Source organism: Geodermatophilus africanus (assembly GCF_900107105.1).
In the GTDB taxonomy this organism is placed as follows: domain Bacteria; phylum Actinomycetota; class Actinomycetes; order Mycobacteriales; family Geodermatophilaceae; genus Geodermatophilus; species Geodermatophilus africanus.
The window spans coordinates 1-57,671 of record NZ_FNOT01000002.1; the positions used below are offsets into that span (position 1 = coordinate 1).

Annotated in this window: 51 protein-coding genes and 1 rRNA gene (1 of these 52 running past the window's edge); 34 read left to right on the forward strand and 18 right to left on the reverse strand. The window is 73.9% G+C overall.

Going from position 1 to position 57,671, the window contains the following annotated elements:
* Positions 1-168 precede the first annotated feature (168 nt).
* Positions 169-285: ribosomal RNA gene (gene rrf, locus BLW63_RS02645) — 5S ribosomal RNA — on the forward strand.
* A 78-nt stretch (positions 286-363) separates the two neighbouring features.
* On the opposite strand, the gene BLW63_RS02650 is transcribed toward rrf, so the two are convergent.
* Positions 364-1,029, reverse strand: coding sequence for a DUF2461 domain-containing protein (locus tag BLW63_RS02650; protein WP_091151232.1), 666 nt, complete (start codon positions 1,027-1,029; stop codon positions 364-366).
* Positions 1,026-1,619 carry a GNAT family N-acetyltransferase gene (locus tag BLW63_RS02655; protein ID WP_091151235.1) on the reverse strand — a complete coding sequence of 198 codons (594 nt, stop codon included), beginning with the start codon at positions 1,617-1,619 and terminating at the stop codon, positions 1,026-1,028. The genes BLW63_RS02650 and BLW63_RS02655 overlap by 4 nt, the downstream gene beginning before the upstream one ends.
* A 67-nt stretch (positions 1,620-1,686) precedes the next feature.
* Between BLW63_RS02655 and BLW63_RS02660 the strand changes: the two genes are divergently transcribed.
* On the forward strand, positions 1,687-2,898 hold the full coding sequence (locus tag BLW63_RS02660; protein WP_091151237.1) for a winged helix-turn-helix domain-containing protein: 1,212 nt from the start codon (positions 1,687-1,689) through the stop codon (positions 2,896-2,898).
* Here the strand turns inward: BLW63_RS02660 and BLW63_RS02665 are convergent.
* Positions 2,895-3,311: a DUF1232 domain-containing protein gene (locus BLW63_RS02665; protein ID WP_244522308.1), complete on the reverse strand. Its 417-nt coding sequence runs from the start codon at positions 3,309-3,311 to the stop codon at positions 2,895-2,897. The genes BLW63_RS02660 and BLW63_RS02665 overlap by 4 nt on opposite strands.
* Positions 3,312-3,400: 89 nt before the next feature.
* Between BLW63_RS02665 and BLW63_RS02670 the strand changes: the two genes are divergently transcribed.
* Genes BLW63_RS02670 through BLW63_RS02685 form a run of 4 tightly spaced genes read left to right on the forward strand, consistent with a single transcriptional unit; the run spans position 3,401 to position 7,371 of the window.
* Positions 3,401-4,219 (forward strand): thymidylate synthase, encoded by an 819-nt coding sequence (locus tag BLW63_RS02670; RefSeq protein ID WP_091151242.1) that lies wholly within the window; start codon positions 3,401-3,403, stop codon positions 4,217-4,219.
* Between the two features lie 7 nt (positions 4,220-4,226).
* A complete protein-coding gene (locus BLW63_RS02675; protein WP_091151244.1) occupies positions 4,227-4,754 on the forward strand; it encodes a dihydrofolate reductase in 528 nt (175 codons plus the stop codon).
* A gap of 9 nt (positions 4,755-4,763) precedes the next feature.
* Entirely contained in the window at positions 4,764-5,660 is an 897-nt protein-coding gene (gene dapA / locus BLW63_RS02680; RefSeq protein WP_091151246.1) for a 4-hydroxy-tetrahydrodipicolinate synthase, read from the forward strand.
* Positions 5,661-5,670: 10 nt separating this feature from the next.
* The gene (locus BLW63_RS02685) at positions 5,671-7,371 is read left to right on the forward strand and encodes a ribonuclease J (protein WP_091151249.1); all 1,701 of its coding nucleotides are present in this window, start codon (positions 5,671-5,673) and stop codon (positions 7,369-7,371) included.
* A gap of 90 nt (positions 7,372-7,461) precedes the next feature.
* On the opposite strand, the gene BLW63_RS02690 is transcribed toward BLW63_RS02685, so the two are convergent.
* Positions 7,462-8,115: an anti-sigma factor family protein gene (locus tag BLW63_RS02690; protein ID WP_091151251.1), complete on the reverse strand. Its 654-nt coding sequence runs from the start codon at positions 8,113-8,115 to the stop codon at positions 7,462-7,464.
* Positions 8,112-8,645 (reverse strand): sigma-70 family RNA polymerase sigma factor, encoded by a 534-nt coding sequence (locus BLW63_RS02695; protein ID WP_091151254.1) that lies wholly within the window; start codon positions 8,643-8,645, stop codon positions 8,112-8,114. The genes BLW63_RS02690 and BLW63_RS02695 overlap by 4 nt, the downstream gene beginning before the upstream one ends.
* Before the next feature lie 192 nt (positions 8,646-8,837).
* Here BLW63_RS02695 and BLW63_RS02700 point away from each other — a divergent pair, with 192 nt between their 5' ends.
* From BLW63_RS02700 to BLW63_RS02745, 10 genes are all read left to right on the forward strand, one after another.
* Positions 8,838-11,366, forward strand: a complete 2,529-nt coding sequence (locus BLW63_RS02700) for a DNA translocase FtsK (protein WP_091151256.1) — start codon at positions 8,838-8,840, stop codon at positions 11,364-11,366.
* A 99-nt stretch (positions 11,367-11,465) separates the two neighbouring features.
* Positions 11,466-12,893 carry a 30S ribosomal protein S12 methylthiotransferase RimO gene (gene rimO / locus BLW63_RS02705; protein WP_091151258.1) on the forward strand — a complete coding sequence of 476 codons (1,428 nt, stop codon included), beginning with the start codon at positions 11,466-11,468 and terminating at the stop codon, positions 12,891-12,893.
* Positions 12,890-13,549 (forward strand): CDP-diacylglycerol--glycerol-3-phosphate 3-phosphatidyltransferase, encoded by a 660-nt coding sequence (pgsA, locus tag BLW63_RS02710; protein WP_091151260.1) that lies wholly within the window; start codon positions 12,890-12,892, stop codon positions 13,547-13,549. Before rimO ends, pgsA begins: the two co-directional genes overlap by 4 nt.
* A 256-nt stretch (positions 13,550-13,805) precedes the next feature.
* Positions 13,806-14,213 (forward strand): helix-turn-helix domain-containing protein, encoded by a 408-nt coding sequence (locus tag BLW63_RS02715; protein WP_091151262.1) that lies wholly within the window; start codon positions 13,806-13,808, stop codon positions 14,211-14,213.
* A gap of 221 nt (positions 14,214-14,434) precedes the next feature.
* On the forward strand, positions 14,435-15,670 hold the full coding sequence (locus BLW63_RS02720; protein WP_091151264.1) for a DUF4032 domain-containing protein: 1,236 nt from the start codon (positions 14,435-14,437) through the stop codon (positions 15,668-15,670).
* A 286-nt stretch (positions 15,671-15,956) separates the two neighbouring features.
* On the forward strand, positions 15,957-17,234 hold the full coding sequence (locus tag BLW63_RS02725; protein ID WP_170856609.1) for an extracellular solute-binding protein: 1,278 nt from the start codon (positions 15,957-15,959) through the stop codon (positions 17,232-17,234).
* Positions 17,231-18,193: a carbohydrate ABC transporter permease gene (locus tag BLW63_RS02730; RefSeq protein WP_091151266.1), complete on the forward strand. Its 963-nt coding sequence runs from the start codon at positions 17,231-17,233 to the stop codon at positions 18,191-18,193. The genes BLW63_RS02725 and BLW63_RS02730 overlap by 4 nt, the downstream gene beginning before the upstream one ends.
* Positions 18,193-19,026: a carbohydrate ABC transporter permease gene (locus BLW63_RS02735; RefSeq protein ID WP_091151268.1), complete on the forward strand. Its 834-nt coding sequence runs from the start codon at positions 18,193-18,195 to the stop codon at positions 19,024-19,026. Before BLW63_RS02730 ends, BLW63_RS02735 begins: the two co-directional genes overlap by 1 nt.
* 37 nt (positions 19,027-19,063) lie before the next feature.
* Entirely contained in the window at positions 19,064-20,344 is a 1,281-nt protein-coding gene (locus BLW63_RS02740) for an ABC transporter ATP-binding protein (RefSeq protein WP_091151270.1), read from the forward strand.
* A gap of 74 nt (positions 20,345-20,418) precedes the next feature.
* Entirely contained in the window at positions 20,419-22,077 is a 1,659-nt protein-coding gene (locus tag BLW63_RS02745) for a glycoside hydrolase family 13 protein (RefSeq protein WP_244522309.1), read from the forward strand.
* Here BLW63_RS02745 and BLW63_RS02750 read toward each other — a convergent pair.
* Together BLW63_RS02750 and BLW63_RS02755 are read right to left on the reverse strand one after the other, a co-directional pair.
* Entirely contained in the window at positions 22,074-22,544 is a 471-nt protein-coding gene (locus BLW63_RS02750; RefSeq protein ID WP_170856610.1) for a GNAT family N-acetyltransferase, read from the reverse strand. The two genes, BLW63_RS02745 and BLW63_RS02750, sit on opposite strands and share 4 nt — an antisense overlap.
* Positions 22,541-23,557 (reverse strand): PfkB family carbohydrate kinase, encoded by a 1,017-nt coding sequence (locus BLW63_RS02755; protein WP_091151274.1) that lies wholly within the window; start codon positions 23,555-23,557, stop codon positions 22,541-22,543. The genes BLW63_RS02750 and BLW63_RS02755 overlap by 4 nt, the downstream gene beginning before the upstream one ends.
* A gap of 149 nt (positions 23,558-23,706) precedes the next feature.
* Between BLW63_RS02755 and BLW63_RS02760 the strand changes: the two genes are divergently transcribed.
* Positions 23,707-24,540, forward strand: a complete 834-nt coding sequence (locus tag BLW63_RS02760) for a PspA/IM30 family protein (RefSeq protein WP_091151277.1) — start codon at positions 23,707-23,709, stop codon at positions 24,538-24,540.
* Positions 24,541-24,744: 204 nt separating this feature from the next.
* Here the strand turns inward: BLW63_RS02760 and BLW63_RS02765 are convergent, their stop codons facing one another.
* Positions 24,745-25,599 carry a DNA-formamidopyrimidine glycosylase family protein gene (locus tag BLW63_RS02765; protein ID WP_091151280.1) on the reverse strand — a complete coding sequence of 285 codons (855 nt, stop codon included), beginning with the start codon at positions 25,597-25,599 and terminating at the stop codon, positions 24,745-24,747.
* Between the two features lie 110 nt (positions 25,600-25,709).
* Between BLW63_RS02765 and BLW63_RS02770 the strand changes: the two genes are divergently transcribed.
* The gene (locus BLW63_RS02770) at positions 25,710-26,306 is read left to right on the forward strand and encodes an antibiotic biosynthesis monooxygenase (protein WP_091151283.1); all 597 of its coding nucleotides are present in this window, start codon (positions 25,710-25,712) and stop codon (positions 26,304-26,306) included.
* 48 nt (positions 26,307-26,354) lie between these two features.
* On the opposite strand, the gene BLW63_RS02775 is transcribed toward BLW63_RS02770, so the two are convergent.
* Positions 26,355-30,956, reverse strand: a complete 4,602-nt coding sequence (locus tag BLW63_RS02775) for an ATP-dependent helicase (protein WP_091151285.1) — start codon at positions 30,954-30,956, stop codon at positions 26,355-26,357.
* A gap of 87 nt (positions 30,957-31,043) precedes the next feature.
* On the opposite strand from BLW63_RS02775, the gene BLW63_RS02780 reads away from it, so the two are divergent.
* From BLW63_RS02780 to BLW63_RS02800, 5 genes are all read left to right on the forward strand, one after another.
* Entirely contained in the window at positions 31,044-32,189 is a 1,146-nt protein-coding gene (locus BLW63_RS02780; protein WP_091151287.1) for an acyl-CoA dehydrogenase family protein, read from the forward strand.
* Between the two features lie 12 nt (positions 32,190-32,201).
* On the forward strand, positions 32,202-33,479 hold the full coding sequence (locus BLW63_RS02785) for an MFS transporter (protein ID WP_091151290.1): 1,278 nt from the start codon (positions 32,202-32,204) through the stop codon (positions 33,477-33,479).
* A 156-nt stretch (positions 33,480-33,635) separates the two neighbouring features.
* Complete coding sequence (locus BLW63_RS02790; RefSeq protein ID WP_170856611.1) at positions 33,636-33,830, forward strand: DUF3046 domain-containing protein; 195 nt, start codon at positions 33,636-33,638, stop codon at positions 33,828-33,830.
* 184 nt (positions 33,831-34,014) lie between these two features.
* A complete protein-coding gene (gene recA, locus BLW63_RS02795) occupies positions 34,015-35,049 on the forward strand; it encodes a recombinase RecA (RefSeq protein WP_091151292.1) in 1,035 nt (344 codons plus the stop codon).
* 2 nt (positions 35,050-35,051) lie between these two features.
* On the forward strand, positions 35,052-35,732 hold the full coding sequence (locus BLW63_RS02800; protein WP_091151294.1) for a regulatory protein RecX: 681 nt from the start codon (positions 35,052-35,054) through the stop codon (positions 35,730-35,732).
* 130 nt (positions 35,733-35,862) lie between these two features.
* Here the strand turns inward: BLW63_RS02800 and ctaD are convergent, their stop codons facing one another.
* The 6 genes from ctaD to BLW63_RS02830 all read right to left on the reverse strand — a co-directional run bounded on the left by ctaD (position 35,863) and on the right by BLW63_RS02830 (position 41,501).
* Complete coding sequence (ctaD, locus tag BLW63_RS02805) at positions 35,863-37,623, reverse strand: aa3-type cytochrome oxidase subunit I (RefSeq protein ID WP_091151296.1); 1,761 nt, start codon at positions 37,621-37,623, stop codon at positions 35,863-35,865.
* A 118-nt stretch (positions 37,624-37,741) separates the two neighbouring features.
* The gene (locus tag BLW63_RS02810; RefSeq protein WP_244522310.1) at positions 37,742-38,140 is read right to left on the reverse strand and encodes a hypothetical protein; all 399 of its coding nucleotides are present in this window, start codon (positions 38,138-38,140) and stop codon (positions 37,742-37,744) included.
* A gap of 59 nt (positions 38,141-38,199) precedes the next feature.
* Positions 38,200-39,114: an amino acid ABC transporter permease gene (locus BLW63_RS02815; protein ID WP_091151300.1), complete on the reverse strand. Its 915-nt coding sequence runs from the start codon at positions 39,112-39,114 to the stop codon at positions 38,200-38,202.
* Entirely contained in the window at positions 39,111-39,761 is a 651-nt protein-coding gene (locus BLW63_RS02820) for an amino acid ABC transporter permease (RefSeq protein WP_091151302.1), read from the reverse strand. The genes BLW63_RS02815 and BLW63_RS02820 overlap by 4 nt, the downstream gene beginning before the upstream one ends.
* A gap of 69 nt (positions 39,762-39,830) precedes the next feature.
* Positions 39,831-40,724: a glutamate ABC transporter substrate-binding protein gene (locus BLW63_RS02825; protein WP_091151304.1), complete on the reverse strand. Its 894-nt coding sequence runs from the start codon at positions 40,722-40,724 to the stop codon at positions 39,831-39,833.
* A 21-nt stretch (positions 40,725-40,745) separates the two neighbouring features.
* The gene (locus tag BLW63_RS02830; RefSeq protein WP_091151307.1) at positions 40,746-41,501 is read right to left on the reverse strand and encodes an amino acid ABC transporter ATP-binding protein; all 756 of its coding nucleotides are present in this window, start codon (positions 41,499-41,501) and stop codon (positions 40,746-40,748) included.
* A gap of 122 nt (positions 41,502-41,623) precedes the next feature.
* Here BLW63_RS02830 and miaB point away from each other — a divergent pair, with 122 nt between their 5' ends.
* On the forward strand, positions 41,624-43,090 hold the full coding sequence (miaB, locus tag BLW63_RS02835; RefSeq protein WP_091151310.1) for a tRNA (N6-isopentenyl adenosine(37)-C2)-methylthiotransferase MiaB: 1,467 nt from the start codon (positions 41,624-41,626) through the stop codon (positions 43,088-43,090).
* 71 nt (positions 43,091-43,161) lie between these two features.
* On the opposite strand, the gene BLW63_RS02840 is transcribed toward miaB, so the two are convergent.
* On the reverse strand, positions 43,162-44,778 hold the full coding sequence (locus BLW63_RS02840; protein ID WP_091151313.1) for a DUF349 domain-containing protein: 1,617 nt from the start codon (positions 44,776-44,778) through the stop codon (positions 43,162-43,164).
* Positions 44,779-44,818: 40 nt separating this feature from the next.
* Here BLW63_RS02840 and BLW63_RS02845 point away from each other — a divergent pair, with 40 nt between their 5' ends.
* The 3 genes from BLW63_RS02845 to dapF all read left to right on the forward strand — a co-directional run bounded on the left by BLW63_RS02845 (position 44,819) and on the right by dapF (position 47,374).
* The gene (locus tag BLW63_RS02845; RefSeq protein ID WP_244522311.1) at positions 44,819-45,508 is read left to right on the forward strand and encodes a class III extradiol ring-cleavage dioxygenase family protein; all 690 of its coding nucleotides are present in this window, start codon (positions 44,819-44,821) and stop codon (positions 45,506-45,508) included.
* Positions 45,505-46,428, forward strand: coding sequence for a tRNA (adenosine(37)-N6)-dimethylallyltransferase MiaA (miaA, locus tag BLW63_RS02850; protein WP_091151315.1), 924 nt, complete (start codon positions 45,505-45,507; stop codon positions 46,426-46,428). The genes BLW63_RS02845 and miaA overlap by 4 nt, the downstream gene beginning before the upstream one ends.
* Before the next feature lie 73 nt (positions 46,429-46,501).
* Positions 46,502-47,374, forward strand: a complete 873-nt coding sequence (gene dapF / locus BLW63_RS02855; protein WP_244522312.1) for a diaminopimelate epimerase — start codon at positions 46,502-46,504, stop codon at positions 47,372-47,374.
* Positions 47,375-47,501: 127 nt separating this feature from the next.
* Here dapF and BLW63_RS02860 read toward each other — a convergent pair whose 3' ends face one another.
* Positions 47,502-47,732, reverse strand: a complete 231-nt coding sequence (locus BLW63_RS02860; protein ID WP_091151317.1) for a hypothetical protein — start codon at positions 47,730-47,732, stop codon at positions 47,502-47,504.
* 150 nt (positions 47,733-47,882) lie between these two features.
* On the opposite strand from BLW63_RS02860, the gene hflX reads away from it, so the two are divergent.
* From hflX to BLW63_RS02875, 3 genes are read left to right on the forward strand one after another with little or no spacing between them, the layout of a single operon-like run.
* Positions 47,883-49,373 carry a GTPase HflX gene (gene hflX / locus BLW63_RS02865; protein WP_244522313.1) on the forward strand — a complete coding sequence of 497 codons (1,491 nt, stop codon included), beginning with the start codon at positions 47,883-47,885 and terminating at the stop codon, positions 49,371-49,373.
* A gap of 58 nt (positions 49,374-49,431) precedes the next feature.
* Positions 49,432-50,163 (forward strand): phosphatase PAP2 family protein, encoded by a 732-nt coding sequence (locus BLW63_RS02870; protein ID WP_244522314.1) that lies wholly within the window; start codon positions 49,432-49,434, stop codon positions 50,161-50,163.
* Positions 50,135-51,190 (forward strand): hypothetical protein, encoded by a 1,056-nt coding sequence (locus BLW63_RS02875; protein ID WP_244522315.1) that lies wholly within the window; start codon positions 50,135-50,137, stop codon positions 51,188-51,190. Before BLW63_RS02870 ends, BLW63_RS02875 begins: the two co-directional genes overlap by 29 nt.
* A gap of 133 nt (positions 51,191-51,323) precedes the next feature.
* Here the strand turns inward: BLW63_RS02875 and lexA are convergent, their stop codons facing one another.
* The gene (gene lexA, locus BLW63_RS02880; RefSeq protein WP_091151319.1) at positions 51,324-52,115 is read right to left on the reverse strand and encodes a transcriptional repressor LexA; all 792 of its coding nucleotides are present in this window, start codon (positions 52,113-52,115) and stop codon (positions 51,324-51,326) included.
* Between the two features lie 295 nt (positions 52,116-52,410).
* Between lexA and BLW63_RS02885 the strand changes: the two genes are divergently transcribed.
* The 4 genes from BLW63_RS02885 to BLW63_RS02900 all read left to right on the forward strand — a co-directional run.
* Positions 52,411-53,076, forward strand: coding sequence for a LysM peptidoglycan-binding domain-containing protein (locus tag BLW63_RS02885; RefSeq protein ID WP_139263457.1), 666 nt, complete (start codon positions 52,411-52,413; stop codon positions 53,074-53,076).
* A gap of 131 nt (positions 53,077-53,207) precedes the next feature.
* Positions 53,208-53,849 carry a hypothetical protein gene (locus tag BLW63_RS02890; protein ID WP_091151323.1) on the forward strand — a complete coding sequence of 214 codons (642 nt, stop codon included), beginning with the start codon at positions 53,208-53,210 and terminating at the stop codon, positions 53,847-53,849.
* 426 nt (positions 53,850-54,275) lie between these two features.
* Entirely contained in the window at positions 54,276-54,824 is a 549-nt protein-coding gene (nrdR, locus tag BLW63_RS02895) for a transcriptional regulator NrdR (RefSeq protein WP_091151325.1), read from the forward strand.
* 111 nt (positions 54,825-54,935) lie between these two features.
* Positions 54,936-57,671, forward strand: the 5' portion of a protein-coding gene (locus tag BLW63_RS02900) for a vitamin B12-dependent ribonucleotide reductase (RefSeq protein WP_091151327.1). Its footprint extends 153 nt past the window's final position; only the first 2,736 of its 2,889 coding nucleotides appear in the window; it begins with the start codon at positions 54,936-54,938; its stop codon lies beyond the right edge, outside the window.

Sequence of the window (57,671 nt, forward strand, 5' to 3'; positions counted from 1 at the left end):
GTGCGCAGCTGACCGGTACTAACCGGCCGAGGGCTTGACCACACGACTACACCACCCCCCACCCCCGGGCGGGCGGGTAGCCGGCGACCAACTGATCGATACCACGCGTCCACTGTGCGGTTCTGAACGCACCAACCCCCACCGGGGTCGGTTCCCGTTCACCTGTGTTACGGCGGCCATGGCGAGAGGGAAACGCCCGGATCCATTCCGAACCCGGAAGCTAAGCCTCTCAGCGCCGATGGTACTGCCCCGGAGACGGGGTGGGAGAGTAGGACGCCGCCGGACAATTCTTTCATGAAGGGCCCTCACCACCCGGTGAGGGCCCTTCATGCACTTCAGCGTCGGTCCGCGCGGGATGCCGGCTCACCGGCGTGCCCGGGGCTCCCTCGTCGTCGCGCCGACGTTGTCGGCCAGCCACGCGTTCAGGGCAGCCAGGTCCCGCCAGGAGGTCCGGACCTCCTCGAGCGCCCGGCGGTCGTGCAGCCAGTCGCCGGGCTCCCAGTGCCTGCTCGCGTACAGCGACTTGTGCCGGAGCAGGTCCGCCCGGTCGCCGTCCCGGTCGAAGCCGGAGGGCACCCGCACCAGGCGCTCGCCCTCGATCGACCAGTCGGCCGCGGCCAGCCGGTCCACCTCGGCACGCAGCCGCGGCCCCTGCACGTCGTCGGCGACGGCGCGGCGGTACCGGGCCACCTGGTCGGACTCGAGCCGCCAGCACCCACCGGCCACCAGCAGGCCGTCGGCCGAGAGCTGCACGTACCAGGCACCGGCGCCACGGCCCTCGGGGTTCACGACCGCGCCCTGGTGCGTCTTGTACGGGGTCTTGTCGTTGCTGAAGCGGACGTCGCGGTAGGGGCGGAACAGCTTCGGTGTCCCGAACTCGCCGGCCAGCTCGTCGACGAGCGCCTGCATCGGCGCCCGCACGCAGTCGTCGTAAGCCGGGCGGTGGCGGCTCCAGTAGGTCTTGCTGTTGTCGGCCTCGAGGCCCTCGTAGAAGACCAGCCCTTCGTCGGGGAACCCCTGGAACGTCATCGACCCCCGTCCTCCTCCTCGAGCAGCGTGTGCCAGCGGACCTCGCGCAGCGGCGTCCCACCGGTGTCCAGCGTCCGCACCCAGCCGTCGCGGGCCCAGCCCGCCGACTCGAAGAAGCCCGCGGACACGGCGTCCGGTTCCGGCAGCCACACTTGCAGCCGCGCCGTCCCGGCCGCCCGGGCGAGGTCCGTGACGGCGGCCAGCAGCCGGCTGCCGTGCCCCCGCCGTCCCCACCGGGGCTCGACCAGCAAGGTGGTGACCTCGCCGCTGGGGCCCGCCGGGTGGGGGCGCTCGTCGTCGCCCAGCTCCGCGGGGCCGTGGGCGGCGAAACCGACCACGACGTTCCGCTCCACGGCGACGAGGACGCCGTGCAGCGGGGTGGGGGGTGCGGCGATCGCGGCGCGCCACGCGTCCGCGGCCGCCGCCTCGTCCCAGCCGTCGAGGACCTCCGGTGGGAGGACGGCGCGGTACGCCGTCCGCCAGGTGACCGTCTGGACGTGGGCGACCGCGGGGGCGTCCCCGGAGCGGGCCGGGCGGACCGACACCTCGGCGGTGCCCGCGCGGCGGGGGAACGGCGAGGTGGGCTGCACGCCAGGCAGCGTAGGCGGCGGGGGTGCGCCCGGCGGTTGTCGGTAGCGGCGGGCAGGATCGGCGGCCGTGGGAGCACCCGTCGTCGACCGGCTGCCGGCCGCGTTGGCCCGCCGCATCGCCCTCGCCGCGCAGGGCTTCGCCGACCCCCGGCCCGCCGGCGTCGTCGACGGCCGACAGCTGCGGCGGATGACGTCGCGGCTGGCGGTGCTCCAGATCGACTCGGTCAACGTGCTGTCCCGCGCGCACTACCTGCCCGCGTTCAGCCGACTGGGCCCCTACCCGCGCCAGGCGCTCGACGACCTCGCCGGCCGCCGCGGGGAGCTGTTCGAGTACTGGGCACACGAGGCCTCACTGCTGCCGGTCCGGCTGCACCCCCACCTGCGCTGGCGCATGGCCGCGGCGGAGGAGCACGCCTGGGGGTCGATGGTCCGGATCCAGCGGGAGCGGCCGGGGTACGTCAGCGAGGTCCTCGACCGGGTGCGCGGTACCGGCCCGCTCAAGGCCAGCGACCTGGCCGAGCCGCGGCCGGACCGGCCCGGCAGCATGTGGAACTGGCACGCCGGCAAGGTCGCCCTGGAGTGGCTCTTCTACACCGGCGTGATCACCACGAGGCGCCGGACGGCCGGCTTCGAGCGCGTCTACGACCTCACCGAGCGGGTGCTGCCGGCCGCCGTCCTGCAGGCCCCCACCCCGGAGCCGACCGACGCCGTCCGGGAGCTGGTGCGCAGCGCCTCGCGTGCCCTGGGCGTGGCCACCGAGCGGGACCTCCGCGACTACTTCCGGCTCCGCCCCCCGGCGGCGCGGGCGGCGATCGCCGAGCTGGCCGACGCCGGGGAGCTGCTGCCCGTCCAGGTGGCCGGCTGGGACGCGCCCGCGTGGCTGCACCCGGAGGCGCGCCGTCCCCGCTGGGTGCGGGCGCGGGCGCTGCTGAGCCCGTTCGACTCGCTGGTGTGGGAGCGGCCGCGCGTGGAGCGCGTCTTCGGCTTCCGCTACCGGCTGGAGATCTACACGCCGGCCGCGCAGCGGGTGCACGGCTACTACGTGCTGCCCTTCCTCCTGGGCGACCGGCTGGTCGCCCGCGTCGACCTCAAGGCCGACCGGCAGGCCGGCCTGCTGCGGGTCCGGGCGGCGTTCGCCGAGGACGGCGCGGACCGGGCCGAGGCGGCCGCCGCCCTCGCCGCGGAGCTGGCCCTGATGGCCGGCTGGCTGCAGCTGGACGCGGTCGTCGTGGGGGAGCGCGGCGACCTGGCCGCCGACCTCGCGGCCGCCGTGGGCTAGGTGGTCCCCTGGTCGGGCAGGCCGGCCAGCCGGGAGACGACGGCGAGCCCCGCGGGCCCGCCGGGCCAGGCGCGCTGCAGGGCCGGCGCCCCGGCGGCCCGCACCACTGATCTCAGCACCAGCGCCACCACGACGACGTCGTCGGCGTAGCCGAGCACCGGGACGACGTCGGGCACCAGGTCCACCGGGCTGAGCAGGTAGCCCAAGAGCAGCCACAGTCGCACCCGCACGCCGCGGGGCAGCTCCCGGTCGGCGGCCAGCCGGCGCACCAGGCGCACCAGGTCGGGGAGCAGCCGCAGCGCCTCGCGGACGGTGAGATCGGGCGGGCGCGTCCGCCACAGCAGGAGCAGCAGGACGCCCCAGAGCAGGAGCAGCCCGCCGACGACCCCGACGAGCACGCCCCACCGGTCCACGGTGACGAGTCTGGCCGGTGGGGCAGGAGCGACCGGCAGGTGACCGGTGTCGCGGTCCGGTGTCGGCCCCCGCCCGTAGGCTCGGGTCCGTGGGAAGTGCGAGCGAGGGCCCGATCGACACCCAGTACGAGGACCTGCTGCGCCGGGTGCTCGAGGAGGGCACGCCCAAGTCCGACCGGACGGGCACCGGCACGGTGAGCCTGTTCGGCGAGCGGCTGCGCTACGACCTCTCCGAGCGGTTCCCGCTGGTCACGACCAAGTCCGTGCACTTCCGGTCGATCGCCTACGAGCTGCTGTGGTTCCTCCGCGGGGACAGCAACGTGCGCTGGCTGCAGGAGAACCGGGTCAGCATCTGGGACGAGTGGGCCTCGCCGGAGGGGGAGCTCGGCCCGGTGTACGGCGTGCAGTGGCGCTCCTGGCCCACCCCTGGAGGGGAGCACGTCGACCAGATCGCCGGCGTCCTGGAGACCCTGCGCACCGACCCCGACTCCCGGCGCATGGTGGTCTCGGCCTGGAACGTCGCCGCGCTGCCCGAGATGGCGCTCGCGCCCTGCCACGCGCTGTTCCAGTTCCACGTCGCCGGCGGCCGGCTGTCCTGCCAGCTGTACCAGCGCAGCGCCGACATGTTCCTCGGGGTGCCGTTCAACATCGCCAGCTACGCGCTCCTCACCCGCATGGTCGCCGACCAGGCGGGATTGGCCCCCGGCGACCTCATCTGGGTCGGCGGCGACTGCCACGTCTACAGCAACCACGTCGAGCAGGTCCGCGAGCAGCTCTCCCGGGAGGTGCTGCCCTTCCCGACCCTCGACCTTGCCCCGGCGCCGTCGCTGTTCGAGTACACCTACGAGCACCTCGCGCTGCGCGACTACCGGCACCACCCGGCGATCCGCGCCGCGGTGGCGGTCTGAGGGCGGCGTGCTGGGCCTGGTCTGGGCCCAGGCCCGTGGCGGCGTGATCGGCGCCGGCGGCCGGCTGCCGTGGCACCTGCCCGAGGACCTGCGGCTGTTCCGCGAGCTCACCACCGGCGCGACCGTCGTCATGGGCCGGCGCACCTGGGACTCCCTGCCCGAGCGGTTCCGGCCCCTGCCCGGACGCCGCAACGTCGTCCTCACCACCGACCCCTCCTGGGCCGCCGGCGGCGCCGAACGGGCCGCCGACGTCGCGCAGGTGCTGGCGCGGGACGACGCCGGAGACCTGTGGGTGATCGGCGGCGGCCGGGTGTACGCCGCGTTCCTCCCGCACGCCGACCGGGTGGTCGTCACCGACGTCGACACCGATGTCGACGGCGACACGTGGGCGCCCGCACTCGGCCAGGGGTGGGCGCGGGTGTCGCGCACCCCGGGGACCGGCTGGGCGACGTCTACCACCGGCCTGCGCTACGCGGTGTCGGAGTACGCGCGCACAGCGACCGACGCCGACGTGTCGGCCGGGGTGGGTCGGTAGATTCTCGGCATGACCAGTGACCCCGCCCGGCCCTTCGGGCGTGTGTTCACGGCGATGGTGACCCCCTTCGCCGAGGACGGCTCGATCGACCTCTCGGGTGCCCAGGAGCTCGCCGCCCACCTGGTCGACCGGCAGGCGCACGACGGCCTGGTCGTGCTCGGCACCACCGGCGAGGCGCCCACCCTGAGCGACGGGGAGCAGCACGCCGTCCTCGAGGCGGTGCTCGACGCCGTGGGCGACCGCGCCACCGTGGTCGCCGGCGTCGGCACCAACGACACCGCGCACACCATCGAGAACGCGCGCCGGGCGGAGCGGCTGGGCGCGCATGGCCTGCTCGTCGTGACGCCGTACTACAACAAGCCCCCGCAGGCGGGCCTGCTGCGGCACTTCACCGCCGTCGCCGACGCCACCGACCTGCCGGTGATGCTCTACGACATCCCGCCGCGCTCGGTCGTCCCCATCGAGGTGGACACGCTCGCCCGGCTCGCCGAGCACCCGCGCATCGTCGCGGTGAAGGACGCCAAGGGCGACCTCGGCGCGGTGATGCGGACCCTGTCGCGCACCGACCTCGCCTACTACAGCGGCGAGGACGTGCTCAACCTGCCGCTGCTGGCGGTCGGCGCCGTGGGCGTCGTGAGCGTGGTCGGGCACCTCGCCGGACCGCGGCTGGCCGAGCTGATCGCCGCCGTCGAGTCCGGCGACCTGGTCAAGGCCCGGGCGGTCAACGAGAGCCTGCTCCCGCTGTACACCGGCATCTTCCGCACCCAGGGCGTCATCCTGACCAAGGCCGCGCTGCACGAGCTGGGCCTCCCGGGCGGGCCGGTCCGCCCGCCGCTGGTCGACGCCACCCCCGAACAGCGCGCGCAGCTGCGCGCCGACCTCGCCGACGGAGGCATCCACCTGTGAGCGCGACCTCGTGACCGCCTCGACCACCCAGCCGCACCTCGACCTGCAGGCACCCCCGGGGCTGCCGACCGGCGGCCTGCGGGTCATGGCGCTCGGCGGGCTGGGTGAGATCGGCCGCAACATGGCCGTCCTGGAGTTCGACGGCACGCTGCTGGTCATCGACTGCGGCGTGCTGTTCCCGGAGGCCGAGCAGCCCGGCGTCGACCTGATCCTGCCGGACTTCGGGATCATCGAGCACCGGCTGGACGACATCGCCGCCGTCGTCCTCACCCACGGGCACGAGGACCACATCGGCGCGATCCCCTACCTGCTGCGGATGCGGGGCGACATCCCGCTGGTCGGCTCGCGGTTCACGCTCGCGCTGGTCAAGGCCAAGCTGCGCGAGCACCGGCTGGACCCGGTGCTGGTCCAGGTGGCCGCGGGCGACGACCACGTCGCGGGCCCGTTCCACTGCGAGTTCATCTCGGTCAACCACTCGATCCCCGACGCGCTGGCCGTCGCCGTCCACACGCCGGCGGGGGTCCTGGTGCACACCGGCGACTTCAAGATGGACCAGCTGCCGCTCGACGGCGTCCTCACCGACCTGGGTGCCTTCGCCCGGCTGGGCCTGGAGGGCATCGACCTGCTGCTCGCCGACTCCACCAACGCGGAGATCCCCGGGTTCGTCACACCGGAGCGGTCGATCGGCCCGGTGCTCGAGGACGTGTTCCGGCGGGCCACGCAGCGGCTGATCGTCTCCAGCTTCGCCAGCCACGTGCACCGCATCCAGCAGGTGCTCGACGCGGCCGAGATGCACGGCCGCAAGGTCGCTTTCGTCGGCCGCTCGATGGTCCGCAACATGGGCGTGGCCCGCGACCTCGGGCTGCTGCGCGTCGCGCCCGGCCTCATGGTGAGCCTCGACGAGGCCACGAGCATGCCGCCGGAGCAGGTGGTGCTGATCAGCACCGGGTCGCAGGGGGAGCCGCTGTCGGCGCTCGGGCGGATGGCCCGCGGCGAGCACCACCAGGTGACCATCGAGGCCGGCGACACCATCGTGCTGGCGTCCTCGCTGGTGCCGGGCAACGAGACCGCCGTCTACAAGGTGATCAACGGGCTGGCCCGGCTCGGTGCGACCGTCGTGCACAAGGAGACCGCGCGGGTGCACGTCTCCGGGCACGCCCCGGCCGGCGAGCTGCGCACGCTGCTCAACGTGGCCAAGCCGCGGCACCTGATGCCGGTGCACGGCGAGTGGCGGCACCTGCGGGCCCACGCGGCGCTCGCCGAGGAGACCGGCATGGCCGGCGACCGGGTGCTGCTCGCGGAGAACGGCGTCGTCGTCGACCTGGTCGACGGCAAGGCGACGATCGTCGGATCGGTGCCGGTCGGCGACGTCTACGTCGACGGCCTCAACGTCGGCGACGTGGGGGAGGAGTCGCTGCAGGAACGGCGGATCCTCGGCGACGAGGGGTTCGTCGCACTGACCGTCGTCATCGAGCCCTCGACGCGCACCATCGTGCGGCCGGTGCACCTCTCCGCCCGCGGCTTCGCCGACGACCCCGCCGTCTTCGACCCGGCGCTGCAGCTGGTCGAGGAGAACCTGCGGCGCACGCTGGCCGACGGCGTCACCGACCCGCACCGGCTCTCGCAGGTGATCCGCCGGACGATCGGCAAGTGGGTGTCCGACACCTACCGCCGCCGTCCCATGATCATCCCTACGGTCCTCGAGGTCTGACGCAAGGATCCCGGCGCCCTTGCAGGGTCCCGCCGCCGGCGGGGCCGCGGCGGCGCATGGGGGGCACGGGGTCCCCGGCGCCGCCGCGCCTCAGAGCTCCGAGCTCGCCACCACGGTCCCGTCGGCGGCCACGACCCGGAAGCCGGCGGCGTCCTCACGCAGGACCGAGGAGTTGAGGTTGCAGCGCAGCTCGGCCGGCCCCACGCCGAGGAACTGCCCCGCGGGCACCGCGGCGCCGTCCTCGTCGGTGACCACGACCCGGTAGACCGCCCCGGCGGTGAAGCCCTCTCCGGTCAGCCGCACCTCGAGGCCCCAGGTGTGCGGCACGACGTCGGCCGTGGCCTCGATGCCGGGGCCGGCCTGCACCGCCACCGGTTCCAGCGGCAGCGGGTCGGGCACCGGGCGGGCCAGCCACCCGATCCCGAAGCCCGCGGCGGCCACGCCCACGACGGCGGCCGCGGCCAGCGCCCGGCGGGACGACGCGCGGCGCGGCCGCTCGGCGGCGATCCGCGCCAGCACCGCGTCGCCCAGCCCGGGCGGGGGCGCCGGCCGGTCGTCGAGCCGGTCGGGGTCCACGCGGTCGAGCCACGCGGTGAGCGGGGTCAGCTCGGCGAGCTCGGCGCGGCAGGCGGCGCACCCGTCGAGGTGCGCGCGGACGCCGGCCCGCTCCTCCGGCGTCCCGTGCCCGAGGGCGTACCAGCCCAGCTGCTCCCGCAGACGGCGGTGCTCTCCCGGCGCGCTCACGGCTCCACCCCCATCTCCTCCATCGCCAGCCGCAGGGCCCGCATGCCGTAGAACACCCGGCTGCGCAGCGTGCCGACCGGGATGCCGAGCTCGGCGGCCACCTCCGCGTGCGGCCGGCCGCGCAGGTGGGTCTGCACGATCGCCGACCGGTGGTCCTCGCCGATCCGGCCCAGCGCCTCCTCGACGACCCACGCGTCCACGACCGCCTCGTCGATGCCCACCACGCCGGGGACGTCGGCGCCCGGGCCCTCGGTCAGCGTCCGCTGCCACGGCCGGACGGCGAAGCGCCGCGCCTCGTCCACCACGACGTTGCGGGCGATCGCGAACAGCCAGGTGCGCACGCCGGACAGCTGCGGGTCGTAGCCGTCGGCCGCACGCCAGGCCCGGAGGAAGACCTCCTGGACGACGTCCTGGGCGGCGCCGCCGTCGTCGAGCTGCCGCAGCGCGAACCGGTAGAGCTCGGCGCCGTGCGCGGCGTAGGCCGCCCGGACGTCGAACCCGCCGTCCACCCGCCCGTGGTCGCGCGCCATCGGCCACCCCCTCCCGTCCGAGGGTGTACGGCGCCCGCGACGTCGCGGTTCACCGGGCCGGACGGCGCCCCGCCGCATCGGCGGGCCGGGCCCCTGCTGTAGTCGAGCTGCGACGAACCGTTCCGCGCCGCTCGGCACGCGGACACGCGTCGCCTGCCGTCGGGGCGGCGCCGTGAGCACTACCGTCGACTCATGCCTGCTCGCACGACGACGACCCGACCCTCGGGCCGGTCGTCCGCGCGCGGACGCTCGGGCTCCGGGTCGACCGCGTCCCGGAAGCCGCCCGCCAAGCGACCCGCTCCCGGCGGCCGCAAGCCCGCCGCCCGCAAGCCTGCGCCGAAGAAGTCCGGCCCCGGTCTCTGGGGCGTCGTCAGCGGCGGCTGGTCGCTGCTGGCCCGCGGCGCCGGCGGGCTGGCCCGCTCGGTCGCCCGCCCGGAGGAGGCCGAGCCGCTCGCGCCGGAGCACCGCCGCGACGGCGTCGGCCTGGCCGTGCTGGGCCTGGCCGTCGTCCTCGGCGCGGCCGCCTGGAGCAACGGCATCGGCCCGGTCGGCGCCGTCTTCGCCGGCGCCGTGCGCTGGGTCGTCGGCTCGCTGGTCATGGTGCTGCCGGTCGTGCTCTTTCTCGCCGCGCTGCGGCTGCTGCGCCGCGGACCGCGCCCCGAGGCGCGCGGCCGGCTGGCGATCGGCTGGCTCTGCCTGGTGGTCTCGGTGCTCGGCATCGCCCAGGTCGTCGGCGAGGGCGCCGTCCCGTCGCAGGACCGGCCCGGCTCCGGTGGCCTCGTCGGCTGGGCCGCGGCCACGCCGCTGGTCGCCGGCGTGGGCACCGTCGTCGCCGTCGTCCTGCTGGTCCTGCTGGCCTTCTTCGGCCTGCTGGTGCTCACCGCGACGCCGGTGCACCAGATCCCCGAGCGGCTGCGCGAGCTCACCGACCGCGTCCTGGGCCAGGCCGACGACGAGGACGCCTACGACGACGAGGACTGGGCGGACGACGAGGAGCCGGCCGAGCCGCCGGCACCGGCGCCGCGCTCCCGCCGGCGCTCGCTGTCGGACGACCTGATGGACACCGGCCCGGTGGAGACCCTGCCGGCCATCGACCACGCGGCGCTCGACGAGGCGCCCGAGGCCGTGCGCGCCGAGCCGCCGCCCCCGCCGGTCCCCACCCGCCGTCCCGCCGTCGTGGACCGGACCGCGCCGCCGGAGGACCTCCCGCCGATCGAGGAGCCGCAGCAGCTGCGGATCGAGCCGGTGGAGGGGCAGTACACGCTGCCCTCGGTCGGCGTGCTGCGTGCCGGCGACCCGCCGAAGAAGGGCTCGAAGGCCAACGACACGGCGATCGAGGCCATCACCGGCGTGCTCGAGCAGTTCAACATCGACGCCGCCGTCACCAGCTTCACCCGCGGCCCGACGGTGACCCGCTACGAGATCGAGCTGGGGCCCGCGGTCAAGGTCGAGAAGATCACCGCGCTGACCAAGAACATGGCCTACGCGGTGGCCAACGACAACATCCGCATCCTCGCGCCGATCCCGGGCAAGTCCGCCGTCGGCGTCGAGGTGCCCAACGTCGACCGGGAGATGGTCAGCCTCGGCGACGTGCTGCGTTCCCAGGTGGCCAAGCAGGACCCGCACCCGATGCTGGTCGGGCTGGGCAAGGACATCGAGGGTGGGTTCGTCTGCGCGAACCTGGCCAAGATGCCGCACCTGCTGGTCGCCGGTGCCACCGGTGCCGGGAAGTCCAGCTGCGTCAACTCGCTGCTGACCTCGCTGTTGCTGCGGGCCACGCCCGACCAGCTGCGGATGATCCTGGTCGACCCGAAGATGGTCGAGCTCACGCCCTACGACGGCATCCCGCACCTGATCACGCCGATCATCACTGACCCGAAGAAGGCCGCGACCGCGCTGGCCTGGCTGGTCGAGGAGATGGAGCAGCGCTACCAGGACATGCGGGCCACCGGTGTCCGGCACATCGACGACTTCAACCGCAAGGTGGAGCGCGGCGAGATCGTGGCGCCCGCGGGCAGCGAGCGGGTGTACCGGCCCTACCCGTACATCCTCGCGATCGTCGACGAGCTCGCCGACCTCATGATGGTCGCCCCGCGCGACGTCGAGGAGTCGATCGTCCGGATCACCCAGAAGGCGCGCGCCGCCGGCATCCATCTGGTGCTGGCGACCCAGCGGCCCTCGGTGGACGTCGTCACCGGTTTGATCAAGGCCAACGTGCCCTCGCGGCTGGCGTTCTCCACCTCCAGCCTCACCGACAGCCGGGTCATCCTCGACCAGCCGGGCGCGGAGAAGCTCATCGGCATGGGTGACGCCCTCTTCCTGCCGATCGGCGCGGGCAAGCCCATGCGCGTGCAGGGCGCCTACGTCTCCGACGCCGAGATCGAGGCGGTCGTCGAGTTCACCAAGCGCCAGGCCGAGCCGGAGTACCGCGAGGAGGTCTTCAGCGCCGCCGAGGGCGACAAGAAGGAGATCGACGAGGACATCGGCGGCGACCTGGAGCTGCTCGTCCAGGCCGTGGAGCTCGTCGTCACCAGCCAGTTCGGCTCGACGTCGATGCTGCAGCGCAAGCTGCGGGTGGGCTTCGCCAAGGCCGGCCGGCTCATGGACCTCATGGAGAGCCGCGGCATCGTCGGCCCGTCCGAGGGCTCCAAGGCGCGTGACGTGCTCGTCAAGCCCGACGAGCTCGAGTCGGTGCTGTTCACCCTGCGCGGCACCGAGTAGAAGGACCCGTCCCCCTCACCCCTCGCGAGCTCGGGGTGAGCCTCCGGACGGGGCGGTGAGCGGCGGGGGGCAGGGGGGTCCGTCACCTACGATGGACCGGTGACACCTCCGATCGACCCTGCCCGCACCGTGGCGGTGGTGACCCTCGGGTGTGCCCGCAACGAGGTCGACTCGGAGGAGCTGGCCGGCCGGCTGGCCTCGGGCGGGTACCGCCTGGTCGAGGACGCCGAGGGCGCGGACGCCGTCCTGGTGAACACCTGCGGCTTCATCGAGTCCGCCAAGAAGGACTCCGTCGACGCCATCCTGGCCGCCACCGACTCCGGCGCCCGGGTGGTCGCGGTCGGCTGCATGGCCGAGCGGTACGGCTCCGAGCTGGCCGGCGCGCTGCCCGAGGCGACGGTCCTCGGCTTCGACGACTACGCGGCGATCGGCGACCGGCTCGACGACGTGCTCACCGGCCGGGCGCTCGTCCCGCACGACCCGCGCGACCGGCGCACCCTGCTGCCGATCAGCCCGGTCGAGCGCACGGCGGCGGTCGCCGCGGTCGACGCCCCGGTCATCCCCGGCCACGGCTGGCTGCCGCGGCGCCGGCTGGCCTCCGGCCCGTCGGCCGCGCTCAAGCTCGCCTCCGGCTGCGACCGGCGGTGCGCCTTCTGCGCCATCCCGGCCTTCCGCGGCTCGTTCGTCTCCCGGCCGCCCGCCGAGGTGCTCGGCGAGGCGGAGTGGCTGGCCTCCCAGGGTGTCACCGAGCTGGTGCTGGTCAGCGAGAACTCGACGTCCTACGGCAAGGACCTCGGCGACCTGAGGCACCTGGAGCGGCTGCTGCCGCAGCTGGCCGCCGTCGAGGGCATCACCCGGGTGCGGGTGGCCTACCTGCAGCCGGCCGAGCTGCGGCCGGGCCTGCTCGAGGTCATCGCCGGCACGGACGGCGTCGCCCCCTACTTCGACCTGTCCTTCCAGCACTCCTCGCCGACCCTGCTGCGCCGGATGCGCCGCTTCGGTGGCACCGACGACTTCCTCGCGCTGATCGCGCGGGCCCGTGCGCTCGCGCCGACCGCCGGGTTCCGCACCAACGTCATCCTCGGCTTCCCGGGGGAGACCGAGGACGACGTGGCCGAGCTCGAGCGCTTCCTCGTCGAGGGCCGGCTCGACGCCGTCGGGGTCTTCGGCTACTCCGACGAGGAGGGCACCGAGGCGATGCGGCTGCCCGGCAAGCTCGACCAGGCCGAGATCGACGCCCGCGTCCGGCGGATCACCGACCTGGTCGAGGAGCTCACGGCGCAGCGCGCCGAGGACCGGCTGGGGGAGCGGGTGGAGGTGCTCCTCACCGAGGACCTCGCCGCCGACGAGGGGCCCGGGGTGTGGTCCGGGCACGCCGCCCACCAGGACCCGGAGGCCGACGGGACGACGACGGTCACGGGGGTGCCCGCCGGTGCGGTCGCCGGCCTGGTGGTGGCCGCGGAGGTCGTCGGCACGGAGGGCGTGGACCTGGTGGCCGCGGCCCTGGTACCCGCGGTGCGCGCATGAGCGCTCCGGCGGACCCGGCCGCCACCCCGCCCCAGTCAGGTCGGGTGGTCAACGTGCCCAACGCGCTGACCGTGCTGCGGTTGGCCCTGGTGCCGGTGTTCGCCGTGCTGCTGTTCGCCGAGGGCGGGATGGACGACGAGTGGCGGTACTGGGCCACCCTCGTCTTCGCGCTGGCGATCATCACCGACCGCTACGACGGGATGATCGCCCGGCGCACCGGCCAGGTGACCGAGTTCGGCAAGCTCGCCGACCCGATCGCCGACAAGGCGCTGACCGGCACCGCCCTCATCGGCCTCTCGGTGCTGACCCTGCTGCCGTGGTGGGTGACGCTGACGATCCTCGTCCGCGAGGTCGGCGTGACGTTGCTGCGCTTCTGGGTGATCCGCCACGGCGTGATCGCCGCCAGCCGGGGTGGCAAGGCCAAGACCGTCGTCCAGGCGCTGGCCATCGGGCTCTACACCCTCCCGTTCGACGGCTGGTTCGGCAGCCTCCGGTGGTGGGTGATGGCCGTCGCCGTGGTGCTCACCGTGGCGACCGGGCTGGACTACGTGCAGCGCGCCCTGGCGCTGCGACGCGCCGGCGCCCGCGCGGTGCGCGCCGCGGCCGCCCGCCGCTCGACCGGGCCGGCCGGTCCCCGGACCGACGCCGCCGCCTGAAGCAAGCCCCCCCCGCGCCCCACCACTCGCGAGCTCGTGGCCGGACCCTGTCAGGGGCCGCCCGTCCTCCCCACCCTCCCAGGCTCACGGCGGGTCCCGGGACGGGGAAACGGAAGAGTCGCCTGGCCTCCGGCGTTACGCCCAGAGCGGACTCGCCCGGCCGGGCACGCTGGGCGTCAGCGGTGCCGCGTACCGTGAGCGCACGGCGCCCTTCCCGGGAGCCGCCGCTTCCGCAGAGGCAGGACAGGAGACGGCGATGACGCTGCTGCGCACCCAGCTCGGGACGACCCTGCGTGGCCACCGGCTGCGCCAGCGTCGGACGCTGCGCGACGTCTCCGGTGCCGCTCGGGTGAGCTTGGGCTACCTCTCCGAGGTCGAGCGGGGGCAGAAGGAGGCGTCCTCCGAGCTGCTCGCCTCGATCTGCGACGCCCTCGACGTCGAGCTCGCCGACCTGCTCGCCGAGGTCAGCCTGGGGCTGCGGAGCGACGACGTCCGCGTCCGCCCGCTGCTCCCCGCACCCGATGCCTCCGGCGTCCCCGCCGAGGAGGTGCCCGCGGAGGTCCTGGCCGGCGAGCAGCCGGTCGCCGAGCCCGCGCTGGCCCTGGTGGGTGCACCCGCCCGCGCCTCCGGCCGCCCCGCCGGCGAGGTGTCGCTGGCGGCCTGACGGAGGGCCCCTCTGCCCCCCGCCGTGGAGGACCCCGTCCCCCTCGCACGCTCGGGGCGAGCCTCTGGACGGGGCCGGCGGCGGGCCCCTGCAGGGGGGCCACCAGCCTCCACAGGCCCAGGCCGGACCGGGCGCACTGCTGCCGCGCAGCGGTCGTGGCAGGCTGACCGCGGACCCCCACCGAGGGTCGCCGGCTGCTGCGCGCCACAACGGAGGTCGCCGTGCGGTACCTCTTCCGGCCACCGGCCACCGACGGGGCCGCCCTGCTGAGCCTGCCCTTCCACCTGCCACTCGAGCAGTGGGACCCCGAGCTGCTGCTCGAGGTCCCCCAGCGCGGCATCTCGCGGCACGTCGTCCGCTTCACCGCACAGGGCGGGCACGTCTACGCCCTGAAGGAGATCCCCGAGCCGCTGGCCCGCCACGAGTACGCGCTGCTCGGGCAGTTCGAGGAGGAGGGGCTGCCGTCGGTCTCGGTGCTGGGCATCTGCGTCGACCGCCCGGACGGGCAGGACGCCGTCCTGGTGACCCGGTACCTCGAGTACTCGATGTCCTACCGGTACCTGTTCTCCCGGCCGCACGGCGAGCACTCCGCCGAGCAGCTGCTCGACACGATGGTGGTGCTGCTCGTCCGGCTGCACCTGGCCGGTGTCTTCTGGGGCGACTGCTCGCTGTCCAACACGCTGTTCCGGCTCGACGCCGGCGCCTTCACCGCCCACCTGGTGGACGCCGAGACCTCCGAGCGGCACCCGCAACTGAGCCCCGGGCAGCGGCGCTACGACGTCGACCTCGCCCGCGAGCGCGTGGGGGCCGAGCTGCTCGACCTGCAGTTCGGCGAGATGCTGCCCGCCTACGTCGACCCGATCGAGGTCGCCGACAGCCTGCCGGTGCGCTACGAGGCGCTGTGGGAGGAGGTGACCCGGGAGGAGGTCTTCGCGCTCGCCGAGCAGCGCCAGCGGGTCGCCGAGCGCCTCCAGCGGCTCAACGACCTGGGCTTCGACGTCGGCGAGATCGAACTGGTCACCGACCCGGAGGGCGGCGCGCGGCTGCGCGTGGAGACCCGTGTCTCCGAGCCCGGCCAGAACCGCCGGGAGCTGTTCCGGCTGACCGGCCTGGAGGTTCAGGAGCGCCAGGCCCGCCGGCTGCTCAACGACCTGCGCGCCTACCGGGCCACCCTGGAGCAGAAGCTGGGCACCCCCGTGCCCGAGACCGTCGCGGGGTACCGCTGGCTGGCCGAGGCCTACCAGCCCGTCGTGGAGGCCGTCCCGGCCGACCTCGCCGGCCGGCTGGCGCCCGCTGAGGTCTTCCACGAAATCCTCGAGCACCGCTGGTTCCTCTCGGAGAAGGCAGGCCACGACGTCGGGACGACGCGGGCCGCGCGCTCCTACTTCGACACCGTGCTGCCCCGCACGCCCAAGGAGCTGACCACCCCGTCGGCCATCGTCGGGGGCCGCGACTGAGGAAGGACTCCCTCGCCCCCACCGTGGAAGGATCCCGTCCTGCCCACCCTTCGCAGGCTCGGGGCGGGACCCGGGACGGGGCCGGCGGCGGGCCCCTGCCCCGGGGCCGCGGAGGCGGTGTAACGAGGCGATTTCGTTCGAGTTGACACCCACTGTGAGCTGGGCCACGGTACGAAAATCGCGGTGATCCCAAGCTCGCTGCTCGCCAACGGAGGCGGATGACGTGTTGACGAACGGCAAGGTCAGACCACCCGGCGGAGCCGCTCCACGGGCGCGCAGGCGCTCGGTGGGCGGGGCTGCCGCCGCGGCGGTCCTGGCCTCGACGCTCGCCGCCTGTGGCGGTGGCGGTAGTGGGAGCGCGGCTCCTGTCCTGAACTGGTACATCAACCCCGACTCCGGCGGGCAGGCCGAGATCGCGGCCCGCTGCTCCGCGGAGTCGAACGGCGCGTACACGATCACGACCTCGCAGCTGCCCCGGGAGTCGTCCGCCCAGCGCGAGCAGCTCGTCCGCCGGCTGGCGGCCAACGACGCCTCGATCGACCTGATGAGCCTGGACCCCCCGTACATCCCCGAGTTCGCGCAGGCCGGCTTCCTGGCCCCCGTCCCCGAGGACCTCGCCGGGCGGGTCACGGAGGGCGTCGTGCAGAGCTCCATCGACTCCGCGACGTGGGACGGGGAACTGGTCGCCATCCCGTTCTGGGCCAACACCCAGCTGCTGTGGTACCGCGAGTCCGTGGCGGAGGCGGCCGGCCTCGACATGACCCAGCCGGTGACCTGGGAGCAGCTCGTCACGGCCGCCCAGGACCAGGGCAAGATCCTCAGCGCCCAGGGCCGGCGCGCCGAGTCGCTGGTGGTGTGGCTCAACGCGCTCGTCGAGTCGGCCGGCGGCGCCATCATCGAGGAGAACTCCGAGAACCCGGAGGACATCCAGCTGGGGCTGACCAGTCCGGAGGCCGCCCGGGCCACCGAGGTGATGAACACCGTGGCGAACTCCGGCGTCGTCGGGCCGGCCTTCTCCACGTCGAGCGAGGACACCAGCGCCACCGAGTTCGAGAGCGCGGACGCCGGCTTCATGGTCAACTGGCCGTTCGTCTACTCGCGGGCACTCGCCGCCGTCGAGGCGGGCACCCTGGACGCCTCCGTGCCCGAGGACTACGGCTGGGCGCTGTACCCGGCCGTCGACGAGGGTCAGCCGAGCGCTCCCCCCTTCGGCGGGATCGACCTGGGCGTCAGCGCCGTGAGCCGCAACGTCGACCTGGCCTACCAGGCGACGGAGTGCATCACCAGCGACGAGAACCAGGCGTACTACATGACGACGAACGGCAACCCCGCCTCCTCGTCCGCGGTGTACGACGACCCCGAGGTCCTGGAGGTCTTCCCGATGGCCCCGACGATCCTCGAGTCGCTGGAGGCGGCGGCCAACCGCCCGCAGACGCCGTACTACAGCGAGGTCTCCGGAGCCATCCAGCGGGAGTACCACCCGCCGTCGTCGGTGACGCCCGAGACCGGTGAGCGGGCCCAGGCCCTGATCCAGGCCGTCCTGTCAGGAGACCAGCTGCTATGAGCACCACCACGCTGCCACCCACCGAGAAGACCCAACCGGTCGCGGCTCCCCGCGGCACCATCAGCGACCGCTCGCGCGCCGAACGCCGGCTCGGCTGGCTGCTGGCCGGCCCGGCCTTCGTGGTCATGCTGCTCGTCACCGCGTACCCGATCCTGCAGGCGGTCTGGTACTCGCTGTTCAACTACCGCCTGACCGACCCGGAGAACCGGTCGTTCCGGGGACTGGGCAACTACGCGGTGATCCTGTCCGACGGCCTCTGGTGGCAGGCACTCCTCGTCACGGTGTTTATCACCGTGGTGACCGTCGTCGTCGAGCTGGTCCTGGGCTTCGCCCTGGCGTTGGTCATGGCCAAGGCGCTCAGTTCCATCCGGCCCGTCGTCCGGGCGGCGATCCTCATCCCGTACGCGGTCATCACGGTCGTCTCGGCCTTCGCGTGGGCGTTCGCCTTCCGGATCGAGACCGGCTTCGTGAACAGCTGGTTCGCCTGGCTCCCCGGGATCGCAGCGGACACCGACTGGTTCGGCGGCCAGTGGACCTCGCTGCTCGTGATCTGCCTGGCCGAGATCTGGAAGACAACGCCCTTCATCTCGCTGCTGATCCTGGCGGGCCTCGCGCAGGTCCCCGAGGTGCTGCAGGAGGCGGCCAAGGTCGACGGCGCCAGCTGGTGGCAGCGGATGTGGCGGGTGACCATCCCGAACATGAAGGCGGCGATCATGGTCGCCCTGCTGTTCCGCACGCTCGACGCGTTCCGCATCTTCGACTCGATCTTCATCATGACGGCCGGCGCCAACGGCACGGAGTCGGTCTCGTTCCTGGCCTACCGGCAGACGATCGCTCGGGTGGAGATCGGCCTCGGCTCCGCGGTGTCGGTCCTGCTGTTCCTGAGCGTCGTGCTGATCGCGTTCATCTTCATCAAGGGCTTCCGGATCGACCTGGCCCAGGCGAGAGGGGAAGGCTGATGTCCCAGCGGGAGAAGACCTGGTGGATCGTCGGAGGGATCCTGATCGTCCTCTACGCGCTGTTCCCGATCGCCTGGATCGTGTCGTTGTCGTTCAAGGCGTCGGCGGACATCGCCAACCAGTCGTTCCTGCCGTCGTCGGTCACCTGGGAGAACTACTCGACGATCCTCACCGGGTCGGCCAGCGGGCTCTTCCTGCCGGCGTTGCGGAACTCGTTCGGCATCTGCCTGATCGCGACGTTCATCTCCTGCATCCTGTCGATGTTCGCCGCGTACGCCATCGCCCGGCTGGACTTCCCCGGTAAGAAGCTGATCCTGTCGACGGCGCTCGGGGTGGCGATCTTCCCGGTGATCTCGATCGTGACGCCGCTGTTCAACCTGTGGCGGCAGATCGGGCTCTACGACACCTGGCCCGGGCTGATCATCCCCTACCTCTCCCTGACCCTGCCGATCTCCATCTGGACGATGTCGGCGTTCTTCCGGGAGATCCCCTGGGAGATGGAGCAGGCCGCGCAGGTCGACGGCGCGACCACCTGGCAGGCGTTCCGCAAGGTGATCGTGCCGCTGGCCGCCCCGGGCGTCTTCACCACCGCGATCATCGCCTTCTTCATCGCCTGGAACGACTTCGCGTACGGCATCTCGCTGACCTCGACCGAGGCGTCGCGGCCGGTACCCGCCGCGCTGGGCCTGTTCTCCGGTGCCTCGCAGTTCGAGGACCCGACCGGGGCGATCGCCGCGGCGGCGGTCGTCGTCACCATCCCGGTCGTCGTCCTCGTGCTGCTCTTCCAGCGGCGCATCGTCGCCGGTCTCACCAACGGCGCGGTCAAGGGCTGACCCCCGTATCCACCACCCAGCGAGGGGACGAGATCTCATGGCTTCGATCGAGATGCGCAACATCGTCAAGCAGTACGGCGACGGCTTTCCGGCGGTGAACGACGTCAGCCTGGACATCGCCGACGGGGAGTTCATGATCCTCGTGGGCCCGTCCGGCTGCGGGAAGTCGACGCTGCTCAGGATGATCGTCGGGCTCGAGGACATCACCAGCGGCGACATGATCATCGGCGGCAAGCGGGTCAACGACCTCGCGCCGCGCGACCGCAACCTGTCGATGGTGTTCCAGAACTACGCGCTGTACCCGCACATGACGGTGTACGAGAACATCGCCTTCCCGCTGCGGCTGGCGAAGATGCCCGACGACGAGGTGCGCCGGCGGGTCACCGAGGCCTCCGACGTGCTCGAGCTGAAGGACCACCTGGAGCGCAAGCCGGCCAACCTCTCCGGTGGCCAGCGGCAGCGCGTGGCGATGGGCCGGGCCATCGTCCGCCAGGCCGAGGCGTTCCTCTTCGACGAGCCGCTGTCGAACCTCGACGCCAAGCTGCGCGGCCAGATGCGCACCGAGATCTCCCGGCTGCAGCGCCGGCTGGGCATCACCACGGTCTACGTCACCCACGACCAGACCGAGGCGATGACCCTGGGCGACCGGGTGTGCGTGCTCCGCAAGGGCAAGATCCAGCAGGTCGCCTCGCCGCGCGAGCTCTACGAGCAGCCCGTCAACCTGTTCGTCGCCGGGTTCATCGGTTCCCCGCCGATGAACTTCCTCCCTGCGCACGTCGAGGGCGGCCGGCTGCAGACGCCGTTCGGGTCCATCACGCTCGACGAGCGACGGGCCGCCGCCATCCAGGGCCGCGACCTGCTGCTGGTCGGCATCCGGCCGGAGTACTTCGAGGACGCGTCCCTGGTCGACGAGGCGAAGCGGCCGCTGGGCTCGCTGTTCCGGGCGCGGGTCGACGTCACCGAGTGGCTGGGCGACTCGCAGTACGCCTACATCCCGTACGAGGCGCCGGAGGCGATCCGCAACCAGCTGCGCGACCTGTCGCGGGAGTTGGACGCCGAGGAGCTGCGCACCCAGGCGATCGTCTCCATCGACGCCACGAGCCGCATCCGTGAGGGGCGCGAGGCGGAGTTCTGGCTGGACGCCCGGAAGGTGCACGTATTCGACCCGCAGACCGGCGAGAACCTCACCCGGGATGCGGAGGCCGGCGCACGGCTGACGCAGATGGCCACCGAGGACCGGGTCGAGCAGGTCCATGAGGCGCAGGCGCAGGGGACGACGGTCGGCGGCGGCGGGGCCAGCCGCGCCGGAGCCGCCTGACGGAGGATCCGTCCTCCCCCACCCTGCGCACGGTCGGGGCGGGGGCCCGGGACGGTGCCATGCTCGGGGATGTCGTGAGGGAGGCCGCGCTCGGGGACGGCCGCCGTCCGTGGTGGCGGACGGCGGTCGTCTACGAGGTGTACCTGCGCAGCTTCGCCGACTCCGACGGGGACGGCGTCGGCGACGTGGACGGGCTGCGCAGCCGACTGCCGTACCTGGTGGACCTCGGCGTCGATGCCGTCTGGGTCACGCCCTGGTACCCGTCCCCGATGGCCGACGGCGGCTACGACGTCAGCGACCACCGCGACATCGACCCGCGCCTGGGCACCCTGGCCGACGTCGACGCGCTGCTCGCCGAGGCCCACGCCGCGGGTCTGCGGTTGATCGTCGACCTGGTCGCCAACCACACCTCCGCCGAGCACCCGTGGTTCCGCGCCGCCGTGGCCGGCGGCCGGGGCGCGCCCGAGCGGGCGCGGTATTTCTTCCGGGACGGCCGGGACGGTGGGGACCGGCCGCCCAACGACTGGATCAGCGCCTTCGGCGGTCCGGCCTGGACCCGCGTGCGGGAGCCGGACGGGTCGATGGGGCAGTGGTACCTGCACCTGTTCGCACCCGAGCAGCCCGACCTCGACTGGGACGACGCGGTCGTGCAGGAGGAGTTCGACGGGACGGTGCGGTTCTGGCTCGACCGCGGCGTCGACGGCATCCGGGTGGACGCCGCACCGGCGCTGGCGAAGGTCCCCGGGTTGCCGGACGCCGGACACGCCCCGGGCGCGCTGTTCGAGTCGGCCCGGTGGGTGGACAACCCGCACTGGGACCGCGACGAGGTGCACGAGGTCTTCCGGCGCTGGCGGCGGATCAGCGACGGCTACGACGGCGACCGGGTGTTCGTCTCGGAAGCGGTGGTCGCCGGCCCCGAGCGGCTGGCCCGCTACGTCCGGCCCGACGAGCTGCACACGAGCTTCAACTTCGACTTCCTGCGCGCCGCCTGGAACGCGGCCGGCCTGCGGGCGGCGATCGACGGGACGCTGGCCGCGCTGGCGCCGGTCGGGGCACCGCCCACCTGGGTGCTGTCCAGCCACGACGAGACCCGGCACGTCACCCGCTTCGGCCGGGCGGCGAGCGGCGCGGGGACCATGGGCTTCGACGCGGCGTCCCCGACGGACCTCGCCCTGGGCCTGCGGCGGGCACGCGCCGCCGCCCTGCTCACCCTCGCCCTACCCGGCGGCGCCTACCTGTACCAGGGGGAGGAGCTGGGGCTGCCCGAGGTCGAGGACCTGCCGGAGGACGTCCTGCAGGACCCGACCTGGGAGCGTTCCGGGCACACCGCCCGCGGCCGCGACGGCTGCCGGGTGCCGTTGCCGTGGTCGGGCGACCGGCCGCCGTTCGGGTTCACCGCCGACGCCGTCCGCCCGTGGCTGCCACAGCCCGGGTCGTGGCGGGAGCTGACGGTGGCGGCGCAGCGCGACGACCCGTCGTCGACCCTGTCGCTGTACCGCGGCGCCCTGCGGTTGCGCCGGACCCTGCCCGGTCTCGCCGACGACGCGCCGCTGACCTGGTGCGACCTCGGGGACGGCGTGCTCGCGTTCGACCGCGGCAGCCGCTTCCGCTGCGTCGTGAACCTGTCGGACCGGCCGGTGTCGTTGGCCGGGCAGGGCGAACCGGTGCTCACCAGTGCGCCCGTCGCCGCCGACCTGCCGGCGGACACGGCCGCCTGGCTGCGGACGGGCTAGCGGGTCAGCGACCGGGTCAGGACGAGGCGGTCCGCACCTGGTCCGGCGCGGTCCTGCGCCAGGTGTGCGCCGGCGCCCAGTGCGGTGTGGAAGGCGACCGCGGCGGTGTTCTCCGGCCGGGCGACCGCCTGGACGACGCGCGCCCCGGTGTCGCGTGCCAGGTCGTCGAACCACGCCACCAGCCGGCGGCCCAGCCCGGTGCGGCGCCGGTCGTCGCGCACGGCCAGCAGGTGCAGGTAGGCCAGCCGGTCGGCGGTGACCACGCCGAGGACGTAGCCGACGTCCTCCCCGCCGGCGCTGCGGGCCAGTGCGCCGAAGCCACCGAACTGGTCGAACCAGACCGGGTGGTGCAGCGACCGGGTGTCGACGTCCCAGAACCGGTCGTGCGCGGCGAGCAGGCGGGCGCGGACGACGGTGGCCGACAGCTCGGCGAACCCGACGAGCGTCACGTCGTCGGGGGTGCTCACCGGCGGGCCGCGACCAGCTCGTCGCGGGTCGGTGGGTCGGCGCCCTCCCGGGTGCAGTTCAGCGCGGCGACGAGCGCGGCGTCGTCGACGATGGGCAGTAGCTCCTCGTCGGGCAGCTGCTCCAGCGCCGCGCGGGTGGTCACCCCCGCCTCGAGCAGCCCGGCGAACAGCCCCGCGGCCAGCGAGTCACCGGCGCCGACGGTGTCGGTCACGGTCACCCGCGGGGGCTCGCGGTGCACCAGCTCGCGGCCCGGCCGGGCGATGCGCAGCGGTGCTCCGCCGTCGGTGAGCACGACCAGGGCGACGCCGCGGTCGGCCCAGCGCAGCGCCGTCGCGTCGAGGTCGTCGGCGGCGCCGGGCTCGAGCCAGCCGAGGTCCTCGGCGCTGACCTTGACGATGTCGGCGCGCGACAGCAGCCGCTCGAGGCGGGCGCGCACCGACTCCGGCGAGTTGCCCAGCGCCGTCCCGACCGGGCCGTCGGCGAGCATCGGCCGGATGTTGGGGTCGACGCTGACCAGCGCCCGGTCCTCGGCGGCCAGACGCTCGACCAGCCGCGCGATGGCCTCGCACCCCGGCGGGGTCCAGCTGGAGATGGACCCGACGTGCAGGATCGCCGTCCCGGGGGGCAGGACGGCGGCGAGCTCCTCGTCGGTCCACTGCCAGTCGGCCGCGCCCTGCACGTGGAAGCCGTAGTCGGGCGAACCGTCGGGGCCGAGACCGACCACTGCGAGGCTGACCGGCTCGGTGGCCGGGACGAACCCGTCCAGGTCGACGCCGGAGAGCTCGGCCTGCCGCCGCAGCCCCGCGGCCAGCGGCCCGGTGCCCAGCCGGGCGAGCAGTCGCACGGGGACGCGGAGACGGCCGGCGGCGACCGCGACGTTGAGGGCGTTGCCGCCGGGACGGGCGACGTAGTGCGGGGCCGTGCCGTGCGGCCCGGCGCCGGCCTGGGCGTCGGGCAGCAGGTCGACGACGAGTTCACCGAGGACGCTCAGCACCGGGCGGTCGCTGGTCACGTCCGCGACCCTAATGGGGGATCAGCTCCGGGACGTCCCTGGTGGCTCACGGACAGCACCACCTGGGACGATGGCGGGTGACGACGATCGCTGCGGTGCGCCGGGACGGGTAATCCCTGGTGGACGACCGCACCTGCGCAGGAGGACCGATGCCCAACCCGTTCGTGAAGCTGTGGAGGTACCTCACCGCCTCCGCCAACGCCAAGATCGACGAGAAGGCCGACCCGAAGATCCAGATCGCGCAGGCGATCGAGGCGGAGCAGCAGCGGCACCAGGCGCTGGCCAACCAGGCGGCGGCGGTGCTGGGCAACCAGCGGCAGCTGGAGATGCGGCTCAACCGGCAGCTCGGCGAGGTGGAGAAGCTGCAGGCCTCCGCACGACAGGCGCTGGTGCTGGCCGACCAGACCCGCGCCGGCGGGAACGCGGCGAAGGCGGCGGAGTACGAGCAGGCCGCGCAGGCCTTCGCCACCCAGCTCGTGGCCGCCGAGCAGTCGATGGAGGACCTCAAGCGCAGCCACGACGAGGCGCTGCAGGCCGCCGAGCAGGCGCGGGGTGCGGTCGAGCAGAGCCGGATGCGGCTGCAGACGACGCTGGCCGAGCGCACCAAGCTCATGAGCCAGCTCGAGCAGGCCAAGATGCAGGAGCACGTCGCCGCCTCGCTCAAGCAGGTCAACGAGCTCTCCGCTCCGGGCAACACGCCCAGCCTGTCGGAGGTGCGGGACAAGATCGAGGCCCGCTACGCCAACGCGCTCGGCCAGGCCGAGCTGGCGCAGACGTCGGTCGAGGGCCGGATGCTCGAGGTGCAGAAGGCGACCCTCGACGTCGCCGGAGCCTCGCGGCTGGACCAGATCCGCGCCTCGATGGGCCAGCCGGCGATCACCGGCCAGAACGCGGCCCCGGCGCTGGAGGAGGGGACGCCGTCGGTGCCGACATCCACTGCCCAGCAGGCGGCGCAGCCGGCCGACCGCCCCGAGCAGCAGTAGGGGGAGGACTCCCTGCAGGGTCCTCCCACCCTCGACGGGCTCAGGGCGGGACCCTGCAGGGAGCCGCGTCCTCCCACCCTCGACGGGCTCAGGGCGGACCCTGCAGGGAGCCGCGTCCTCCCACCCTCGACGGGCTCAGGGCGGGACCCGGGGACGAGCGCACCGCTCGCTGGCCCGGTCGCCGCGGCGGCCGGACCGGTGCGCTCAGTGGGCGCCGGGCAGCGGCGCCGGGTGGTCCGGTTCGCCGGTGCGGGCCGTCGGGTCGACCGGGGCGTCGGTGGCCTGGCAGGTCGGACACCAGTAGGTGATCCGCTCCTGCAGGTCCGGACCCTGGTCGCCGCGCAGGATCGGGGTGCCGCAGCGGTAGCAGGGGCGGTCCTTGCGGCCGTAGACCCAGTGGTCGCGGCCACGGCGCAGGTCGCCGGTGGTGCTCTGCTCCGGGCGGTCGCGGTTGGCCAGCATCAGCGAGCGGGTCCGCTCGACGAGCCCGGACAGGTCCTCGACGTCGGCCACCCGCATCCACGGGTGCACGCCGCAGACGAACAGCCCCTCGACCTTGTAGAGGTTGCCGGGGCCGCACAGGTTGCGCTGGTCGAGGATCGCGACGCCGATCTGCTCGTCGGGGTGCGACCGCAGCCGGCGCAGCGCCTCGTCGAGGTCCCAGTCCGGGCCGAGGACGTCGGGGCCGAGGTGGCCGACGACCTGGTCCTCGTGCTCGGTGCGCACCATCGCGACGTCGTGCAGCCGGTAACCCACGCAGTCCCACTGGTCGGTCGCCAGGATCGCGCGGATGGAGAAGGCCGGTCCGCCGCGCCACCTCGCGCCCTTGCGGTAGATGTGCCAGCTGCCGTCCATCCGGTAGTGGGTGCGCAGCGTCCAGCCGTCGGTGAACCGGGTGAGCATGTGCTTGCCGCGCGGGACGACCCCGGCGACGGTGCGGCCGGTCAGGTCCGTGGCGGCCAGCTGGGGCACCCGGAGCTCGCCGCGGCGCAGCGTCTGGCCGGCGAGCGCGGTGTTCATCCGCTTCGCCGCCAGCCAGACGGTGTCTCCCTCGGGCACTCGACCAGTGTCCCGCCTCGCCGGGGTCGCCGCCGCCCCGCTCGGCCGGACGCGGTGCAGGTCACCCCGGCGGCGGGAAGGCGCAGGTCCGCCGCGGTGCTGAGCCTCCCGTGCAGCGACGCGATCGAGCGACGAACTCCCCGGTCACCGCACCCGAGGCGGTGGTCGCGGCCGCCGAGCCGGTCACGGTCACGGTCGCCCGCGACGTGCGGGCCGACCAGCGGGAGGCCTTCGAGGGATGGGCGGCCGAGGTGCTGGACCTGGCGGCCCGGTTCCCCGGCAACCTGGGCACCAGCCTGCTGCGCCCCGGCCCGGGCTCGACCCGCTACCACCTGGTCTACCGGTTCGCCGACGGTGAGGCGCTGGCGCGGTGGGAGCGCTCGGCCGAACGGCAGCTCGCGCTGCAGCGCGTCGAGCACCTGACCGATCGGGTCGACTACGCCCACGTGGCGGGCCTGGACAGCTTCTTCACGGCGCTGACCCCGGCCCGGCCGGGACCCCGCTGGCGGCTGACGGTGCTCACCGTGGCCGCCGTCTTCGCCATCACGCTGGCCTTCCAGCTGCTGGTCGCCCCGCACGTGTCGGGGTGGCCGTTGCCGGCGCGGCTGCTGCTGTCGGCCGTCGTCGTGGTCGTGCTGCTTGGCTACGTCGTCATGCCGGCGCTGTCCCGGCTGTTCCGCCGCTGGCTGCACCCCTCCCGCGACTGAGGAGTCACGCGCCGGCTGGGGGCCGTGCCTCGGAGGGCCGGGACCGGGTCAGGCGCGCACCCGCAGGCCGCGGGGGGTGGCGGCGAAGCCCGCCGCCTGCAACGCCGCTGACAGCGGGGTGGCCTCGTGCACCGAGGCGCCGTCGGCCTTCTGCACCACCATCCGCCCGAGCGCGCCCGCCGCAACCGCTCCGGACAGCGCCGTGGCGGCCTCCTTGAGCGCGGTCTCGTCCTCGGTCCAGGACAGCAGCGTCTTGCCGCCCCGCTCCACGTAGAGCACCAGCTCGCCGTCGACCAGCACGACCAGCGCGCCGGCCTTGCGCCCGGCCCGGTGCCCGGCGGCGCGCCGCCCGCCGCCGGCGCCCTCGCCGACGTCGACCGCGTCGCCCGGGTCGGCGCCCTCGGCCGTCGCGCCGGGGCGTTCGGGCCACGGCAGGGCCGCGCCGTAGACGTTGGCCGGGTCGGTGGCCGCGAGGACCACCGCGCCGCTGGGCGCCCGGTCCGGCGACGCGAAGCTGCGCAGCCGGTCGACCGAGCCCGGGGTGCCGAACTGCGCGGCGCCGAGGGTCTCCACGAAGTAGCCGCGCCGGGCCCGGCCGTTCTCCTCGAAGGCCCGCAGCACCGGGTAGACCGCGGAGAAGCCGCCGGCGACCTGCTCGGCCACCACGGCGCCGCGGGTGAGCACGCCGTGCCGCTCGAGCAGTGCCTCGGCGCGGGCCGTCGTCCGCTTCGTGGCGTTGGCCTCGCGGTCGGGGAGCCGGGACCAGCGGCCGGCCATGGTGGGCGGTCCGCTGCGGGTCGGCATCGCCGGCCGGCCCAGCCGGGTCCGCCCGTAGCGGCTGCGGTCGAGCCGGGCCCGGGGCGGGGCGGGCTGGCGCTTGTGCGTGCCGCCACCGGACAGCCGGGTGCGCAGCGGTGCCAGGGTGTCGTTGGTCAGCACGCCGGACCACACGAGGTCCCACACGAGGTCGGCGAAGGCGGTGTCGTCGGTGGAGCCGGCCAGGTCGGAGAGACCGCGGAAGAACAGCGCCTGCCCACCGGCCAGGTGCTCGAGCACCGCGGGACCGGCCTCGGGCAGCTCCAGCGACTCGGGCAGCAGCAGCGGCGCCAGGTCGGCCGGCACGAGGCTGACCCAGCCGTCGCCGCCGGGCAGCCCGCCGGCGCCGGCCCACAGCACCTCGCCGGCGCTGGTCAGCTCGTCGAGCATCGCGGGGGAGTAGTCGCGGACCCGGGCCGGCAGCACCAGCGACTCCAGCGCGCTGGCGGGGACGAGCGCTCCGGCCAGCTGCTCGACGACCGCGAGCACGCCGTCCGTCCCGCGCACCCGGCTGCCCACCGACTGCCAGGAGGGGGTGAACCGCGCGAGCGTGTCGACGGGCACCGGCTCGACCTCCTGGCGCAGCCGGGCCAGGCTGCGCCGGCGCACCGACCGCAGCACGTCGGCGTCGCACCACTCCTGGCCGGTGCCTCCGGGGCGGAACTCCCCGGTGACCAGCCGGCCGGTGCCGACGAGCCGCTGCACCGTCGCGGTCACGACCGCCACGCCCAGCCCCAGGCGCTGCGCGACCTCGCCGGGCTGGAAGGGCCCGTGGGTGCGGGCGTAGCGGCCGACCAGGTCGCCGAGCGGGTCGGGCACCGGCTCGGTGAAGACCTCGGGCACGCCGACCGGCAGGGCGGTGCCGAGGGCGTCGCGCAGCCGGCCGGCGTCCTCGATCGCCACGTACCGCTCCTCGCCGGCGATGCGCACCACCAGCGCGCGGCGGGCGGCCACCAGCTCGTCGAGCCACTCCTGGCTGACCCCGCGGGCGGCGGCCTCCGCGGGCGTGAGGTCGCCGACGATGCGCAGCAGGTCGGCGGCGACGTCGAGGTCGCGGGGGTGGCGGTCGGCCGGGAGGCGCTGGAGCTCGGTCTCGACCTCGGTGAGCGCCTCGGCGTCGAGCAGCTCGCGCAGCTCGGAGCGCCCGAGCAGCTCGGCGAGCAGGCCGGTGTCGAGGGCCAGCGCCTGCGCCCGGCGCTCGGCCAGCGGGGCGTCGCCCTCGTAGAGGAACTGCCCGACGTAGCCGAACAGCAGTGACTGGGCGAACGGCGAAGCCGCCTGCGTCTGCACGTCGACGACCCGCACCCGCCGGGAGCGGACGTCGCGCATCAGCTCGACCAGGCCGGGCACGTCGTAGACGTCCTGCAGCACCTCGCGGGCGGCCTCCAGCGTGATGGGGAAGCTGGAGAACTCGCTGGCCACCGAGAGCAGCTGGGCGGCCCGCTGCCGCTGCTGCCACAGCGGGGTGCGGCGGCGCGGGTCGCGGCGGGGGAGCAGCAGCGCCCGCGCCGCGCACTCGCGGAACCGGCTGGCGAACAGGGCCGAGCTGCCGACCTCGGCGGTCACCTCGCGCTCGACGTCGTCGGGGTCGAGGACGGCGAGGTCGGCCTCCGGCGGCTCCCCGGTGGTGTCGGGCAGGCGCAGCACGATGCCGTCGTCGGAGTGCATCGAGGCGACGTCGACGCCGTAGCGCTCCCGCAGCCGGGCGGCCAGCACGAGTGCCCACGGGGCGTTGACCTGTGCGCCGAACGAGGAGTGGACGACCAGCCGCCAGTCGCCGAGCTCGTCGCGGAAGCGCTCGACCAGGAGCGTGCGGTCGTCGGGCAGGTGGCCCGTGGCCGCCTTCTGCTCGGCGAGGTAGGCCAGCAGGTTGGCCGCGCCCCACTCGTCGAGGCCGGCAGCGCGGGCGCGGTCGAGCCCGGCCTCGGGGGTGGCCGTGCCGACCTCGCGCAGGAAGGCGCCCAACGCGCGGCCGAGCTCCAGCGGCCGGCCTGGGGCGTCGCCGTGCCAGAACGGCATCTTCCCCGGCTGTCCGGGCGCCGGGCTGACCAGCACGCGGTCGTGGGTGATCTCCTCGATCCGCCAGGACGACGAGCCGAGCAGGAAGACGTCGCCCACCCGCGACTCGTACACCATCTCCTCGTCGAGCTCGCCCACGCGCCGGCCGCCGCGGCTGTCCTCGCCGCCGACCAGGAAGACGCCGAACAGGCCGCGGTCGGGGATGGTGCCGCCGCTGGTGACCGCCAGGCGTTGCGCGCCGCCGCGTGCGGTGAGGGTGTCGGCGACCCGGTCCCACGTCAGCCGCGGACGCAGCTCGGCGAAGGCGTCGGAGGGGTAGCGGCCGGCCAGCATGTCGAGCACCGCGTGCAGCGCGGAGTCAGGCAGCGAGGCGAACGGCGCCGACCGGCGGACCAGGGCCGCCACCTCGTCGACGGTCCGGGGCCGCTCGGAGACGACGGCGACCACCTGCTGGGCCAGCACGTCGAGCGGGTTGCGCAGGTAGCGGATCGACTCGATGGCGCCGGCCTTCATCCGCTCGGCGACCAGCGCGCACTGGACCAGGTCGCCGCGGTACTTCGGGAAGAGCACCCCCCGGCTGACCGCGCCCACCTGGTGGCCGGCGCGGCCGACCCGCTGCAGGCCGGAGGCGACCGTGGGTGGCGCCTCGACCTGGACCACGAGGTCGACCGCACCCATGTCGATGCCCAGCTCGAGGCTGGAGGTGGCCACCACGGCCGGCAGCCGGCCGGACTTCAGCGCCTCCTCGACCACCGCGCGCTGCTCGCGGGAGACCGAGCCGTGGTGGGCGGCGGCGACCGGCTGCACCCCCTCGGGCACACCGCCTCCGGACCCGGCCTGCGCCATGAGCGCGGCGGCGTTGGTGCCCGGGGGGACCGGCTCCCCGGTCGCCCGCTCGTAGGCCAGCTCGTTGAGCCGGCTGGTCAGCCGCTCGGCCAGCCGCCGGGAGTTGGCGAAGACGATCGTGCTGCGGTGGGCCGCCACCAGGTCGAGCACTCGCTCCTCGACCGCCGGCCAGATCGACGTCCGCGGCTGGTCGCCGGCGGCGGAGCCCTCGAGCTCACCGGTGGGCTGGCCCAGGGTGCTCATGTCCTCGACCGGGACGACGACCGAGAGGTCCCACTCCTTCGCCGACCCGGGCGCGACCACCTCCACCGGGCGGCCGCCGGCGAGGAAGGAGGCCACCTCCTCGACGGGGCGCACCGTCGCCGAGAGGCCGATCCGCTGCGCGGGGCGCTCCAGCAGCTCGTCGAGCCGATCGAGGGAGACGGCCAGGTGCGCGCCGCGCTTGGTGTCGGCGACCGCGTGCACCTCGTCGACGATCACCGTCTCGACGCCGCGCAGCGCCTCCCGTGCGGCGCTGGTGAGCAGGAGGAACAGTGACTCCGGCGTGGTGATGAGGATGTCGGTCGGCCGCCGGGTGAAGGCCCGCCGCTCCTCGACGGGGGTGTCGCCGGAGCGGGTGCCCACCTGGATCTCCGGGCGCGGCAGGCCCAGCCGGGCCGCCGCCTGCCCGATGCCGGCCAGCGGGGCGCGCAGGTTGCGCTCGACGTCGACGGCGAGCGCCTTGAGCGGGGAGACGTAGAGGACCCGGCAGCGGGCCTGCTCGTCGGCCGGCGGCGGGGTGCTGGCCAGCCGGTCGAGCGACCACAGGAACGCGGCGAGGGTCTTGCCCGAGCCGGTGGGCGCGACGACGAGCGCGTGGCCGCCGCTGCTGATGGCCTCCCAGGCCCCCTCCTGCGCAGCGGTCGGCTCGGCGAAGGCGCCGGTGAACCACGCCCGGGTGGGCTCGGAGAACCGGTCGAGGGCGGGCACGGCTCCCAGTGTCCACAGGGGGACGACACTCCGCTGGCCTGCGCCGACCGGTCGGACCCCGAGGTGGCGTGCGGCACACTGGCCGCCATGCGGCGAACCCTCTACGAGGCCGAGCACGAGGACTTCCGGGGGACGGTCCGGGCATGGGCCGAGAAGAACGTCGTCCCCTTCCACGACCAGTGGGAGCGCGACGGCATCGTGCCCCGCGAGGTCTGGACCTCGGCCGGTGCGCAGGGACTGCTCGGCACGGACGTGGAGGAGCGCTTCGGCGGGGGCGGCGTCCGGGACTTCCGCTACCAGGCGGTCCTCGACGAGGAGCTCATGCGGATCGGCGCCACAGGCGTCGGTTTCGGGCTGCACAACGACGTCGCCGGGCCCTACCTGCGCGACCTCGCCACCGAGGAGCAGAAGGAACGGTGGCTGCCCGGGTTCTGCAGCGGGCAGCTGATCACCGCCATCGCGATGACCGAGCCGGCGGCCGGCAGCGACCTGCAGGGCATCCGGACGACGGCCCGCCGGGACGGCGACGAGTGGGTGCTCACCGGCTCGAAGACCTTCATCACCAACGGCATCAACGCCGACCTGGTCATCGTCGTGGCCCGCACCGACCCCGAGGCGCCGGGCTCCCGGGGGCTGAGCCTCCTGGTGGTGGAGCGCGGCATGCCGGGCTTCACCCGCGGCCGGAACCTGGCGAAGGTCGGGCTCAAGGCGCAGGACACCGCGGAGTTGTTCTTCGACGGCGTGCGCGTGCCGGCGCAGAACCTGCTCGGCACCGAGAACCGCGGCTTCGCCCACCTGATGGAGAACCTGCCGCAGGAGCGGCTCTCCATCGCCGTGGGCGCGGTGGCGGCGGCCGAGACCGTCCTGGCCCAGACCGTCGAGTACGTCACTGGGCGCACCGCCTTCGGCCGGCCGGTGGGCAGCTTCCAGAACTCCCGCTTCGTCCTGGCCGAGCTGCGCACGGAGGTCACCATCGCCCGCACGTTCGTCGACGAGTGCGTCCGGCAGCTCGGCAGCGGCGACCTCACGCCGGTCGACGCGGCGATGGCCAAGTACTGGACGACGGAGCTGCAGAACAAGGTGGCCGACCGTTGCCTGCAGCTGCACGGCGGCTACGGCTACATGGACGAGTACCCGGTGTCCAAGGCCTGGCGGGACGCCCGCATCCAGCCCATCTACGGCGGGACGAACGAGATCATGCGGGAGATCGTCGGCCGTTCCATGGGTCTGTAGGCCGGGCCTGCCGTGCCTGCGCAGATCCCGGCCGTCGACCCGGTCGCCGTCCAGCGCCGGACCCTCGGCGTGCTCAGCGGTGGAGTCGCCCTGAGCGGGCTCGGCATCACGGTGGGCATCACCGTCGGCGGCCTCCTCGCCCGGGACGTGGCCGGCACCGAGACCGCGGCCGGTCTCGGCCAGACGGCCGGCGTGCTCGGGGCCGCGGTCGTCGCCGTGCCGCTGGCGCGGATCAGCGACCGCGCCGGCCGGCGGGCGGGCCTGGCCGCGGGGTACGCGGTCGCCGTCCTCGGCGCCCTCGTGACGGTCGTCGCCGCGGTCGTCTCCTCGCTGCCGCTGCTGCTCGTGGGCCTGTTCGCCTTCGGCGCCGCCACCGCCTGCGGGTTGCAGGCGCGCTACGCCGCGGCCGACCTCGCCGTCCCGGAGCACCGGGGGCGGGCGTTGGCCCTGGTGGTGTGGGCGACCACGGTCGGCTCGGTGGTCGGCCCCAACCTCGCCGGCCCCGGCGAGCAGCTCGGGAACCTGCTGGGCCTGCCGCCGCTGACCGGCGCCTTCGCCGTCTCGGTGGCCGTCTTCGCCGTCGTGGCGCTGGGTCTGCTCGCCCTGCTGCGCCCCGACCCGCTGCTCCTGGCGCGGCAGCTGCGGGGCGCCGGGACGGACGGCGCCCGCCCGCGACGGGCCACCACGGACGCCGTCCGGGCGGTCTGGTCCGACCCCCGCGGCCGGCTCGGCCTCACCGCCGTCGTGGTCTCCCACGCGGTGATGGTCGGCGTGATGGTGATGACCCCGGTGCACATGGGCCACGCCGGGGGCACCACGCTGCGCGTCATCGGCCTGGTCATCAGCGTGCACGTCGCCGGCATGTACCTGTTCTCCCCGCTCGTCGGGCTGCTGGCCGACCGGGCCGGGCGCCGTGCGACCGTCGCCGTGGGGGCCGCCCTGCTGCTGGCGGCGGCCGGGCTGGCGGGGACGGCCCCGTCCGGGGCGGCGCTGCAGCTGGGCGCCGGGCTGCTGCTGCTCGGGCTGGGGTGGTCCTGCGGGCTCATCGCGGGGTCCACCCTGGTCACCGAGTCCGTCAGTGAGGGGCGGCGGCCCTCCGCGCAGGGCGGCACCGACCTGCTGATGGGCCTGGGGGCCGCGCTCGCCGGGGTCGCCGGTGGGCCGTTGCTGGCCCTGGGCGGCTACGGCCTGGTCGCGACGGTCTCGGCCGCGCTCGTGGTCCCGCTGGTGGTGGTGTGGGCGCGCACCGGGGAGCGCGGGGGAGCGGTGCCGGCTCAGCGACCCCGGTAGTTGTGCCAGAGCAGGACCAGCGAGGCCAGGAGGGCCAGCGCGATCCCGATCTCGAGGACGAGGTCCAGGGTGGCCGAGCCGGTGCCGATCACCGGCCCAGCGTAGGCAGCCGGAGGGTCCGGCCGGCCTGTGCACGTGCGCGCTAGCGTCGGGGTCGTGCGACTGCAGGATTTCTGGTCCCGGCTCCGCGAGCAGTTCGGCTCCATGCGCGCCGAGAGCGTGGCCCGCGACCACGTCTTCTCGTCGCTCGGTGGACGCAGCGCCGTCGAGGCGATCGAGGCCGGACTGCCGGTGCGGCGCGTCTGGCTGGCGATCTGCGAGGAGTTCGACGTACCGCGCAAGGAGCGTTGAGTCGCGGGAGCGGCGTGTCACGCTGGCAGTCGAACACACGTTCGGTCTAGATTGGGGCGGCAGTCCACAGGCCGGGCGTTCCTCCACAGGTCGGCCGGATCCCCGGAAGTGTCAGACCCCCGCTCTAGCGTCGACACCGACCCGCTCGAACACACGGCATCGCGACTTCCCGAAGGTGAGCTCCATGGCAACGCTCGACCGCGACAAGGCCCTCGACATGGCCCTGTCCCAGATCGACAAGCAGTTCGGCAAGGGCTCGGTCATGCGGCTGGGCGACAACCCGGCCCAGGCCATCAAGGTCATCCCGACCGGCTCGATCGCCCTCGACATCGCGCTGGGCATCGGTGGCCTGCCGCGCGGCCGGGTCGTCGAGGTCTACGGCCCGGAGTCCTCCGGCAAGACGACGGTCGCCCTGCACGCGGTGGCCAATGCCCAGGCCGCCGGCGGCATCGCGGCATTCATCGACGCGGAGCACGCGCTCGACCCCGAGTACGCCCGGGCGATCGGCGTCGACACCGACGCGCTGCTGGTCAGCCAGCCCGACACCGGTGAGCAGGCGCTGGAGATCGCCGACATGCTGATCCGGTCCGGCGCACTCGACATCATCGTCATCGACTCGGTGGCCGCACTCGTGCCGCGCGCCGAGATCGAGGGCGAGATGGGCGACAGCCACGTCGGCCTGCAGGCCCGCCTGATGAGCCAGGCGCTGCGCAAGATCACCGGCGCGCTGAGCAACTCCGGTACGACCGCGATCTTCATCAACCAGCTGCGCGAGAAGGTCGGTGTCGTCTACGGCTCGCCGGAGGTCACCACCGGTGGTCGCGCGCTGAAGTTCTACTCCTCGGTCCGGCTCGACGTCCGCCGCATCGAGACGCTCAAGCAGGGCACCGACGCGGTGGGCAGCCGCACGCGCATCAAGGTGGTCAAGAACAAGGTCGCCGCGCCGTTCAAGCAGGCCGAGCTCGACATCCTGTGGGGTCAGGGCTTCAGCCGCGAGGGCAGCCTCATCGACGTCGGCGTCGAGCAGGGCTTCATCCGCAAGTCCGGTGCCTGGTACACGTACGAGGGCGACCAGCTCGGCCAGGGCAAGGAGAACGTCCGCACCTTCCTGCGGGACAACCCCGACCTCGCCGACGAGATCGAGAAGAAGGTCAAGGAGAAGCTGGGCGTCGGTCCGAAGCTGGATGAGGCCGCGACGGCCGACCAGCCCGACTTCTGACGGTGGGCGGCTGGCCCGACGCCCGGAAGCGCTCGGCTCCCGCACGTCGACGCGGGCGGCGCTCCGGATCGTCCCCTGACCCGGACGGTCCGGACGCCGCCCCGCCGGCCGGCGGCTCGCACCTCGAGGACGACCCGGGCGATCCCGAGCAGGTCGCCCGCTCGATCTGCCTGCGGGCGCTGACCGGTGCACCGAAGACCCGCCAGCAGTTGGCCGACCTGCTGGCCAAGCGCGGGATCCCCGACGACGTCGCCGAGACCGTCCTCGACCGGTTCGGCGAGGTCGGCCTGATCGACGACGCCGCCTTCGCCCGGGCCTGGGTGACCTCCCGCCAGGCCGGGCGCGGCCTGGCGCGGCGCGCGCTCAAGGCGGAACTGCGCGCCAAGGGCGTCGACGGGGAGGTCGCCGAGGAGGCGGTCGGGCTCGTCGACGACCAGGACGAGTGGGACGCCGCCCGGAGGCTGGTCCAGCGCCGCCTGCCAGGCCTGCGGAGGGTCGACCGGGTCACCGCCGAACGGCGGCTGGTCGGGATGCTCGCCCGCAAGGGCTACGGCTCCGGGCTGGCCGGGTGGGTCGTCCGCGAGGCCCTCGACGAGGACCGGGCAGCCGCGAACCGGTCAGCCGAGGACGCCGGGGAGCCCGGCGCGCACGCGGAGCACGGCCTCGACGCCTGGCTGCCCTGACCGGTCGCCCATGGTCGGGAGGTTCGGGTGGCGCTCCGTCGGCCGGGACCGGACGGGGGTTGCGAGAACGTCCGGCGCCCTCCCTGGGCTCGCCCCGGGCTCGCCAGGAGTGGGCAGGAGGGGTGCCTCCTCAGGTCGGGTCGGGGTCCCTGCTGCCCTGCCGCTGACCTCCGCTCAGGCCGACGTCGCTCACGCCGGCGTAGGGCTCGTGCCGCTTTCCGACGTGCTTCTCCTGCTCCAGGCGTTCGAGGAGGTGCGGGTAGTGCGCCTCGAACGCCGGCCGCTCGGAGCGGATCTTCGGGATCTCGGTGAAGTTGTGCCGCGGCGGCGGGGACGACGTCACCCACTCCAGCGAGTTCCCGTGGCCCCACGGGTCGTCCCGCAGTGCCAAGGGGCCGTAGCGCCACGAGTGCACCACGTTGTAGAGGAACGGCAGCACCGAGGCCCCGAGAATGAACGAGAAGATCGTCGACACCGTGTTCAGCGTGGTGAACCCGTCGGTGGGCAGGTAGTTGACGTAGCGGCGCGGGTAGCCCTCACTGCCCAGCCAGTGCTGCACCAGGAACGTGCCATGGAACCCGATGAACACCATCCAGAACTGCAGCTTGCCGAGGCGCTCGTCCATCATCCGGCCGCACATCTTCGGGAACCAGAAGTACATCCCGCCGTAGGCGGCGAACACGACGGTGCCGAAGACGACGTAGTGGAAGTGGGCGACGACGAAGTAGGTGTCGTTGAGGTGCCAGTCCAGCGGCGGGGAGGCCAGCAGGACGCCGGTCAGGCCACCGAGGAGGAAGGTGACCAGGAAGCCGACGGAGAACAGCATCGGCGTCTCGAAGGTCAGCTGGCCGCGCCACATGGTGCCGATCCAGTTGAAGAACTTGATGCCGGTCGGCACGGCGATCAGGTAGGTCAGGAAGGCGAAGAACGGCAGCAGGATGGCGCCGGTGGCGTACATGTGGTGCGCCCACACGGTGATGCTGAGGAAGCCGATCGCGATGGTCGCGAAGACCATGCCCTTGTAGCCGAACAGCGGCTTGCGGCTGAACACCGGGATGATCTCGGTGATGATGCCGAAGAACGGCAGCGCGAGGATGTAGACCTCGGGGTGGCCGAAGAACCAGAACAGGTGCTGCCACAGCATCGGCCCGCCCATCTCGTCCGAGTACACCATCGCGCCCAGTTGCCGCTCGGCGAGCAGAGCGAACAGTGCTGCGGTGAGGATCGGGAAGGCGAAGAGCACCAGCATGCTCGTGACCAGCGTGTTCCAGGTGAAGATCGGCATCCGGAACATCGTCATCCCCGGCGCGCGTAGGCAGACGATGGTGGTGAGGAAGTTGACCGCGCCGAGGATGGTGCCCAGACCGGACACCGCGAGGCCGGCGATCCACAGGTCACCGCCCGATCCGGGGGAGTGCGCCACGGTGGACAGTGGCGTGTAGGCGTACCAGCCGAAGTCGGCCGCGCCGCCCGGGGCGATGAAGCCGGCCACGGCGAGCGTGCTGCCGAAGAGGAACAGCCAGTAGGAGAAGGCGTTGAGCCGCGGGAAAGCGACGTCGGGCGAACCGATCTGCAGCGGCATGATCAAGTTGCCGAACGCGAAGAACAGCGGCGTCGCGAAGAACAGCAACATGATCGTGCCGTGCATGGTGAACAGCTGGTTGTACTGCTCCGGCGAGAGGAACTGCAGCCCCGGCCGCGCGACCTCCCCGCGGATCAGCATGGCCATCACGCCGCCGACCACGAACCAGAAGAACGACGTGGCCGTGTACAGCAGACCGATGGTCTTGTGGTCGGTGGTCCGCAGCAGGCTGAGGAAGCGGGAGCCTCTGGTCACCGGTGCAGCCGCGCTCGGCCGGGAGACGATCGGGTGCGGGGCCAGAGCGGTCATCGGGTGCTCCCAGGGACCGACCGCGCTCCACCGGTTGGAGCGCCGGACCCATGGTGGACCCGATCGTGCAGCCCAGGGAAGGGGAACCCCTGCTGAGCCTGCGCGCGACGGGAGCCGGTCAGTCGGCGGAGCGCGCGGCCGCCGACCAGGCGGTCACGTCGACGGCGACGCCGTCCGGCGAGTCCTCATCGGGCACCAGCCAGTCGCCCCCGCCCCCGAGCTCGGAGGCCAGCCACGCCCGGATCAGCAGGTCGAACGCCCGCTCCGGCGCGGCGGCCGCGGAGCTGACCGGCCCGAGGAAGGTCAGGTCGGTCTGCACGCCCCCGGAGGAGCGCAGCACCACCCGGCACCGCGAGCGCCGGTGCCGGGCCGGTGGCACGACCTCCCGCACGACCGCGCTCTCGGCGCCCGCAGCAGCGGCCAGGGCCGGGGCAGAGGCGCGCAGCCGCGTCACGAACGCCTGCGCGGTGTCCTGCGGCACCGCCGGGCGGCGCGCCGGCACCGGGAGCAGAGGCACGGCTGGCAGGAGGGCGGTGTCCACGCCGGCCTCATCGGCAGTCCTGCGAACCGGTGGTACTACCGGCCACCCGGCTCGGTCACGAGCCCGCCGCCGCCACCCATCTGCACGTCGGCCGGCAGTTCGACGTCGGTCGTCCCCGCCGCCGCCGCCGCGCTGCGGGTGCGCTTCTCGACGTACTTGGCCACCTGCGAGAGCAGCACGTTGACCACGATGTAGATGACCGCGGCCCCAACGTAGAGCTGGAACGTGTAGACGCTGCCGAACTGGAAGTTGAAGAACTCCACGAGGCTGCGGGCCTGCCGGAGCAGCTCGACGTAACCGACGATGAAGCCCAGCGACGAGTCCTTGAGCAGCACGACCAGCTGCGCCACCAGCACCGGGAGCATGCGGCGGACCGCCTGGGGCAGCAGCACGAGGGTCATCACCTGGGCCTTGCGCATGCCCAGGGCGAAGGCCGCCTCGCGCTGTCCGCGGTCCACCGACAGGATGCCGGCCCGGAAGATCTCCGCCAGGACGGCCATGTTGTAGAGCGTCAGCCCCAGGGCCAGCGCCCGGAACGCGGTCATCGGGATGCCGACCGTGGGCAGGAACAGCAGGCAGAACAGGATCAGCACGAGCAGCGGCACGGCGCGGAAGAACTCGATGAGGACCGTGACCGGACCGCGCACCCACGCGTGGTCGGACAGCCGACCGACGGCGAGCAGCGCACCGAGGACGGTGGCGGCCACCATGCCGACGGCGGCGACCGCGAGCGTGTTGAGCAGCGCCTCGCCGAGGGCCTGCGGGACGCCGGAGGCCGGGTCGAACAGGATCGCCCAGCGCTGCGGCTCCAGCTGCCCGTTGGTGCCCAGCCGCCACAGTGCCAACCCGATGAGGGCGAGGACCACCAGGGCGCCGATGACGGTGCCGATGCGCTGCCGACTGCGGGCCCGGGGCCCGGGGACGTCGAAGAGGACGCTCGTGCTGCTCATCGGACGATCGCCACCCGGTTCTCGATCAGGCGGATCAACCAGGCCGAGGGCAGCGTGATGGCGAGGTAACCCAGCACCACCGCGGCGAACACGGCCAGCAGCTGGTCGGCGTTGACGTTGGCCAGCCGCTGCAGCGCCGCGGTCAGGTCGGTGACCGCGAAGCCGGCCGCGATCGAGGTGTTCTTCGCCAGCGCGATCCACACGTTGCCCAGCGGTGGGACCACGGTGCGGAAGGCCTGCGGCAGGACGATGGTGCGCAGGCTCTGCCCGAAGTCCAGACCCAGGGCGCGGGCCGCCTCCGCCTGTCCGGGCGGGACGGCGTTGATCCCCGACCGCAGGGCCTCGCAGACGAAGGCCGCGGTGTAGAGCGACAGCGCCGCGACGGCGGTGACGAAGCGGGTGGGGAACTGCAGGTCGACGTAGACCAGGCCGAAGAAGAGGAAGAAGAACACCACGGTGAGCGGGGTGTTCCGGAAGACCTCGACGTAGAAGGTGGCCAGTCCGCGCAGCGGGGGCACCGGGCTCACCCGCATGCCGACGAGAACGGTGCCGAGCACCAGGGCGCACAGGCCACTGGTGACTGCGAGGGAGAGCGTCGTGAGGAACGCACTCCACAGCAGATCGGAGTTGTCACTCAGGAACTGCACGGCGTCCTCGGGTGCTCGGGAGCGGGACGACGCCGCCGGGCGCTGCGCGCCCGGCGGCGTCGTGGGAACTCAGTAGCGGTCGACCGCAGGAGGCTCGGGAGCCTCCTCGCCGGTGATGGCTCCGGCGGTGCGGTCCCAGGCGGCGGCCCAGGTGCCGTCCTCGTAGGCCTCCTCGAGGACGTCGTTGAGGAAGTTCCGGAACTCCGTGTCACCCAGCGGCAGGCCGATGCCGTACGGCTCCTCGGTGAAGGGGTTCCCGACCAGCTCGAAGCCTTCGGGGTTGCCGGCGACCAGGCCGGTCAGGATGACGTTGTCCGTCGTCACGGCCTGGACGTTGCCGTTGGCCAGGTCGTCGGCACACTTGGAGTACACGTCGTAGGTGACGAGGGTGGCCTCCGGGAAGTTGTCCCGGATGTTCTGGGCCGGGGTCGAACCCTCGACCGAGCAGACGGTCTTGCCGGCGAGGTCCTCCGGCCCCTGGATGCCCTCGGGGTTGCCCGCGGCGACCATGATGTCCTGGCCGGCGACGTAGTACGGCCCGGCGAAGTCGACGACCTGCTTGCGGGTGTCGTTGATGGTGTAGGTGGCGACGACGATGTCGACCTGGCCGTTCTGGATGAACGGCTCCCGGTTGGCCGAGACGGTCTCGGTCCAGGTGATCTCCTCGGGCGCGATGCCCAGCTCGCCGGCGATGATCTTGGCGATCTCGACGTCGAAGCCCTCCGGCACGCCGTCCGGGTTGAGCAGGCCGAAGCCGGGCTGGTCGTACTTGGTGCCCACCGTGATGGAGCCCGCCTCGGCGAGCTCGGCCATGGTGGTGCCGGCCGGGAACTCGACGTCCTCGGCGACCTCGGCGGTGTTCTCGGCGGCTCCCTCGGCCTGCTGGCCGGCCTCGCTGGAGCAGCCGGCGAGCACGAGGCCCAGGGCCCCGAGGGTGGCGGCGTATCGGGTGGTGATGCGCATGGTGTCCTCTCTGCGGAACGGTCAGTGGTTGAGGATCTTGGACAGGAAGTCCTTGGCCCGGTCCGACTGCGGGTTGGTGAAGAACGTCTCGGGGTCGGCGGACTCGACGATCCGGCCGCCGTCCATGAAGACGACCCGGTTGGCCGCCCGACGGGCGAAGCCCATCTCGTGGGTGACGACGACCATCGTCATGCCGTCGCGGGCCAGCGAGGTCATCACGTCGAGGACCTCGTTGATCATCTCGGGGTCCAGCGCCGACGTGGGCTCGTCGAAGAGCATGACCTTGGGGTCCATCGCCAGTGCGCGGGCGATCGCGACCCGCTGCTGCTGCCCCCCGGACAGCTGGGCCGGGTACTTGTCGGCCTGGGTGCCGACTCCGACGCGGTCCAGCAGCTGACGGGCCCGCCGCTCGACCTCGCCCTTGGCCTGCTTGCGCACCTTGATCGGGCCCAGCGTCACGTTCTCCAGCACGGTCTTGTGCGCGAAGAGGTTGAAGCTCTGGAAGACCATCCCGACGTCGGCGCGCAGCCGGGCCAGCTGCTTGCCCTCCTCGGGCAGTCGCTCGCCGTCGATGCTGATCTCGCCGGAGTCGATGGGCTCGAGCCGGTTGATCGTTCGGCACAGCGTCGACTTCCCGGAGCCGGACGGGCCGATGATGACGACGACCTCGCCGCGGTCGATCGACAGGTCGATGTCCTGCAGGACGTGCAGCTGGCCGAACCACTTGTCGACCCCGGACAGGCGGACGAGAGGCTCTCCGGCGGTACGGCTGGTCACCCGGGGAACCCTAAAGGCGGCCGACGACGCCCGACGGACCCGCCGATCACGAAGCCGTAACGAAGCCGCAGGTCCGTAGCCCGGCAGGGTGACGCCGCCCCTCGCCGTACCCTCGACCCGTCATGACGAGCGACCTCGACCGCAGCGCAGAGCCCGCCCCGGTGCGGACCTACCGGGTCCGCACCTACGGCTGCCAGATGAACGTGCACGACTCCGAGCGCCTCTCCGGGCTGCTGGAGGACGCCGGCTACACCGCCGCGCCGGAGGGGGCCGACGCGGACGTCGTCGTCCTCAACACCTGCGCGGTGCGGGAGAACGCCGACAACCGGCTGTATGGCAACCTCGGGCACCTGCGGCCGGTCAAGGACGCCCACCCCGGCATGCAGATCGCCGTCGGCGGCTGCCTGGCGCAGAAGGACCGCGGCGAGATCGTGCGGCGCGCGCCCTGGGTCGACGTCGTCTTCGGCACCCACAACGTCGGCTCGCTGCCGGCGCTGCTGGAGCGGGCGCGGCACAACGCCGAGGCGCAGGTGGAGATCGCCGAGGCGCTCGAGGTCTTCCCGTCGACGCTGCCGGCGAAGCGGGACTCCGCCTACTCGGGCTGGGTCTCGATCAGCGTTGGGTGCAACAACACGTGCACGTTCTGCATCGTGCCGGCGCTGCGCGGCAGGGAGCGGGACCGCCGTCCCGGCGAGGTCCTCGCCGAGGTGCAGGCGCTGGTCGACCAGGGCGTGCTCGAGGTGACCCTGCTCGGCCAGAACGTCAACGCCTACGGCGTGGAGTTCCGCGACCGCAGCGCCTTCGCCGACCTGCTGCGCGCCGCCGGCCGGATCGAGGGCCTGGAGCGGTTGCGCTTCACCAGCCCGCACCCGCGCGAGTTCACCGACGACGTCATCGAGGCGATGGCCGAGACGCCCGCCGTCTGCCACCAGCTGCACATGCCGCTGCAGAGCGGTTCGGACGAGGTGCTGCGCCGGATGCGTCGCGGCTACCGGCAGGAGCGCTACCTGGGGATCATCGACCGGGTCCGCGCCGCCATGCCCGACGCCGCGATCACCACCGACGTCATCGTGGGCTTCCCCGGTGAGACCGAGGCCGACTTCGAGCAGACCCTCGAGGTGGTCCGCCGGGCCCGCTTCGCCAGCGCCTTCACCTTCCAGTACTCCGCGCGCCCCGGCACGCCAGCGGCCGAGATGGCCGACCAGCTGCCCAAGGAGGTCGTGCAGGAGCGCTACCTGCGGCTGACCGCCCTGCAGGACGAGATCAGCTGGGCGGAGAACCGCGCGCAGGTCGGGCAGACCGTCGAGCTGCTGGTCGCCGCCGGCGAGGGCAGCAAGGACGCCCGCACCGGGCGGCTGTCCGGCCGGGCCCGGGACGGCCGGCTGGTGCACTTCACGGCCGCCGACGGCGTGCGGCCAGGGGACGTCGTCGAGACGGTGGTGACCCAGGCCGCGCCGCACCACCTGGTGGCCGACGGGCTGCTGCTGTCACACCGCCGCACCCGCGCCGGGGACGCGCACGAAGCAGGGACCCGGCCGACCACCCCGGGCGTACTGCTCGGTATGCCCCGCATCGGCGCCCCTTCGTAACGGTCCAGGGCGGCCCCGTTGCCGTGTCCCGTCGCGAGCTTGCGAGCGGCGGGGGCAGCGGGGTCCTTCGGTCAGCGGCGGTTGGCGCTCTTCTCCGCCTCGGCCAGCCACTCCCGGCGGGTGGTCAGGTTCGCCCGCGCCTCCTCGATCCGGCGGGCGTCGCCGGCGGCCTCGGCCTTGGTCAGCTGCTCCTCGGCCTTGGTGACCGCCTGCCGCATCGAGGTGACCATCGGGTTCTCCGGGGCCACCCGCGGGCGGGAGGTGTCGACGGCGCCGCGGATGCGCTGCTCGACGGCCTGCATCCGGTCCTCCAGCTGGCGCATCGCGCCGCGCGGCACGTGGCCGATGGCGTCGTAGCGCTCCTGCAGCTTGCGCAGGAGGTTCTGCGCGGTGCGCAGGTCGGTCGACGGATCGAGCTTCTCGGCCTCGGCGAGGATCTCCTCCTTGGCCTGCTGGTTGGCCAGCTGCTCCGAGTTGCGGGCCTTGTCCGACTCCGCCCGGGCGGTGAAGAAGACGTCCTGCGCGGCGCGGAACTGCTTCCACAGGTCGTCGTCGCCGTCGCGGCCGGTGCGCGGGACGGCCTTCCAGCGGTCCATGAGGTTGCGCATCGCGGCCGAGGTGGGGCCCCAGTCCGTGGACGTCGACAGCCGCTGCGCCTCGGTGATCAGCTCCTGCTTGGCGGCGCGGGCCTCACCGCGCTGGGCGTCGAGGGCGGCGAAGTGCGCGCCGCGGCGACGGCCGAAGGCGTCGCGGGCGGCGGAGAAGCGAGTCCACAGCGCCTCGTCGGTCTTGCGGTCGATGCCGCGGATGGTCTTCCACTCCTCGACGATCGCCTTGAGCCGGTCGCCGGCGGCCTTCCACGACGTGGACTCCGCGGCGATCTGCTCGGCCTCGGCGGCCAGCGCCTCCTTGCGAGCGACCTGCGCGGCCCGGGCGGCGGCCTTCTCGGCGCGCGACTCGGCGGCGGCCTCGTCCGCGGTGCCGACCATCGCGCGGGCGCGGGCGGCCAGCCCGTCGAGGTCGCCAACGGCGGTCGCGGTGGGGATCGACTCGGCCAGGGCCTGGGCCTTGGCCTTGATCTCGGCCGGGTTGCCGGTGTGCGCCCGCAGCCGCGCCTCGAGCAGCGACACCTCCGTGGCCAGGTCGTCGTAGCGGCGGGCGTAGTGGGCCAGCCCCGCCGCCGGGTCGCCGGCCTGCCACGAACCGACGGCACGCTCCCCCTCGGCGGTGCGGACGTAGACCGTCCCGTCCTCGTCAACGCGGCCCCACCGGACGGCGTCGGCGGGCGGGTGGGGGACGGCGGGCTGCGCTGCGCTCACCTCTTGGGCGGCGGGCTGCGCTGCGGGGGTCTCCGGTGCGGCGGGCTGCGCTGCGCTCACCTCTTGGGCGGCGGGCTGCGCTGCGGGGGTCTCCGGTGCGGCGGGCTGCGCTGCGCTCACCTCTTGGGCGGCGGGCTGCGCTGCGGGGGTCTCCGGTGCGGCGGGCTGCGCTGCGCTCGCCTCTGGCGCGGCAGGCTGCGCTGCGGGGGCCTCCGGTGCGGCGGTTCCCGCGGTCGGGTCGGCCAGCGCGGCGTCGCCAGGGGTGGGGGCCACCGCCGTCCCCGCCTCGGGGGTGACCGCCTCGGATCCGGCCGTCGGCGGCTCGGGCAGCTGCTGCTCGGGGGTTCCGGCGTTCTCCGTGCTCGACACGTCCCGGAGTGTCCCACGACGCATCCGGGACACTGCTGCGGTGAGCTCGGTCCCGGCCGCCGTCGCCTTCTGCCCCTGCCCGCCGCTGCTGGTCCCGGAGGTGGCCGGGCGGGCCGCGCAGGACACCGCCGACCTGCGGGTGGCCTGCGCGAGCGCGGTGGACGCGGCGCTGACGCCCGGCCCGGAGGTCGTCGTGGTCGTCGGCGGCGAGGACGGCTGCGGGCGGTTCGGGGACGGCGACGGCGGGGACCTGCGCGGCTTCGGCGTCGACCTCGACGTCCCCTTCGCCGGCCCGCTCCGGCCCGGCGGGCGCCGCACGCCGCTGGCGCACACGATCGGCGCCTGGCTGCTGGACCGGGCCGGGTACCGCGGCGTCCGCGTCGGTGTCGGCCCCGGCGACCTCGCCGGCGCGCTGGCCGGCTCCCCCGGGACCGTCGCCGTCCTGGCCGTGGGCGACGGCTCGGCGCGGCGCTCGCTCAAGGCGCCCGGTTCCCTCGACGCGGCGGCGCAGCCGCACGACGACGCCGTCGCCGCGGCGCTCGACGCCGGGGACCCGGGCGCGCTGGCCGCACTGGACCCGGCGGAGGGCGCGCGGCTGCTCGCCGCCGGCGTGCCCACCTGGCGGGCGGTCGGCGCCCTGCTGACCGGCCGGGAGGTCGGTGGCCGGCTGCACGCCCACGAGGCGCCGTTCGGCGTCGGCTACCTGGTGGCCGACTGGAGCGTGCGGTGACCCTGTCCCCGCCGGTGGTCGCGCTGGTGGGCCCCACCGCGACCGGCAAGACCGCCCTGGGCGTCGCGCTGGCCCACCGGCTGGGCGGCGAGGTGGTCAACGCCGACTCGATGCAGCTCTACCGCGGCATGGACATCGGCACCGCCAAGCCCGACGCCGCCGAGCGGGACGGGGTGCCGCACCACCTGCTCGACCTGTGGCACGTGCGGCAGGCGGCGTCGGTGGCCGAGTACCGGCGGCTGGCCCGCGCCGAGGTGGACCGGCTGCGGGCAGCCGGGGTGGTGCCGCTGCTGGTCGGCGGCTCCGGCCTCTACGTGCGCGCCGTCCTCGACGAGCTGGACTTCCCCGGCACCGACCCCGCCGTCCGGGCCCGGCTCGAGGCCGAGCTGGCCGAGGCCGGCCCGGCCGCGCTGCACGCCCGCCTGGCCGCGGTGGACCCGGCCGCCGCGGCCGCCGTCCTGCCGTCGAACGGACGGCGGATCGTCCGGGCCCTCGAGGTCGTGGAGATCACCGGCGGGCCGTTCCGCGCGAGGCTGCCCGAGCCGCGGCCGCACTACCCGGCGGTGGTGGTCGGCCTCGACCGCGAGCCGGCCGAGCTCGACGAGCGGATCGCGCTGCGGGTGGACCGGATGTGGGCGGCCGGGTTCGTCGAGGAGGTGGCGGCGCTGGCCGCCGACGGGCTGCGCGAGGGGCCGACGGCGTCCCGTGCGCTCGGCTACGCGCAGGTGCTGGCCCAGCTCGACGGCACCGTCACCCCCGACGAGGCGCGGGAGCGCACGGTCTCCACCACCCGCCGCTTCGTGCGCCGGCAGCGCGCCTGGTTCCGCCGCGACCCGGCGACCACCTGGCTCGACGCCGCCTGGCCCGACCTGGTGGAGGTGGCCCTCGGCGTGATCACCGCTCGTACCCTGGAACGGTGAGCGAGCTGGCGAGCTCACTGATGGACACCGCAGTGCCACGGTCGTGGCCGACGAGCGACAGCGAGGAGGGCTCGTGAGTGCGCACCGGGTGCTGGTCGGCCACGGCACCGCGAACGACTTCGTCGTGCTGCCCGACCCCGACGGCACCGGCTGGCCGGAGAGCCGGCTGGACGCGGCGATGGTGCGGCGGCTGTGCGACCGCCGCGCCGGGCTCGGTGGGGACGGCGTGCTGCGCGTCGTCCGCAGCGCGCAGGTGCCCGACGCGCCCGCCGTGCTCGGCGAGGCGCTGGCGCAGTGCGAGTGGTTCATGGACCACCGCAACGCCGACGGCTCCACCGCCGAGATGTGCGGCAACGGGATCCGGTTGTTCCTCCACGTGCTGGTCACCGAGGGCCTGGTTACCCGGGACGCCTGTGCCGACGGCATCTGGGTGGGCACCCGGGGTGGTCCCCGGCGCGTGGGCGCCGCGGCCGACGGCGGCTACTGGGTGGACATGGGCCCGGCGCGGCCGTTCGGTGCCGGGACGGCCGAGCTCGGGGGTGCGACCTTCCCCGGGCGGGCGGTCTCGATGGGCAACCCGCACCTGGCCTGCCTCACCGACGTCGACGTCGACACCCTCGACCTCACGACGACGCCAGCGGTGGACCCGGGGCTGTTCCCGGACGGCGTGAACGTCGAGTTCGTCAACGTCGTCGAGCCCGGCCGGCACGTGCGGCTGCGGGTGTCCGAGCGCGGGGTGGGGGAGACCCGCTCGTGCGGCACCGGTGCCTGCGCCGCGGCCTGGGCCGCGCTGGAGGCCGCCGGCGCGGCGACCGGCACGGTCACCGTCGACGTCCCTGGCGGCCGGCTGGGGGTGATCGTGGACGAGCGGACGACGGTGCTGTCCGGTCCCGCGGTCGTGGTCGCGGCCGGCGAGCTCACCGCGGAGTGGCTCCGGGCCGGGTGACGCCCTGGAACGGCCCTCCTGCAGGGTCCCGCCGCGAGCCTCGATCGGCCCCCTCGCAGGGCCCCGCCGCGAGCCTGCGAGTGGTGGGGGGCGAGGGGGTCCTTCAAGGGGGCAGGAGGGTGCTCCTTCAGTCCCTGGTGTTCTCCGTCTCCTCCGGGGATTCCGGCATCATCGACTGGCCGGCGATGCCGGGGCTGCCCTCCGGCTCACCGCGGCCGCTGTCCTGGTCCGGTCCGCCGGTCGTGCTGCCCAGGCCGCCGGACAGCGGGTTCCGCGGCGGGTTGAGGCCCTTGGGGTCCCGGCCCGGGTCGTCGAGCTCCTCGTCCGCCCCGGCCGCGCTGCTGCCCGTCTCGCTCATCTCGAGCCTCCTCGGAGTGTCGGTCGTCGTCCGGCTCTACCCGGTGACGACCCGGCCACGCGCGCGGGATGGTCCGCGGCGGTTCCGGTGTTGTAGCGAGTGATGACAACTCGGATGCCCCAGGTGCTGGGGTCTGCCACGCTGGAGACGATGACGACAGCACAGAACCGCGCCGTGCTCGCCGACGCCGAGGAGCGCGCCCTCCGGGCCGCGCCCGCACCCGCCGAGGAGGCGCCCCGCCCGGACGGGGGACGGGACGGGCCGGACGACACCGCCGGCTCGTACGCGCTCGAGGCCCGCGGTGCGCTGCGCCGCGTCGCCGGCCTGTCCACCGAGCTCGCCGACGTCACCGAGGTCGAGTACCGCCGGCTGCGCCTGGAGCGCGTCGTGCTGGTCGGGGTCTGGACCGAGGGGACGCAGGCCGACGCCGACCGCTCGCTCGCCGAGCTGGCCGCGTTGGCCGAGACCGCGGGCTCGCAGGTCCTGGAGGCGGTGAGCCAGCGGCGCGACAAGCCCGACGCCGGGACCTACGTCGGGTCGGGCAAGGCCGCCGAGATCCGCGACATCGTCGCGGCCGCCGGCGCCGACACGGTGATCTGCGACGGGGAGCTGACCCCGGGCCAGCTCAACGCGCTGGAGAAGATCCTCAAGGTCAAGGTGGTCGACCGGACCGCGCTGATCCTCGACATCTTCGCCCAGCACGCCTCCAGTCGGGAGGGCAAGGCCCAGGTCGAGCTGGCGCAGATGCAGTACATGCTGCCGCGGCTGCGCGGCTGGGGTGAGTCGCTGTCCCGGCAGGCCGGTGGCCGCGTCGCCGGCGGTGGCGGCATCGGCACCCGCGGGCCCGGTGAGACCAAGATCGAGACCGACCGGCGGCGGATCCGCGCGCGGGTGAGCAAGCTGCGCCGGGAGATCGCCGGCATGGCGACCGCCCGGGCCACGCAGCGCTCGGCCCGCGACCGCAACGCCGTCCCCAGCGTGGCGATCGCCGGGTATACCAACGCCGGCAAGTCCAGCCTGCTCAACCGGCTCACCGGAGCCGGCGTCCTGGTCGAGAACGCGCTGTTCGCGACCCTGGACCCGACGGTGCGCCGGGCGCAGTCCCCGGACGGCCGCGAGTACACGCTCACCGACACCGTCGGCTTCGTGCGGCACCTGCCGCACCAGCTGGTCGACGCCTTCCGCTCCACGCTGGAGGAGGTGGCCGCCGCCGACCTGCTGCTGCACGTCGTCGACGGCTCCGACCCCGATCCGCTGGGCCAGATCGACGCCGTGCACGTCGTCCTGCAGGACATCGACGCGTCGTCGGTGCCCGAGCTCGTCGTCGTCAACAAGGTCGACGCGATGAGCGAGGAGGACATCCTCACCCTGCGCCGTGCCTTGCCGGGCGCGGTCTGGGTGTCGGCCCGCACGGGGGTCGGGATCGAGCAGCTCCGCGACATCGTCGCGGCCCGGCTGCCGCACCCCGACGTCGAGGTCGACGTGCTGGTGCCCTACGACCGAGGTGACCTGGTGGCCCGGGTGCACCGGGACGGCGAGGTGCTCCGGGAGACCCACGAGACCGGCGGCACGCGGCTCAGCGCACGGGTGGACGGTGGGCTGGCCGCCGCGCTCGAGGACTTCGCGGCGACGGTCGCCTGACGCGCTCGCTCCATCAAGCGAGGTCACGGTCAGGTCACGGCCCGGTACCGTGGCCGGTGTGACCAGCGGCGCGGTACGGCGGCGTCCCGGGGCGATCCCGCCGGACGCCGCCGGCGCCGACGTCCCCGTCGGCCGCCCGCCGCGGTGGCTCCTGGTGGTCGCGCTGGTGGTCACGGTGGCGGTGACCGTCGACCTGCTCGGCGGAGGCGTGCTCGAGCGGATGGACCTGCGGGTCTCCGAGGTCGTGAGCGCCTGGGACCTCAAGGACTCCGCCGCCTACTGGCCGGTGTGGGCGGTGACCCAGCTCGGCGGGCGTGGCTTCATCCTCATCGTCCTGGCCGGGCTGGTCGGCTACCTGGGCTGGCGGTTTCGCACTGTCGTCCCGCTGGTGCGGGTGCTGCTCGCGCTGGTGTTGCTGACCGTCGTCGTCTACTCGTTCAAGTACGGGACCGGCCGTACCGCGCCGGCCTACCCCGGCTCGTTCTTCCACCGGGACGGCGCCTCCTATCCCTCCGGGCATGTCGCCAACGCGGTGCTCATGTGGGGCGTGGCGCGCTGGCAGGTGGTGGAGTACCGGCTCGCCGCGTGGGTGCAGCGGACCGCCCGCGCGCTGAGCGTCGCCGGCCCGGTGGCCACCGGGGTCGCCATGGTGTCCCTGGACTTCCACTGGGTGACCGACGCCGTGGTCGGCGCGGCCGTCGGCATCCTGCTGTTGGGCGTGGTTCACCTACTCGACGCGGTCGTGATGTCACGCTGGGTCAGTGCCCGAGCTGGCCGGTCCACCGCGTAACGGGATCGGGGGACGGCGTCTGGCGGCCGGGACCGGTCTCGCGCTGACGCTCGTCCTCGGCTCCGCCCTGCCTGCGTCCGCCCAGCCGGCCGACCCGGCCGCTCCGGTCACTCGCTGCCAGCTCACCGACCCCCGGCTGCCCGAGGTCTCCGGGCTGGTCGAGGTGGGCGACCGGATGCTGGTGCACAACGACGGCGGCGACTCGCTCGACGTCTTCGTGCTCGACGGCACCTGCGAGGTGGTCACCGTGCACTCCGCGCCGGTGGACCCCTACGACCCCGAGGACCTGGCGCTGGCCGTCGACGGGACGGTCTGGTTGGCCGACACCGGCGACAACACCGGCACCCGGACGACGGTGGCGCTGCTGGCCCTGCACGCCGACGGCAACAGCTCGGTCTACCGGCTGGCGTACCCCGACGGCCCGCGGGACGTCGAGGCGCTGCTGCTCGCCCCGGACGGGACGCCCTACCTGGTGACCAAGGAGGTGCTGGGCGCCAGCGAGGTGTACCGGCCGGTGTCGGCGCTCGTCGAGGACGGCACGGTCGGCCTCACCGAGGTCGGCGGGGTGGGCTTCGTGCTCACCGGGACACCGGGCGGCCCGGTCGGCCGCGCCGGTCAGCTCATGGTCACCGGCGGGGCGGTCGCACCGGACGAGCGCTGGATCGCGCTGCGGACCTACACCGACGCCTACGTCTGGCCGCTGACCGGCTCGGACGTGGCCGGTGCGCTGGCGGGGGAGCCCCGCCGGGTCGCGCTGCCCGAGGCGGCCCAGGGCGAGGCGATCAGCTTCACGGGGGACTCCTCGGCGCTCGTCGTCGCAGGCGAGGGACTGCCCGGCGACGTGACCGTGGTCCCGCTGCCGGTTGAGGCGCCCGCCGCGCCGGAGGCGACGGCCGCTGAGGGCAGCGTCTCCGGGCTGCTGTCGGGCGGGGACGGGCCGCCCCCGGTCGTGGCCGCGGTCGCCGCAGCCGTCGTCGCCGGCGCCGTCGTGTGGCTGGGCGGCAAGGTCGTCCGCCGGCGCGACTGAGGACTGGCGCACCGGCGGACCGTTGGCCCCGTCCCGGGGCCCGCTGGCCTCGTCCAGAGGCTCGGGCGCGAGCCTGCGAGCGGTGAGGAGGACGGGGTCCTTCTACGAGGGGTGGGGAGGACGGGGTCCTTCTTCAGACCCGGCGGAGCACCGTGACGACGCGGCCCAGCACGGTGGCGTCGTCGCCGGGGATCGGCTCGTACGCGGGGTTGTGCGGCAGCAGCCACACGTGCCCGTCGCGCCGCTTGTAGGTCTTCACCGTCGCCTCGCCGTCGATCATGGCGGCGACGATCTCGCCGTTCTCCGCGGTCGGCTGCTGGCGGACGACGACCCAGTCGCCGTCGCAGATGGCCGCCTCGACCATCGAGTCACCGGTGACCTTGAGCATGAACAGCGTGCCCTCGCCGACCAGCTCGCGGGGGAGCGGGAAGACGTCCTCGACCGCCTGCTCGGCCAGCACCGGACCACCGGCGGCGATCCGGCCGACGAGCGGGACGTAGGTGGGGGCGGGGGTCTCCTCGGCGCCGGCGGGGGCGACCACCGTGGGCGCGGGGGCACCGGGCGCGTCACCGGGCAGGCGGACGTCGAGCGCGCGGGGGCGGTTCGGGTCGCGGCGCAGCCAGCCCTTCTTCTGCAGCACGCTCAGCTGGTGGGCCACCGACGAGGCCGACGACAGGCCCACCGCCTCGCCGATCTCGCGCACCGAGGGCGGGTAGCCGCGCCGCTCGATCGAGTCGCGGATCACCTCGAGCACCCGCCGCTGCCGCTGGGTGAGGCCGTCGCCGGTCTCGCCCCGGTCGGGGAAGGTGCGCACCGACGCGACCTCGGCCGTCCCCGGCGCGGGGGTGTGGCTGCCCGGCGCCCGCCGCGACGAGCCGCCTCTGCCCCGGACACCGCTGCCCGACGTCCCGCTCGTGCCCGCCACGTCTCCTCCTCGCCGGCCGTGCTGCCACGGCCCTGTCGTCCTGCGCCCCCTGGGGAGCCGGGTGGACCGGCCCCGCGACCGGGACCGCTGGCGGCTCCGGCCCCGCCGGCGCCTCGCGGCGACGGCGGGCGGGTGCTCATCGGACCGTAGCGCTTCGACGCCGGTAGTTCAAACGTGTGTTCGAAGCCGGGTGCGGCGTCGTGTCGACCCCGTCGTCGGGATGCGGTAGACATCGGACGGATGTTCGATCGAACAGGCGTTCGATCGGAACCGGGTCGACGGAGGAGGAGTGGTCATGGCGAGCGTGCGGCAGGCCGTGCTGGAGTTCGACGCCGCGGTGCAGGTCCCGTGGCGGCCGTTGCTCGGGTCGGACGACGGCCGTGCGGCCGGATCCGGTCGCGCGGCGCGGGCCGGCGCGCCCATCGGGCCCGCCGTTGTGCTTCGGCTCGCCGGGACCGGCCCCCGCGTCACCGGGCACCTGCGGCCCGTCCCCGACCGCCCGGCGGGCCCGGAGTCGCGCGCCGCGGAGCCGGCCGCACCGGCCCGGGGAGCCGGCCGTGCGCCGACGCGCCGGGACCAGGCGGCCGCGGGTGGCCGCCCTGCCACGTCGCGGGTCGTGGCGCGTGGGGTGCGCGGTGGCTGTGCCGCTCCGGAGGGCGCCGCGTCCCCGCGGCTGCGGCTGACCCGCCGGGGACGCCGGATGGTGCTCGCCCTGGCGCTCGGCGGTGCCGTGGCGCTCGGCTCGGTGGTCGCGCCGATCCTCGGCGGCGGGGGCCAGGACGGGCTGCGGCTGGCCGGCGAGCGCAGTGTGGTGGTGGAGCCCGGTGACACGGTGTGGTCGATCGCCGGGGAGGTCGCCGGCCCCGGCCAGGACGTCCGCACGGTGGTCGACGCCATCGAGGAGCTCAACGACCTCGAGGGGTCGGTCGTGGTCCCCGGCCAGGTCCTCGAGCTGCCCTGACCGGCACCTCGCCCGGACGTGCGCCCCTGCTGGGCGGTCGAGGAGCGACAAGACCCGGCGTCGATGTTCGTCAACCCGTCGTGCCGAGTCGTTGACGCTTTGTGGCCAGCGGCGGATCTACGGTCGCATCCGTGTCAGCGATCTCAGGCAACCGGGCCGCCGTCTTCACGCAGCAGTCGCAGCACTGCGAGGTGTTCGTCGAGGGTGTCTGGTGGCCGGGGTCGCTGCTGGGGTGGCGGCACGACGGCGGGGGCGCGTGCGAGATGTGGGTGCGGGTGACCGTGGCCGGCGTCGAGCGCGAGACCTGGAGCGACCTGGCCGACGTGCGCCTGGCGCAGGTCCGGCCGGCGCCGGTGCTCGTCCCGGACAGCGGCAGCGACCCCTTCGCGGCCCTCGGCGGGGAGTCGCTGCCGGGAGCCGCCGCCGCGCCGTTGCTGTCGCTGAGCGAGGCCGCCGCCCGTGAGCAGCGGGTGGCCGGTGTCCTCTCCGCTCCGGCTCCGGCCGCCGGGCGCCGTCGTCGCCGCCACGGCGGCGACGTGACCGCCGAGCAGCCCGCCGTCCACGGCCCGTCCGCCGGCCGGCACCGCGCCGGACGGCACCGGGTGGCCGAGGAGGCGGCGCAGGTGGAGGAGGTCCGGCCGGCCGAGCCGAGCGACGCGACGGTGCTCATGCCGCGCGCCACCGAGGTCGACTGCCTGACCCGCCCGCTGCGCCTCGGCGACCGGGTGGCCCGCCCCCGGCTCCCGCGCGCCGGCGGGGCCCTGCGCGCCTGAGGGGGGACCCCTCTGCCTCCATCGCTCGCCGGGTCGCGTCGGGGCCCTGCAGGGGGCCGCCGTCCTCCCGCCCGTCGCTCCACCCGTCCGGCTCGCGCGACTGCGGCGCGTCCGGCCGCGTGTCCCCGGGGGCGGGTGTGACGACTGAGCGCGGGTGGTCACGAAGTCGTCTCGGCGGACGACGCGCCTGGCGTTCGGCTTGCAGATCTAGTGGGGCGAGACCTAGGGTTCCCCTACATCTAGTAGTTGCACCGCTGTGAGTCCGTCCACAGGCCGATCCTCAGGTCCTCCCCACGACGTCCACCGGATGTCCCCAGGGAGGTCCACAGGAGGCCTCCCGGACCGTCGCCCCGGCCGCGTCCCGCGGTCGCCGCGGCGGCCGGGCGGACCCGCACCGGAGCGCGTTCCGAGGGGAGGGGATCGGCCGTGCGCTGCCCCTTCTGCCACAACCCGGACAGCCGCGTCATCGACTCGCGCGAGGCCGACGAGGGGGCGACCACCCGTCGCCGCCGGTCGTGCCCTGCGTGCGGACGCCGCTTCACCACGGTGGAGGAGGCCGTCCTCGCCGTCGTGAAGCGCAGCGGCGTGAGCGAGCCGTTCAACCGCAGCAAGGTGGTGGCCGGCGTCCGTCGGGCCTGCCAGGGGCGGCCGGTCGACGAGGACCAGCTGCAGCAGCTCGCCCAGCAGGTCGAGGACGCCATCCGGGCCACGGGCGCGGCGGAGGTCCCCAGCCACGAGGTGGGGCTGGCCATCCTCCGCCCGCTGCGGGAGCTCGACGAGGTCGCGTACCTGCGCTTCGCCAGCGTCTACCGCGCCTTCACCTCGCTCGAGGACTTCGAGAAGGAGATCACCGAGCTGCGGGCCCGGCACATCGCCGCCGGCACCCCGCCGCTGCCTGGCATGCAGGACCCGCCGGCCCGCCGGCGGGGTGGGGGGCGCGGCCAGGCCGCCTCCGACGGCAGCCCCGGTCGATGACGCCCGCCGCTGTCGCCAGAACCGTCAGCACCACCCGCTAGAACTGAGTGCGGCTCTTCCCCAGCCGCCGCAATGCCCTCCACGCAGGGCCCACAACACAGGGAGAGCTCCGTGACCGAGACCGAGGATCGCTTGTCGGGCCGCACGCGTCGCGCCGCCAAGGCGCCGACCAGGGGGAAGGGCCTGAAGGTCAAGCGAGTCTTCACCACCGCCGGGGTGCACCCGTACGACGAGGTGACCTGGGAGCGTCGTGACGTCGTCATGACCAACTGGCGGGACGGGTCGATCAACTTCGAGCAGCGCGGCGTGGAGTTCCCCGCCGAGTGGAGCATCAACGCCACGAACATCGTCACCACGAAGTACTTCCGCGGCGCCGTCGGCACCCCGCAGCGCGAGACCAGCCTGCGCCAGCTCATCGACCGGGTGGTGTTGACCTACGGCCAGGCCGGCCGCGAGCACGGCTACTTCGCCAGCGAGGGCGACGCGGAGGTCTTCGAGCACGAGCTGACCTGGATGCTGCTGCACCAGTACTTCAGCTTCAACAGCCCCGTGTGGTTCAACGTCGGCACGAGCGCCCCGCAGCAGGTCAGCGCCTGCTTCATCCTCGCCGTCGACGACACGATGGACTCGATCCTCAACTGGTACCGGGAGGAGGGGCTGATCTTCAAGGGCGGCTCCGGCGCCGGCCTGAACCTCTCCCGCATCCGCTCCTCCAAGGAGCTGCTCTCCTCCGGTGGCACCGCCTCAGGCCCGGTCAGCTTCATGCGCGGCGCCGACGCCTCGGCCGGCACCATCAAGTCCGGTGGCGCCACCCGCCGTGCCGCCAAGATGGTCGTCCTCGACATCGACCACCCCGACATCGAGGAGTTCATCGAGACCAAGGCGCGCGAGGAGGACAAGATCCGCGCGCTGCGCGACGCCGGGTACGACATGGACCTCGGCGGCAGGGACATCACCAGCGTCCAGTACCAGAACGCCAACAACTCCGTCCGCGTCTCCGACGAGTTCATGCGCGCGGTGGAGGACGGCACGGAGTTCGGCCTGCGCGCCCGCATGGACGGCTCGGTGATCGAGACCGTCGACGCCAAGGACCTGTTCCGCAAGGTGACCCAGGCCGCCTGGGAGTGCGCCGACCCGGGCGTCCAGTACGACGACACGATCAACGACTGGCACACCAACCCCGAGACCGGGCGGATCAACGCGTCCAACCCCTGCTCGGAGTACATGAGCCTCGACAACAGCTCGTGCAACCTGGCGTCGCTGAACCTCATGAGGTTCCTGAAGGACGACGGCACGTTCGACACCCGGGACTTCGTGAAGGCCGTCGAGCTGGTCATCACCGCGATGGACATCTCGATCTGCTTCGCCGACTTCCCGACCGACCCGATCGGCGACACCACCCGCGCCTACCGGCAGCTGGGCATCGGCTACGCCAACCTCGGCGCGCTGCTCATGGCCACCGGCCACGCGTACGACTCGCGCGGGGGTCAGACCCTCGCCGCGTCGATCACCTCGCTGATGACCGGCACCGCCTACCGCCGCTCGGCGGAGCTGGCCGGCATCGTCGGCGCGTACGAGGGCTACGCCCGCAACGCCGACGCCCACGCCCGGGTCATGCGCAAGCACGCGGCGGCCAACGACGCCATCCGCCCGATGGGTGCCGACGACGCCGACGTGCTCAAGGCCGCCACCGCGCAGTGGCAGGAGTGCCTCGAGCTCGGCGCCGACTTCGGCTGGCGCAACGCGCAGGCCTCGGTGCTGGCCCCCACCGGCACGATCGGCTTCATGATGGACTGCGACACGACCGGCATCGAGCCGGACTTCTCGCTGGTGAAGTACAAGAAGCTGGTCGGCGGCGGCTCCATGCAGATCGTCAACCAGACGGTCCCGCGGGCGCTGCGCAGCCTGGGCTACCAGGACGAGCAGATCGAGGCGATCGTCGAGTTCATCGCCGAGCACGGCCACGTCGTCGACGCCCCGAGCCTGCGCCCGGAGCACTACGAGGTCTTCGACTGCGCGATGGGCGAGCGGGCCATCTCCCCGATGGGCCACGTCCGCATGATGGCCGCGGTGCAGCCCTTCATCTCCGGCGCCATCAGCAAGACGGTCAACATGCCGGAGACGGCGACCGTCGAGGACGTCGAGAACATCTACTTCCAGGGCTGGAAGCTCGGCCTCAAGGCGCTGGCGATCTACCGCGACAACTGCAAGGTCGGCCAGCCGCTGTCCGACGCCATGTCTGCGAAGAACGGGGCTAAAAAGGCCGAGACCAAGGTCGAGGCCGCCGCCCCGGCGACGGCGCTCTCGCACCCGGTGCGCAAGCGGCTGCCGAAGAAGCGGACCAGCGTCACCACGTCCTTCAGCGTCGCCGGCGCCGAGGGCTACATGACCGCCGGCATGTACGAGGACGGCAGCCTCGGCGAGGTCTTCCTCAAGCTGGGCAAGCAGGGCTCGACCCTGGCCGGCGTGATGGACGCCTTCTCCATCGCGCTGTCGATCGCGCTGCAGCACGGTGTGCCGCTGGAGACCTACATCCAGAAGTTCACCAACATGCGGTTCGAGCCGGCCGGCATGACCGACGACCCGGACATCCGGATCGCCCAGTCGGTGATGGACTACATCTTCCGCCGCCTGGCGCTGGACCACCTGCCGGTGGAGCAGCGGGCGACCCTCGGCATCTTCAGCGCCGAGGAGCGGGCCGCCCAGGTGTCGGGCTACGGCACCTCCGCGTCGGCCGGCACGGTCGTCGAGGAGGAGGAGGTCGACCTCGAGGCGCTGCGCAGCTCGGCGCCGACCGAGGCACCTGCCAAGCCGGAGGCCAAGGCCGGCGCGGTGGCCGACAAGCCG

Excerpts from the sequence above, each read along its gene's own strand:
- BLW63_RS02740 (WP_091151270.1), top strand. The coding sequence starts at position 19,064 with ATGGCTTCGATCGAGATGCGCAACATCGTCAAGCAGTACGGCGACGGC.
- BLW63_RS02735 (WP_091151268.1), top strand. The coding sequence starts at position 18,193 with ATGTCCCAGCGGGAGAAGACCTGGTGGATCGTCGGAGGGATCCTGATC.
- BLW63_RS02860 (WP_091151317.1), bottom strand. The coding sequence starts at position 47,732 with ATGAGCGAGACGGGCAGCAGCGCGGCCGGGGCGGACGAGGAGCTCGAC.
- BLW63_RS02760 (WP_091151277.1), top strand. The coding sequence starts at position 23,707 with ATGCCCAACCCGTTCGTGAAGCTGTGGAGGTACCTCACCGCCTCCGCC.
- BLW63_RS02780 (WP_091151287.1), top strand. The coding sequence starts at position 31,044 with ATGCGGCGAACCCTCTACGAGGCCGAGCACGAGGACTTCCGGGGGACG.
- BLW63_RS02715 (WP_091151262.1), top strand. The coding sequence starts at position 13,806 with ATGACGCTGCTGCGCACCCAGCTCGGGACGACCCTGCGTGGCCACCGG.
- ctaD (WP_091151296.1), bottom strand. The coding sequence starts at position 37,623 with ATGACCGCTCTGGCCCCGCACCCGATCGTCTCCCGGCCGAGCGCGGCT.
- recA (WP_091151292.1), top strand. The coding sequence starts at position 34,015 with ATGGCAACGCTCGACCGCGACAAGGCCCTCGACATGGCCCTGTCCCAG.
- BLW63_RS02730 (WP_091151266.1), top strand. The coding sequence starts at position 17,231 with ATGAGCACCACCACGCTGCCACCCACCGAGAAGACCCAACCGGTCGCG.
- BLW63_RS02695 (WP_091151254.1), bottom strand. The coding sequence starts at position 8,645 with ATGGCGCGCGACCACGGGCGGGTGGACGGCGGGTTCGACGTCCGGGCG.
- BLW63_RS02700 (WP_091151256.1), top strand. The coding sequence starts at position 8,838 with ATGCCTGCTCGCACGACGACGACCCGACCCTCGGGCCGGTCGTCCGCG.
- BLW63_RS02825 (WP_091151304.1), bottom strand. The coding sequence starts at position 40,724 with ATGCGCATCACCACCCGATACGCCGCCACCCTCGGGGCCCTGGGCCTC.
- BLW63_RS02650 (WP_091151232.1), bottom strand. The coding sequence starts at position 1,029 with ATGACGTTCCAGGGGTTCCCCGACGAAGGGCTGGTCTTCTACGAGGGC.
- pgsA (WP_091151260.1), top strand. The coding sequence starts at position 12,890 with ATGAGCGCTCCGGCGGACCCGGCCGCCACCCCGCCCCAGTCAGGTCGG.
- BLW63_RS02815 (WP_091151300.1), bottom strand. The coding sequence starts at position 39,114 with ATGAGCAGCACGAGCGTCCTCTTCGACGTCCCCGGGCCCCGGGCCCGC.
- BLW63_RS02885 (WP_139263457.1), top strand. The coding sequence starts at position 52,411 with ATGGCGAGCGTGCGGCAGGCCGTGCTGGAGTTCGACGCCGCGGTGCAG.
- hflX (WP_244522313.1), top strand. The coding sequence starts at position 47,883 with ATGACGACAGCACAGAACCGCGCCGTGCTCGCCGACGCCGAGGAGCGC.
- miaB (WP_091151310.1), top strand. The coding sequence starts at position 41,624 with ATGACGAGCGACCTCGACCGCAGCGCAGAGCCCGCCCCGGTGCGGACC.
- dapA (WP_091151246.1), top strand. The coding sequence starts at position 4,764 with ATGACCAGTGACCCCGCCCGGCCCTTCGGGCGTGTGTTCACGGCGATG.